Here is a 57,671-nt window from a genome sequence, read left to right as displayed (position 1 = left end):
GGGATTCAGGATTTTGAAGATTAGCTAATGGCTAGTAGCTAAGAGCTAGAGGCTTATTATGGCATTGACCAAAGCAAAGAAGGCGGAGAAGGTTTCCCAGCTGGCAAGCGAGCTTGAAGGCTCGACCAGCGCCATTATCGGCACCTTCGCCAAGCTGACCGTGGCGCAGGATTTTGAGCTGCGCAAGACCGTTCGCGAGGCAGGCGGCCGTTACCGCGTGCTTAAGAACAAACTGGCCGCGCGCGCCTCGAAAGGCTCGCAGATAGAAGCGGCACTGCAGGGACTGAAGGGTGTTTCGTCCGTTGCCTACACCAGCGGCGACCCGGTCGCGCTGGCCAAGGCGCTCTCGACGTGGGTAGGCGACAACGCCGAATTCACATTCAAGCTTGGCATCGTCGACGGCAAAGTCATCTCCGTCGAAGAGATCAAGCAGCTGGCAACCATGCCGGGCAAGGAAGAGATCTTCTCGAAGCTGCTCTTCCTTATCAATGCTCCGGCGCAGCGTCTGGCTACCGTCATCAACGCGACGGGCCGCGACCTGGCTGTGGTCGTCAACCAGGCAGTCGAGCAGAAGAAGTTTGCAGAAGCAGCTGGTTAGTTGCAAGTACAAGTTGTTAGTCCTTAGTTGTAGGCAAAAAAACTAACAGCTAACTACTGAAAACTAGCAACTCAAAAAACATTCGCCGCAAGGCAGACATGAAGGGTGCTGGGTCTGGGCACATCGGAAACTTCAGGTCGGGCGGGCGGCAACCGGAGCGGCAGCGCTTCCGGAGCAATAAACAAATTTAGTATTACGTGGAGAACAACATGGCGGATTTGCAGCAGTTGGAAGATCAGATCGTTGGGCTTAGCCTGCTCGATGCGGCGGCCCTGGTAAAGAAACTCGAAGAGCGCCTCGGCGTCTCGGCGGCAGCGGCGGCTCCGGTCGTCGTGGCCGGCGCTGCCGGCGCAGGCGCAGCAGCCCCGGCGGCAGCTGAGCAGACTGAGTTCACCGTTATCCTCAAGGATACCGGCGCGAACAAGATCAACACCATCAAGGCCGTGCGCGAAGTCACTTCGCTCGGCCTGAAGGAAGCCAAGGACCTGGTTGATGGCGCTCCGAAGACTCTCAAGGAGAACATCAGCAAGGAAGATGCCGAGGCCATCAAGAAGAAGTTTGAAGGCGTCGCGACTATCGAAGTCAAGTAAGACCAGCCTGCTGTCAGGGCTTGAAAGGCGCGGCCTTTAAAGTTCATAGAAAATAGGGCTTTAGGTGCTGGCGGAAACTTTTCTAGCCTTGATGCATCTCCTGAATGTAGGACGATTGCAGGCAACTTGCATGCCAAAGCGGAATGCGCTATGATTAAAAGTGCGCGTTCCGCTTGGTTTTCTTCTGTTTTATAGGAACGCTGAATTGAATTTTACTGGTATCGTTCCGGCGGTAAGTCATAGCGCAGCAGTCGATTGCGCAGTTTGCCGCGAAAACGGAAAAGTAGTTCAAAAGCTTCTCCGGCACAGCGGTTGCCGGCGTATCTGTGAGAGATAGCGGCGGGCTCACCGATGCGAGATTTGGATCAGCTGTAGGGCGGCATTCACACGGTTTCAAAGCGGCGGGAAACGAACATTCTGTATTTTAAAAGTGCACAATCCGGTTGTGGCGCTCGTAGGACGTCTTGTCTTCACGGGCTTTTCGCGTTTGTGTGCTCATTTCCTGCTCTGCCCACCGTACTGTGCCCTGCCTAGACCCTGCCTGCAGTTTCAAAGCTTCGGCTCTTCGCTCTGACGTTTGTTTTGTACCGCGAGGTTGGCTGAAGTTGCAAGCCCGGAGATGTGGAAAGTCCGGGAAAGTTTTCACCTTGCGTTCCATTCTGGTTTTGGGCGCGGGGAATTGGGGAAAATTCAATGCCGCATCGAGCGAGGACGGGGCGGCAGGAATCGTTATCAAGGCATGCTGCGCGGCCCGGACAGCATGCCAATGTCCTCGAGCTAACGGGCCCCAGGAGTGAAGCATGCCGAACGAGAACCGCGCCATTCGCAGCCGTCTCGATTTTTCAAAAATTCCGACATCGATCAAAATCCCTAACCTGATTGAAGTACAGCGGCGTTCCTACGAGCGCTTCCTGCAAATGGACAAGCTGCCGTCCGAGCGCGAGGACAACGGGCTTCAGTCCGTCTTCACCTCGGTCTTTCCCATCTCCGACTTCCGCAACATCTCGCAGCTTGATTTCGTCGACTACTCGATCGGCAACTGGGAGTGCAAGTGCGGACACCTGAAGGGTCTCCATCACCTGCGCACCGCCTGCGTCAATTGCGGAAACATGGTCATCACCGACCCGTTCCACCCCGGCGATGTGCTTTGCAGCAAGTGCGGCACCTACAACAAGAACACGCCTGACTTCTGCAACAAGTGCGGCGACCCTGTGGGCCTGCAGCTCAAGTACGACCAGGCCGAGTGCGAAGAGCGCGGCATGACCTATTCCGCTCCGCTCAAGGTGACGGTGCGCCTCACCATCTATGACAAGGACGCCGAGACCGGCGCCAAGACCATCCGCGACATCAAGGAGCAGGAAGTCTTCTTCGGCGACATTCCGCTGATGACGCAGAACGGCACCTTCATCGTCAACGGCACTGAGCGCGTCATCGTTTCGCAGCTTCACCGCTCGCCCGGCGTCTTCTTTGAGACGGCGAACAATCGCACCTACTTCCTCGGCAAAATCATTCCTTACCGCGGCTCGTGGGTCGAGTTCGAATACGACCAGAAGAACACTCTCTACGTCCGCATCGACCGCAAGCGCAAGTTCCTGGGCACCATCTTCCTGCGCGCGCTCGGTCTCAAGTCTGACGAAGAGATTCTCAAGACCTTCTACACCGTCGACAAGATCGCCGTCCGCGACAACAAGCTCTTCTGGGGTGTCGAAGAAAACGCGGAGAAGGGAACGCACCTGCTCGGCGCGAAGCCCGCGCATGCCATCGTCGTCAAGGGCGAGGAGATTGCGCACTCTGGCCGCAAGATTACGCCTTCAATTCTGAAGGGGCTGCGCACGCATAAGATTTCTGAAGTCGAAATCGAGACCGCTGAGCTCGATGGAGCCGTGACCGCCGCCGACGTCATCGACACGACCACCGGCGAAGTCTTCCTCGAAGCCAACCAGGAGCTCACTGCCGACAAGCTGCACAAGATCATGCAGAGCGGCGTCTCGACCATCGAAGTCTTCTTCCCTGAGCGCGACGACGTAGGCAACATCATCACCAACACGCTGCGCCGCGATTCGGTCCGCAAGCCGGAAGAGGCCCTGATCGAGATCTACCGCAAGCTGCGTCCGGGCGACCCGCCGACGCTCGACACCGCCACCGCGCTTTTCGAAGGCATGTTCTTCGATCCGCGCAAGTACGATTTCTCGCGCGTGGGCCGTCTGAAGTTCAACATCAAGCTCTACGAGAGCCAGGATGCGACACAGCTCGACCGCCGCACGCTCACTCCTGAGGACTTCTACGGCACCATCCGCTACCTGCTGAAGCTGCGCAAGAACATCGGCGTCGTTGACGACATCGACCACCTCGGCAACCGCCGCGTGCGCGCCGTCGGTGAACTGATGGAGAACCAGTTCCGCATCGGCCTCGTGCGCATGGAGCGCGCCATCAAGGAAAAGATGAGCGTTTACCAGGAGATGTCGACGGCCATGCCGCACGACCTCATCAACGCGAAGCCAGTCATGGCGGCCATCCGCGAGTTCTTCGGCTCCTCGCAGCTCTCGCAGTTCATGGACCAGACCAACCCGCTCTCGGAGATCACGCACAAGCGCCGTCTCTCCGCGCTCGGGCCGGGCGGTCTCTCCCGTGAGCGCGCCGGATTCGAAGTCCGCGACGTGCACCCGACACACTATGGCCGTATCTGCCCGATTGAGACGCCGGAAGGTCCGAACATCGGCCTCATCAGCTCGCTCTCGTGCTTTGCCCGCATCAACGAGTACGGCTTCATCGAGTCGCCCTACCGCCGCGTGAAAGATCACCGTGTCCTTGACTATGTTCAGGTCACGAACGCCGGTGAGAGCGGCATGCGCGTCGGCGATCACCTCGAAAAGTCCGAAGCGTTGAAGCTGAACAACCAGCTCAAGAAGGACAAGAAGCGCGCCATCGACTTCGAGCCCTTCTCGTTCTATCTCTCCGCGTGGGAAGAGGACCGTCACACCATCGCGCAGGCGAACATCGACCTCGACGAGAATGGCAACATCACCGAAGAGCTCGTGAACGCCCGCCGTCAGGGTAACTTCGTCCTCGTCGATCGCAGCGAAGTCGACTACGTTGACGTCAGCCCGAAGCAGCTCGTTTCAGTTGCCGCATCGCTCGTGCCCTTCCTCGAGCACGACGACGCGAACCGCGCGCTCATGGGCGCGAACATGCAGCGCCAGTCGGTGCCTCTGCTCGTCTCTGAGGCTCCGCTGGTCGGAACCGGCATGGAAGGCGTCACCGCCCGCGATTCCGGCGCCGTCGTTCTCGCGCGCCGCAACGGCATCGTCGATTCGGTCGACTCCGAGCGCATCATCGTGCGCGTCGAAGGCGAGCATCATCCGACGCAGCTCTCGCGTGAAGTTGGTTCGGACATCTACCAGCTCATCAAGTTCAAGCGCTCGAACCAGAACACCTGCATCAACCAGAAGCCGATTGTCCGTCAGGGCGACCGCGTCCTCAAGGGGCAGGTGATCGCTGACGGGCCTTGCACCGAGCAGGGCGAGCTTGGCCTGGGCCGCAACGTCCTCGTCGCCTTCATGCCGTGGCGCGGATACAACTTCGAAGACGCGATCCTGATCTCCGAAAAGCTCGTTCGTGAGGACTACTACACCTCAGTCCACATCGAAGAGTTCGAGATCGAAGCGCGCGACACCAAGCTGGGGCCGGAAGAAATCACCCGCGACATCCCCAACGTCAGCGAGCATGCGCTGCGCGACCTCGACGAGAGCGGCGTCATCCGCATCGGTGCGAAGGTCAAGCACAACGACATCCTCGTCGGTAAGGTCACTCCGAAGGGCGAGACACAACTCACTCCGGAAGAGAAGCTGCTCCGCGCCATCTTCGGCGAAAAGGCCGGTGACGTGCGCGACGCCTCGCTCACCTGCCCTCCGGGCATTGAGGGAACCGTCGTCGACGTCCGCATCTTCTCCCGCAAGGGTCAGGAGAAGGACGAGCGCGCCAAGCTGATCGAAGCCGAACAGGTCGCCAAGCTTGAAAAGAACCTCGCCGATGAGATTCGAATCCTCACCGACGAGCGCCTGAAGCGCCTCGAAGCTATTCTCGGCGGCAAGGAAGTTCTCGCCGACCTGCACGATGAGCGCACCAACAAGCGCCTCCTCGTAAAGGGCGCACTCCTCGATCGCGACACCATCGAGCTCATCTCGACCCGCAACCTCAAGCGCATCCGTTACAACGACAAGGATCCGCGCGTGAATGAGCAGATCGACGAGATCGAAGAGATGACCTCGCGTCAGATCGACGTTCTGCGCAAGATCACCAACGAGAAGATCGGCAAGCTGCAGAAGGGCGATGAGCTCTCTCCGGGCGTCATCAAGCTGGTCAAGGTCTACATCGCCATGAAGCGCAAGCTCTCCGTTGGCGACAAGATGGCCGGACGCCACGGCAACAAGGGCGTCATCTCGCGCATCCTGCCCGAGGAAGACATGCCGCATCTGCCTGACGGTACTCCCATGGAGATTGTTCTCAATCCCCTCGGCGTGCCTTCGCGTATGAACGTCGGTCAGATTCTCGAAACGCACCTCGGCTGGGCCGCTCACAACCTGGGCGTGCAGGTTGCCGAGATCGTGAAGAAGCACCAGGACGCCAATGCCATCCGCGAAGTCTTCAAGGAGCGCTTCGCTGGAACGGCTGCTCTGCGCCAGCTGCTTGAGCTCGACGACGAGCAGGTTCTGCGCGTCGGCAAGGGCATGGGCAAGGGCATCTGGTTCGGCACTGCGGTCTTCGACGGCGCCAAGGAAACGGAGATCAAGGCTCTGCTCACAGCCGCCGGACTTCCGACTTCGGGCAAGATTCACCTGCTCGACGGCATGACCGGCGAACAGTTCGAACAGCCGGCGACCGTGGGCTACATCTACATGCTCAAGCTCTCGCACCTGGTCGACGACAAAATCCACGCGCGCTCCATCGGGCCGTACTCGCTCATCACCCAGCAGCCGCTGGGCGGCAAGGCGCAGTTCGGCGGACAGCGCTTCGGAGAAATGGAAGTCTGGGCCCTCGAAGCTTACGGCGCAGCCTACATTCTCCAGGAACTGCTCACCGCGAAGTCCGACGATGTCTTTGGCCGCACCAAGATTTACGAGGCCATCGTCAAGGGCGAAGCGGCGATCGAGCCGGGCGTTCCGGAATCGTTCAACGTTCTCGTGCGAGAACTGCAGGCGCTCTGCCTCGACGTGGAGCTCATCAAGCAGGTCGGCGACGACGCCAAGAAACAGCCGCTGCCGACATTTGCAGCCGCTGACTAAGCACTACGGGCTGCGCGGGGAGTTGATCCCCGCGCAGCCGAAAGATTTGCAAGAGGTAGGCGAGGGTTCTTACCCGAGCAATACCGCAAGGAATTGAAAGGTAGGCAGGGCTTCAGCCCTCGCTTGCTGGAAAGATTTTAGGGGCTTCAGCCCCTGAGGTTAAGAAGGGTAGAAGCACCGGACTTCAGTCCGGTGAATACCCGAAGCGAAAATAACGGGGCTTCAGCCCCGGGATTTTCAAAGGATCATGGGACCTGTCCCGCCGGGAGCGACAGGCCACCCCAAACAGAAGTACCCGGGAACTCAAGGAGGGTCACCTTGTACCGTTCCAGCCCATTTGAATTAACCGGTCCGATTACGGATTTCGACGCGATCCGCATCTCGCTCGCTTCGCCCGAGAAGATTCGCAGCTGGTCTCATGGCGAAGTCACCAAGCCGGAAACCATCAACTACCGCACCTTCAAGCCGGAGCGCGACGGGCTCTTCTGCGCCCGCATCTTCGGCCCGGTCACTGACTGGGAGTGCCTCTGCGGCAAGTACAAGCGCATGAAGCACCGCGGCGTCATCTGCGACAAGTGCGGCGTCGAAGTCACTCTCTCGAAAGTCCGCCGCGAGCGTCTCGGACACATCGAGCTCGCCAGCCCCTGCTCGCACGTCTGGTTCTTCAAGGGCCTGCCGTCGCGCATCGGCCACCTGCTCGACATCTCTCTGCGCGACCTCGAAAGCGTGCTCTACTTCGAGAGCTACGTCGTTGTCGATCCCGGCGACTCGCCCACCCGCGAGCGCGAGATCATCAAGGACGAGAACCGCTTCCGCGAGCTCGACCAGCAGTACCGCCCCACCGGCTTCAAGGCCATGATGGGCGCCGAAGCCATCAAGGAGCTCCTCAAGCGCGTCGTTGTCGACGAGCTGGCCATCGAGCTGCGCGAGCGCATGAAGGCCGAGACCTCGCTCCAGAAGCGCCTCAAGTACTCCAAGCGCCTCAAGGTTGTCGAGGCCTTCCGCAAGTCCGGCAACAAGCCGCAGTGGATGATCCTCGACGTGATCCCGGTCATTCCGCCGGAGCTCCGCCCCCTCGTGCCTCTCGACGGCGGCCGCTTCGCCACGTCTGACCTGAACGATCTCTATCGTCGCGTCATCAACCGCAACAACCGCCTCAAGAAGCTCATGGACCTCCATGCGCCTGAGGTCATTGTGCGCAACGAAAAGCGCATGCTGCAGGAAGCCGTCGATGCTCTGTTCGACAACGGCCGCCGCGGCCGCGTCCTGCGCGGTGCCAACAACCGTCCGCTCAAGTCGCTCTCTGACACCCTCAAGGGCAAGCAGGGACGCTTCCGCCAGAACCTGCTCGGCAAGCGCGTCGACTACTCCGGCCGTTCGGTCATCGTCGTCGGTCCTGAATTAAAACTGCATCAGTGCGGTCTGCCCAAGAAGATGGCGCTTGAGCTCTTCAAGCCCTTCATCTATCACCGCCTCGAGCAGACCGGCCACTGCACCACCATCAAGCAGGCCAAGGAAATGGTGGAGCTCCAGGATCCCATCGTGTGGGACATCCTTGAGGAAGTCATCAAGGACCACCCGGTGCTCCTGAACCGCGCTCCAACCCTGCACCGCCTCGGCATCCAGGCTTTTGAGCCTGTGCTCGTCGAAGGCAAGGCCATTAAGATTCACCCGCTCGTCTGCACCGCCTTTAACGCGGACTTCGACGGTGACCAGATGGCCGTGCACATTCCGCTGTCGCCGGAAGCGCAGGTCGAAGCCAGCGTGCTCATGCTCGCTTCGCACAACATCCTCTCGCCCGCGTCGGGCCAGCCCATCACCGTCCCCACGCAGGACATGGTACTTGGTCTCTATTACCTGACCAAGTCCAAGAAGGGTGCCAAGGGTGAAGGCCGCGTCTTCGCCAACACCGACGAGGTGCTGATGGCGCTCAACGCGAAGGAAATCGAAACGCTCACGCCGATTCGTCTCCGCTATACCGGTCCTGTCCTCGACATGACCACCGCGTATGACGATCAGGATCTGACGCATACCGAGCCGGTCGAGTACGACAAGCAGTACATCTCGACCACCGTCGGCCGCGCTCTCCTGAACGACGCTCTGCCCGAGGGCATGCCTTACGTCAACGGCCTGCTCAAGAAGAAGGGCATCGGCCAGCTCGTCAACTACTGCTACCTGAACCTCGGCCTTGAAACCACGGTCCGCATGCTCGACCGCATCAAGGAGCTGGGCTTCCAGTTCGCCACCCGTTCGGGTCTCTCCGTCGGCCTCGATGACATGGTCATCCCGGACACGAAGTACACCCTCGTGCGCGACGCGGAAAAGCAGCGCTTCGCCGTGCAGCAGCAGTACCTTGACGGTGCCATCACCAATGGCGAGCGCAACAACAAGGTCATTCAGCTCTGGTCGTCGATCACCGAAAAGGTCGCGGACGAGATGTTCGACAACATGAAGAACGCCGACAAGGAAGGAGCCATGAACCCGATCTACATCATGGCCGATTCCGGCGCCCGCGGATCGAAGCAGCAGATTCGCCAGCTCTCCGGCATGCGCGGCCTCATGGCCAAGCCGTCCGGTGAAATCATCGAGACGCCCATCACGGCCAACTTCCGTGAAGGCCTCACCGTGCTCGAATACTTCATCTCGACGCACGGCGCCCGCAAGGGTCTGGCCGATACCGCTCTCAAGACCGCTGACTCCGGCTACCTGACCCGCCGCCTCGTCGACGTGGCCCAGGACGTCATCGTCAGCGAGCGCGATTGCGGAACCGTCGAAGGTATTTACGTGATGCCCATCGTCGAGTCCGGCGAGATCATCGAGCCGCTGCGCGACCGCATCATCGGCCGCGTCTCTCTCGAGAAGATCAAGGACTACGAGGGCAACGTCATCGTCGACATCAACCAGGAGATTACCGAGGATCTCGCCTCGCAGATTCAGGCAGCCGGCATCGAGCGCGTCAAGATCCGCTCCGTGCTCACCTGCGAATCGAAGCGCGGCGTCTGCATCCTCTGCTATGGCCGCAACCTCGGTTCAGGCCGTCTCGTGGAGCTCGGCGAAGCTGTCGGCGTCATCGCTGCGCAGTCCATCGGCGAGCCGGGAACGCAGCTCACCATGCGTACCTTCCACATCGGTGGAACCGCGTCGCGTGTCTCTGAGCAGTCGAAGCTCGACGCCAAGAACAACGGCACTGTGCGCTTCATCAACGTGGTCAGCGTCCGCTCCAAACAGGGCGACCTGGTCTCCATGAACCGGTCGGGTTCTATTGCTGTGATCGACGACCGTGGCCGCGAGAAAGAGCGTTATCAGATCGTCTACGGCGCCAAGCTCAAGGTGGAAGATGGTGCAAAGGTCCAGCTGGGCCAGGCATTGGCCGAGTGGGATCCGTACACCTTCGGCATCCTCACCGAAATCGGCGGCACCGTCCAGTTCAAGGACCTGCAGGAAGGCATCACGCTGCACGAGGAAGTCGACGAAGTCACCGGACTCTCGCGTCTGGTGGTCGGCGACTCGCCTGACGAAAAGCGCCAGCCTGCGATCATTATCAAGGGAGCCAAGGGCAACAAGCGTTACCTCATGCCTTCACGCGCTCACCTCATGATCCAGGACGGAGACGAGGTCTTCCCTGGCGATGTTCTTGCCAAGATTCCGCGCGAAACCACGCGCACCAAGGACATCACCGGCGGTCTGCCCCGCGTCGTCGAGCTCTTCGAAGCCCGCAAGCCGCGCGAAACCGCCATCATCAGCGAGATCGATGGTGTGGTGAAGTTCGGCGAAGTTTCGAAGGGTCAGCGTAAGCTCTACGTCACCGCAGACAACGGCGAGGAGAAGGAATACTCGGTGCCCCGCGGCGTCCACGTCAACGTGCAGGAAGGCGAACGCCTGCGCGCCGGCGAGCCGCTCATGGATGGTCCGCTCAACCCGCACGACATTCTTGCCGTGCTCGGCGAGAAGGAGCTGCAGGCTTACCTGGTCAACGAAATCCAGGAAGTCTACCGTCTCCAGGGCGTGGCCATCTCCGACAAGCACATCGAGACCATCGTCCGTCAGATGCTGCGCTGGGTGAAGATCGAGGAAGTCGGCGACACCAACTTCCTGCTCGAACAGCAGGTCGATAAGTTCCGCTTCCGCAACGAGAACGAGCGCGCCGTGATGAACGGCGGACGTCCGGCCACTGGCCGTCCGTTGCTGCTCGGCATCACCAAGGCGTCGCTGTCGACCGAAAGCTTCATCTCGGCCGCCAGCTTCCAGGAGACCACGCGCGTTCTCACCGAGGCGTCCATCAACGGCGCCGTCGACAACCTGCGCGGCCTCAAGGAAAACGTCATCGTCGGACGTCTGATCCCGGCTGGCACCGGCATGGAATACTACCGCAACATCGCGCTCTCACCCGAGCTCGAAGAAGCGGCAGCCAAGGTCCAGCAGGAAGTGCAGACCGCCTATGAAGAAGCCGAGCGTGAGCTCGAAATGATGCGCCAGGAAGGCGAAGCCGAAGAAATGGCCGCCGAGTGAGCGTTAACAACAACGCCTCCGGCGGGCCTTGCGCAGGCAGCGGTCCTCGCCGGACGGGCAAACGAAAAAGCCCCAGCACAAATGCTGGGGCTTTTTCATTTTCTGCCACCCACTAGTGTCATCCTGAGCGAAGCGTAGCGGAGTCGAAGGACCCGCACCGCAGGTGCGAAGCCTTGCAAAGCAAGGCCCGCTTTTCGAATGCCATCCCCCAAAAATAGGCGCCCAAAAGGGCTTTTCAAATCTGGGCTGTTATATAACCATTTCAGTTATCATTGGTGGCCGTCATCGCCGTGCTCTTCTGCTAGCTCCGAAAACTTAACCCAACCTAGCTTATAGCCATATTGTTTATTCTTGGGTACCCAGACTAATGAACCATTGCTAATTCGGAGAGATCCGAACGCCTTGCCATCACGTTTGATAGCAAATTCGGCATCTGCTTTTCCAAGTTCGCGTTCAGGCAGATTGAAAGTAACAGTGTGTTTAGCCATAACTTACCTCTTATCAATAATGTGTCCATAAGCATATGGCAGGACTCAAGTTCCTTACCAGAAGATTCTTCTCTGTTTGGCGCAATCTGAGCAAAGCATCGTGTCTGCGAAAAGCAAGGCCCGGTGAAACAAAGCACAGCCAGGGGGCCTTTAGGCCCGAGTGAGCTTCTGGAGATCGGCTACGGGAATAAACACTCATTGGCATTGTTCTTTAACTAGCAGGAGAAGTTAATTTGAACGAGCTATCCGGAACCATACTCTCAAGTCCAGTTTCCTATGGTAGTCCAGAAGACGTCGACGCACAGCCGGCAAGCAGGTCCGGAGAGCCGTGTGAGGAAGAAGCCGCGATCGCAGAGGAGTCCGGCAACCCGGCTGCACAGAAATTGTCTGACCTCGCCGACAGCTTCAACTCTATCCCGCATTTGAACTCCGGCACAGAGGCCGCGCACGAGACAGCTGCAACAGGAGAAGCCAGTGAGATCTCGCACAATCCTCCGCAGGCCAATGCAGCCGGCACGCTGGAAAAACATCCTCTCAAGATCGGCGCATTTAGCGGCAATTGGGTGGCCGGGAAGGATTCGACAGGGAAGGAGCAGAACTCAGTGGATCTGCACGTCCAGGGCGAACTTGGCAAAAGCATGGACAAGCAGGATCTCCTTGCCTATCTGAAGTCAGCGAATGCTTTCATGCAAAGTCATCATGAAAATACTGGTACGCCGGGAGAACTGGAGTGGCATCCCACTGGTGCAGTGGTGACGAAAGGAGCTGTTCAGCTCTTGTCCGAAACGCTCGGCGGGCAAACGTTCAGCGGCTCTCTGAATAAGACTACAGCTCGCTTCAATACCTTCTGGCGCAAAAACATATCGTCGTCGGGACAGCAGTCGAGAAACAAAATGGCTGATCGCATAGACAAGGACATTCAGCCCGAATACTTCTCTTATTTGAATGCGCTCAAAGGAGTCAAGGGAGTGTCGATAACGCCGATCACCATGAACCGGGAGAAAGTGGCAGGGTTCGAACAACTCTCCGGGGAAGACCAGGTGAAGGCGTTCGATCAGAATATGCTGGAGAATTCGGATTGGGGGAAACAGCGATTCAAGCAATACGTGGACGAGTACAACGCCGATCCGGATTTCGTCCCCAGCCTGAAGATTAAGATCGATCAGCAACACCTGCCCGCTTTGATCTCGACGCTGGAAAAGCAGGGCAAATAGCCAAGGAGTTCTTGACCTGCCCCGTTGCAAACAACGAACTGCAGAAATTGCTCACTTCTTTCAGCGGGGAAACGTACGCCACTCGAGTACAGTTCCATCCATCGCGTCAACCTCAACGACAGGAGAGGGGCGGAAGGTACCAATTCTCATGCTGTAGATGGGCCGTCTGGCTGCCGGATTTTTTTTGCCGCTGGCGGCCTTCCTGTACTGCAGCCTGATATCTATTGGCCTCTCAAAGCGCCATCCTCTGGCTTCCGCATACTCCCGCACGCGAGCAATAGCCTCCTCTTCGCTGATCACCTGGACATATTAAGCCATATGCCGGGTGCCCCAGGTTCGCGAATCGAGGCCCCAGCACGCGCGGTTTTCGTGTGCTGGGGTGAGAAGCTAACCTGGGGTCGTTCGCTGGTTCAACTAAAAAGACAGAGGGACAGGCACAGCTCAGCTCCAGAAAAAAGGCGCAGCAGGCGCGATTGCCTGGACAGCCTGCCCTGAGCGAAGCCGAAGGGGCCAGTCCTCCACAGATTCCACATGTTTCAACAGCCATTGCACCACTTCTGCGCCTTGTCCGGACCAGCACCCGGGCGTAGCCTCAACCAGTGGGCACTTTTACATAACCTTCATAATCAAGCCCCATGCGCCTTTCCGGGATTCTCCACAGCTAAATTCCCGAAACAGCACACAATAGGTACCTATTTGCATCTAAAATACTAGATGTTGTGGTTCCTGCTTGACACATACTATTAACAGAGCTACTTTCACATCTGCGACATTAAAATTCCATCCCAGGGGTCCGGGCATGAAGCCGGGAATCAACAGACCGAAAAAGCGATGTTCCCCCGGCCGCCGGCGACCCCTGACCTAGTTCTTTTCCAGCACAGCTCTTTGCATATTTTCTGGCGCAGATTGCGTCGCGGTTTCGGGATTTTCTTAGACGCCCGAGCCAAGGCAGGACCACCCCCTGAAACGGGGCATCAAAACATATTCCAGGAAGGAGTCATCATGGCCGAGGCAACTAAAAAGTTCTCGAGCTCCACAGCCGCCCCCGCGCCGAGCACTGCTCAGCGGCCCGCAGCCGGCCAGTCCGCATCCGCACTCAAATTCGAGCGCTTCTTTTCGAAAGCGGGCGTTTCGCCCTACGACGAAGTCCAGTGGGAGCGTCGTACCGCCGCCATTACCGACGCCGGCGGCAAAACCATCTTCGAGCAGAAGGACGTCGAAATCCCTATCGACTGGTCGATGACCGCGACCAACATCGTCGCCAGCAAATACCTGCACGGCCAGCTCGGTACACCCGCCCGCGAAACCGGTGTCCGCCAGCTCATCAGCCGCGTGGCTGAGACCATCCGCGACTGGGGTCTCGCCGGAGGCTACTTCTCCACGCCCGAAGACGCCGCCGTCTTCCACGATGAGCTCGCGCACCTGCTCGTAACGCAGAAGGCCGCATTCAATTCGCCTGTCTGGTTCAACGTGGGCTGTGACCGCCTCGAGCCCGATTCCGACGCCCAGAACTGGCATTGGAACTCGCACACCTGCGCCATCGAGTTCTCCGTCACCGGATACCGCAAGCCGCAGTGCTCCGCCTGCTTCATCAACGCCGTTGACGACTCCCTCGACTCCATCCTGAACCTCGCCAAGACCGAAGGCATGCTCTTCAAATGGGGATCGGGCACCGGCACCAACCTCTCCACACTGCGTGGTTCGATGGAACAGCTCTCCGGCGGCGGCACTGCTTCCGGTCCCTTGAGCTTCATGCGCGGATTCGACGCCTTCGCCGGCGTCATCAAGTCCGGCGGCAAGACGCGCCGCGCCGCCAAGATGGTCATCCTCAACGTCGACCACCCCGACATCAACGACTTCATCGACTGCAAGATGAAGGAAGAAGCCAAGGCCTGGGCGCTGATGCGCGAAGGCTACGACGGCTCCTCCGGCCCCGACAGCGAGGCCTACAGCTCCATCTTCTTCCAGAACGCGAACAACTCCGTCCGCGTCACCGACGAGTTCATGCGCGCCGTCGAGAAGGACTCTGACTTCTCGACCTACACCATCAAGGACCACAAGCCGGTCAAGACCTACAAGGCACGCGACATCATGCACAAGATCGCCGAAGCCACCTGGCAGTGCGGCGACCCGGGCATGCAGTACGACACCACCATCAACAAGTGGCACACTTCGAAGAACACCGACCGCATCAACGCGTCGAACCCCTGCTCCGAGTACATGTTCCTCGACAACTCGGCCTGCAACCTCGCCAGCTTCAACCTGCTCAAATTCGTAACTCCGGCAGGTACATTTGACATCGCCGCCTATCGTCACGCCATCGACGTCGTCATCACCGCCATGGAGATCCTCGTCGACAACTCCGGCTATCCCACCGAATCCATCGGACGCAATTCGCACGACTACCGCCCGCTCGGCATGGGATACGCCAACCTCGGTGCCTTGCTGATGGCTTTTGGCCTGCCCTACGACTCCGATGCTGGCCGCGATTTTGCCGCCACCCTCACCGCCATCATGTGCGGCGAGGCGTATCTGCAGTCCTCGCGCATCGCCGAGAAGTGCCCCGCGCTCGCCTCCGCCACGCCGCTCACCGCAACCGCAGAGCACGAAGGCGGGGCCTGCCCCGGCTTCTACATCAACCGTGAGCCTTTCCTCGACGTCATCCGCATGCACCGCGCCGAAGTCAACAAGATCGGCAAGTCGAAGAACAGCAGCGAACCTTTTGTCGTTCCGGAATTAGACAACCTCATCGCCGCCAGCAAAGACTGCTGGGACAAGGCGCTCACCCACGGCGAAAAGCACGGCTACCGCAATTCGCAAGTCACCGTGCTCGCGCCCACCGGCACCATCGGCTTCATGATGGATTGCGACACGACCGGCATCGAGCCTGACTTGGCTCTGGTGAAGTACAAGAAGCTCGTCGGCGGCGGCATGATCAAGATCGTCAACAACACCGTGCCTGCTGCGCTCTTCAAGCTCGGCTACAACAACACGCAGGTCGACGCCATCGTCAGCTACATCGACGCTACCGGAACCATTGAAGGCGCGCCCGGCATCAAGCCCGAGCACCTGGCAGTGTTTGACTGCTCCTTCAAGCCGGCCAAGGGCACGCGCTCCATTCACTACATGGGCCACATCAAAATGATGGCCGCCACGCAGCCCTTCCTCTCCGGAGCCATCTCGAAGACCGTCAACCTGCCGCACGACTGCACCGTTGACGACATCGCCGAGGCCTACCTCGAGAGCTGGCGTCAGGGCCTCAAGGCCGTCGCCATCTATCGTGATGGATCGAAGGGCGCGCAGCCGCTCAACGTCTCCGACGGCAACAAGGCCAAGGAGATCAGGCACGAGGCCTCAGCCGCCGATCACGCTGCCGAGCGCATCCTCGCCGCAGTCGCCAGCGGCAAGCCCGCGCCTGAAGCCGACCTCAAGACTCTCGAGTCGAAAGTCTCAGAGAAGATCGAGGTCACAGCGAAGCAGGTGCTCGACGCCACCGCTGCATTCACCGCAGCTCTTAACAAAATTGTCATCCCGACCGGAGCGTTAGCGGAGCGGAGGGACCTGCAGTTAATTTCGCAGGACCAGGACCTGACCGCACCACCACGAGCAGTGCGTCACCGCCTGCCCGAGGAGCGCGCCTCGCTGACCCACAAATTCTCCATCGCCGGACACGAAGGCTACATCACCGTCGGCCTCTATCCCAACGGACAGCCCGGTGAAATCTTCATCCGCATGGCGAAGGAAGGCTCGACCGTCTCGGGCCTGATGGACAGCTTCGCCACAGCAACTTCATTGGCCCTCCAGCATGGAGTGCCGCTCAAAGTGCTGTGCGAAAAATTCGCGCACTCGCGCTTCGAGCCTTCCGGATGGACCGGCAACGAGCACATCGGCTACGCCAAGTCCATCATGGATTACATCTTCCGCTGGCTCCAGCTGCGCTTCCTCTCCGGCCACCAGCTCTCGCTCTTCGCCGGACTGGCCGCGCCTTCTGGAAACGAACCTGCTCCTTCTCAAGGCGTTACCGCGAGTTCCTCCTCAGGTGTCATCCTGAGCGGAGCGAAGGATCCATACGAAGCGTCGAGCGCCACAACCCTCGGCAGCTTTCCGCCACAACAGCCAAAGGGCATGGGCTACACCAGCGCCCCGCAGGGAGGAATCCTCTCCGACGTCACCGCGAACGCTCAGGAATCAGAGAATCTCCAACTGACCGACCGCGGCATCTATCACGCCGCCGACGCCATGAAGGACCTCTACGACATGGGCGACGCCCCCAGCTGCCACACCTGCGGAGCCATCATGGTCCGCAACGGAAGCTGCTACCGCTGCATGAGCTGCGGCTCCACCAGCGGCTGCTCGTAAAAGCACGCCTGCGCAGCGGGTGGGACTCGCCGTCCAGGCCCAAAAATGAAAAAGCCCCAGCAAAAACTGGGGCTTTTTCATTTCCTTATCCCACATATCATCGTGACCCGCAGAAGATCGTTCCTCCAAAAATTCGTCATCCTGAGCGAAGTCGAAGGACCCCCACGAACAAAGTTCGTGGGAGGCCTTGCGAAAGCAAGGCGGGATGCAATTCAGCCACGGAACACAGGGCACCAGCGGAGCTAAATGCCGCTCCTCGTCTTAACTCAAGACCGTGATCTTCCCATCCGGAGTTTTTGCAAAGGCATGAAGCACGCGGCCGCTGCTGTCCATGTGGCGCAGAGCAATCTTTTCTTTAGTTACAGAGAGGCGGCTGAATCCGTAAATCTTCTGGCCATAAGGGCCGCGCTGCGCTGGATCGACCTTGAAATCGTAAAGGTCAGCGCCGCCTCCGCCAGAGAGAAAGAAGCTGGTCGGATGATTCTCGAACTCAAGGTGCTGCAGGTCGTGATCGTGGCCTGCGAGATATAAGTCAACTTTGTGTTTGCGGAACAGCGGGTCCCAGTCGCGTATCAGAACCTTGTGATCTCCATGCGGGCCGTTTGAGTAAACGGGATGATGAGCAATCACCACCAGAAATGGAGTGGTGCGAGGACGCTTGAGTTCCGTCTCCAGCCACGCAAGCTGCTCCGCCTGCTCCTGCGGAGTCAGTGTAAAGTCGCGTCCGCGGCTTGAAGTCCCGTCCGCAAAGGGCATATTGCTGTCGAGGGCGATGAAAGTGATCAGCGGCTTCTTCGTCGGGAACTCAAATCGATACCAGCGCGCCGGCATAGTCCAGCGCGTCTTGCCGGAGCGGGCGTATTCAAGCTCTGCATCCACTTTGCTGTCTGGCCAGCGTTGATAGTCGTGGTTTCCGAGAACAGCATAGGCAGGGCAGTTGAAGACATCGGCTGGATACGTCTGTTCAAACTGCGTCTGCCAGCGCGGAGACTGCGCGCCTCCGGCGAGTTCGCCATACCAGTTATCTCCCAGCATGAGCAGCGCCTGGGTGCGAAGATGATTCTCCTGCGCATAGCGGCGCATGGCGGCGCCCACTTCACTTTGCGCGGAATGGTTATCACGGTCCCATCCCCAGTCGCCCGCCATCAGCAGTTCCACTGCATCGGGATCGGAGGGCGCGAAAGCGGCTGCAGCGGGCAGCGAGCCAAGCGCAGCCAGTGCGCTGAATGCGAAGCTCTGCCGCAGAAAGCGGCGGCGGCTCGAAAGAGCCTCATCCTCATGGTTCTTCATTCCTGCTCCTTTAATTCTGTTTTGCTGATAGTAAGGATAAAGGCTCAAGATTGCTGTTCTATAAAGCTATCGGACAATTTCAGACAGCCGTCGCTGGTTCCAGAGCACAGCAGCGGCAATCACACTCGAAAGAGCAGCGACCAGGGCCAGCAGCAGAAAGAACGCTTTCCATCCGCGAGTGACCGCGATATACGCCATGCCGTTTCCTGACAAAGCGCCCGCGAGATAGCCTGCGCCATCGATGATTCCCGATGCTGTGGCCCCTGCGTCCTTGCCGCCGAAGTCGAGTGACATGGCGCCGGCAAGGTAGGAATATGGGCCGATCAACAGGAATGCGACCAATGCAACCAGAGCCAACGGAAGAATGCGCGGAGCATGCAGCGGCGTGAAGGCCAGAGCGATGAGAGCGCCAACAGACAATCCGAGTCCGGCAAATAAAATGCGGCTGCGTCCTGCAGCGCCGAGGTGGTCGCTTAAAAATCCAGCCAGGATCACGGACAGCCCGCCGAAAAGCGGAAAGATGGCGCTTCCGCTCGCGGCCTGGGCTCCGGTCATGCCGGAGAATTGCGTGAAGTAGGTCGGCGTCCACAGGTTGAAAGTTTCGCGCAGCAGTGTGGTTCCCAGCGAAAGAAAACAGACGAGCCAGAAAGCATAGGAAGTAAACAGGCCGCGGAAGATGGCAGCGGTGCCGGGCTGCTGGTGTTCCGGTTCGTCAGGATGGGCGAAGAGGCTCAGCGGATTTTCTTCCGCCGGAGCAAGGCCATAATCGGTGGGTGATTCGCGCAGCAGGAGAAGATTCAGAAGCAGAAGAAAGCCAAGCAGCGCAGCGCCGGTAGCGAAGAGGCCGCGCCATCCCATGCCGTGGTCAAGCAGAAGCGACATAGCTTCGCGCGAAATGGCATCTCCAAAAAGATAGCTCAGGCTCAGGATTGCCATCACGCTGCCATAGGTGGAGTAGGAGAACCAGCGCGAGGCGATCTTTACCAGTCCTGCCCATCCCATCGACTGCACAAAGCGATTGCCGATCCACGCCAGCGTGAAGATGGGGAAGCCGCCTCCAGCCATGAAGAGAAGCGTGAAGAGAATGGAGCCGGCCATGCCTCCAAGAAAATTTCCACGTCCTCCGAAGCGATCGGCAATAGCGCCCGCAGGCAATTTGCCCAGGGCATAAGCAAGCACGCCAAGAGACGCGATGGAACCGAGTCTCACTTCGGCAATGTGCGCATCAGCGCCGTGCTTCACCTGTTCAGCAAGAATAAGCGGCAGGGCAACAGAGTAATCCGAACGGCAGAAGTAGTAGGCCGAATACCCTGCAGCCAGCAGTGCGATGGTTGCTACATGCCAGGCAGTGATGCGCTTCTCTGATTTTTCTTTTTGCGTCAGCTCATTGGTCAACAAGGACGCGCTCCTTGATTCAGCTGCTGCGCTATCTCATCGAGGACCGGAAGCAGTTCGGCCACAGTCTCAACCACATAGTGGACGCGGTTCTGCCGCATCACGGCTTCCGCTTGCCTGAGCTGTTCGCGTTTTTCCTGCTCCGGAAGCTGTGCCCACGCCTGCTCGGAAAGGCCGATCATGTTGCCGGAACGCAGAACTCCGACTGTCCACATGCCCGCGTTGAGACCTTCTTCGATATCGCTGATGGTGTCGCCGACTTTGACGCAGGCGGATAACGGAGCAGCGTGAAGCTCGGCGGCAAGCCGGTAGCACATGAAGGGATGCGGCCGTCCTGCGCCTACATCGTCTGGACAGAGCGAGCGGTCGGTTTTGTATCCCTGCGCGCCAGCCGCCTCTTCAAGCTTCTCCAGCATCGCGCGTGTGTATCCGGTAGTCCCGCCAATGCGGACGCCATGCGACCGCAGCACATCGACAACAGGAACGATCCCGTCGATCACTTTCGCATAATCGAGCAGGCAGGATATCTGCAGCGGAATGAAGTCCTGGTAAAGGGCATCGACGTCGGATTCAGTTGCGGCCTGGCCATATCGAGACTGCCATGCCTCCGCCACCTCGGCTTCTGCAAGCAGACGGCGAATGTGATCGCGTTTCGCCAAACCCATGTCGCGGCGGACAACGGCATCGGGAATGGATATCTCACGATTCGCAAAGACCTGCTGCAGAGTCCGCACCGGAGCAAGGCTTCCATGGTCCACGGTGGTTCCGGCCCAGTCAAAGATGACGGCGGCGATGGGGCTAGACATGGGTAGCCTTTCCGGAAAGAAGTCCAATTTCGATCAGAGACTGCTCAGCTACGGCGAAAGACAACGTCATTCCGGAGCCGCCGGGCGAAGTGACGATGCGCACCGATGGCTGCGGCTGCATGACGAGATAAGGCTTGTCAGGATGCTTGGCGTAAACACCGAACCAGCGCTGGGCGATCGAGAGATCAGGAGCGCGCAGGAACCCGGCTGTGTATTTCAGAATGAGCTGGTCGACTTCTTCCTTGTTGAAGATGTCGATCGCCAGTCCATACTCATGGGAATCGCCAAGCGTGAGCGCTCCGTCGGCGGTTTGCGAGACGAGCGCGTGAATCGCCCATCGATCGTACTCGGGCATTTCCTCGGCGATGCGTTTGCGCAGTGCATCGAGCGAATCGCAGACACTGAACGAAGGGTAGAAGCGCAGAGTAAGCCCGGCTGCCAGCGAAGGGCCGAGTTCCCATCCCGGGGGCTGAGGAGCGGTGCGCAGCATCTGCAGCTTGCAGCGGGTAATGCCGCTGGCCGCATACTCATCGGGAAAGAGTGTTTCGAAATCTTCTCCGCTGCAGACGATGGTGTTTTCGGCCCGGAAGCTGCCATTCGCAGTTTCCAGAATCTGCGAGTCAACCGAGAGCACCGGGGTGCTGAAGTAAAAGCGGACGCCATAGCGTTCCTCGAGAAAAGCCGGAAGGGAAGCGATGGTGAGCCGGGGGTCGACCGTGAGCTCGGTGCCGCTCCAGAGCGAGCCGAGCAGTCCATCGGGCACGAGCGCCTGGCTGCGCTCAAGCGTCGCTTCGCGGTCGAGCCATGCGCACTCATAGCCGAGCTCCGGAGCGCGCTCTACAAATTCCTGGATCACCGCAGCTTCATCAGGATGGTATGCCACGTGCAATGAGCCGTCGGGGCGGTAGGGGATTCTGGCTTCCTTCAGGACTTCGAGCCAGAGTGTCCGGCTGCGGAGGGACATCTGATGCATCACGCCATGCGGCTGGCCGATCGGCCAGATCATGCCGAAGTTGCGGACGGATGCTCCCATGGCGCGAGGGTTACGTTCAAAGACGGCAACCGATTTGCCACTGGAGGCTGCGAGATAAGCATGAGCGAGGCCGAGAATTCCCGCGCCTGCGATCGCAACGTCGATGGCTTTCTCCGGCATGATGAGCATCTACCTTTCTTGTTGATCAAAATTCAAGATTAGGCCGCTGCCTGTGAACAGGAACACGTTCTGAACGGTTCAATCGTCGTACCCGGCATTGCAAACAAAGAATTTAGCGAAAGGGCGAGAAAACGTTTTAAGAAACTGCAACATTCTTCGCTTAGGATTTTGTTCATTCAACCATCGACTTTTACGTCAATGCTGAACTACCTGGAGGCAGAGATGGCATCGAGCGCCTCGTTGCAAAGCACATCAAAACCAGCAGACGCAACCATAACGCCGGAGATGCGGCGCGCCATTGAACTGGAGCTTGACGCAATCTGCAGCGATGTACAGTTTCGCGCGAGCCAGCGAAATTGTGCCTTCCTTCGTTACGTAATTACGGAGACGCTCGCGGGCCGGGCAGACGAGATCAAGGAACGGACGCTCGGCAAGGAACTCTTTGGCCGACCTATATCCTATGACACGGGCTCGGATGCCGTCGTCCGCGTGCGCGCTAACGAAGTACGCAAGCGGCTGATCTGCTATTACGAGGGTAATGAAAGCCAGGCAGGCTGGCGCGTGCATCTACCCGTGCGCACCTACGTCCCGGTCTTTGTGCAGGAAGAAATCCATAAGCTGCCGGAGCCGGAAGACGTTGTCGCTCTGGATGACTTGGAGACTTTGCAGGAGATACCAGTACCCGAAGTCCTGATTCCACCAGAAGCAGTCGAGACCAACCTGCCGCTCCTGCGCATGATGATTCCTACATTCGTGGCGCTCTTTCTCTGCGCAGCCACTTTCCGCTGGCAGGTTTTTTCCGGAACGCCATACCTGGATTTCTGGGAGACGCTTCTCTCCGGCCATGCCGGCATTGCCCTTGTTCTGGATGCCGACCCTGCGGACGCCCGCGCTGTAACAACAAATGATTTGCAGATCATCAAGCCCTTGCTGCAAACGGCGGCCACATTCCATTCCGCTGCTGAAATAGGAAGCTCGGCAGCCGGGAAGGAAGGCCAGAATGATCTGCTCGCCGTCCACATTACGCACCGCTCTCCGTCAAATGCAAATGACGAAGCAGCCTATGTCACCGTCGTTCCCGGGCCGGAAGCGCAGTTGTGGGTAGGCAGCCGGAACGGGCAGGCGCTTGATCTCGCCATCAATTCTCTTTCCAACAGCGACATCTTTCCCACGGCTCTCGAAACCGCCATACGCAGGAAGACGCCAACGCTTCTCCGTTTTGCCGACAGGGAGCAGGTGACCACGCAGACATTGGCTTCCGGAGGCAATCTGTGGAGGTAGCAGCGAACACTTCCGAGCGGCGCGCTTACTGGGCAGGGCGCATATTTACCGCTACATGGATTGCCTATGCCGGCTTCTACTTCTGCCGCCGCAATATTTCCTGGACGCCCCTGCCTGCTACAAGCCATCAGGGCCAGCAAGGCCACCAGGTATGGATGAGCGGACTCGCCGATCTGCTCCTGGTCTTCAGCGCCGGCTACATGATCGGCCAGATCGCAGGCGGATGGGCCGCCGACAGATTCGGCGCCCGGCGCTCGCTTCTCTTTGGCGGCCTCTTATCTTTAATTTCGACCGCCCTCCTGATTATCCCTGCTCCCGTTGCCGTTCTCATGCTTCTCCAGATGCTCAATGGTTTCGGGCAGGGATTCGGCTGGCCGTCGGTCATGAAGCTGTTCAGCATCTGGCTTCCGCGCGCGCAATTTGCCATCGCGATCGCCTGGTGGAGCACCTCCTATGCGCTCGGCAGCTTCCTCGCGAATGCTCTGGCTACCGGTCTCTCAACTGTCGACGCATTTTCCATCTCGACCGGCTCGCGCCTCGCCATCGTTGCTCCATGCGGCGTGCTGCTGCTGACCACGCTCTTCTTTTACTGGCGCGCGCGCGATCTCCCATCCGATGTCGGGCTGAAGCCGATCAACCCGGAGCTCCCTCCCGCTTCTTCAGAAGAAGGATGGAAGCCCATCCTGCGCAATCATGAAATCCAGATGCTCGCGGCCATCTACTTCTTCCTCAAGCTGACGCGCTATGCGCTTCTCTTCTGGCTGCCGCTCTACCTTATTGAGACGCAGCACTCGCGCAGCGGCTCGGCCATGACCTTGTCCTCGCTGTTTGAGCTGACGGGTTTCCTCGGAGCGATTTTTGCCAGCTATGCATCCGAGCGGTGGTTCAGCGCGCGCCGCTATCCGGTAGGAGCAGTGATGCTGTTCACCGCTGCATTTGTCTTTCTTCTGCATCCGGTGGTCAGCGCATGGGGAACAGTACCGACCGGCATCAGCATTGCTCTCATCGGAATTCTGATCTTCGGCCCCGATGTGCTGATCTCTTCGATTGCGGTGGTGGAAGCAGTGCCTCAGGAGCAGGTCGGGCGCGCATCGGGATATGTCAACGCCATCGGCTCATTAGGCCAGATGGTCTCGCCGGTGCTGGTAGCCTTCTTCTCCCACATGTTCGGCTGGAACAGCATCTTCACCTTATTTGTTGCCTGTTCGCTGATCTCTGCCGCACTGCTGACAATGCGCTGGAACGCCCCGCCATTGAACAAGCTGAAACTGAAAATCGCATAATCCAAGGCATTCAATGCGCCTTCGCGGGGGTGGCCCATTCAAGCCCGGTTTTGGCTTGAGTGGGATGAAGAGGCCGAATGCGCCTCCAGGGGTAGAAGCACCGGCCTTCAGGCCGGTGAAAGAAGATCGAAAAACATAGGGGCTTCAGCCCCGGTCACCATGTGAATCAACGCACCTTCGTAAAGGCCTCATCAACAGGTCTGCCGCGCCAGCAGGGCGAAGGCTTCACATGCAGGATGCGGGCCATCGTCGCCGCAGTGTCATAAGTCATGAGCGCAGGGTCCTTGATCTCATGATTGACGCGGATTCCAGGCCCGCTGATGATCCAGGGAATTTCAATCTGTTCCGTCATGTCGCCGCCATGATGCATGCCCTTGCCGCCATGATCGGAGACAAGAATGACCGTAGTCGATTTGCGCAGGTTCATACGGTCGAGCGTATCAAGAAGCCTGCCGAGTCTCGAATCCACATTAGCCACCGCAGCAAGATACTCCGGGCTACCCCAGCCCTTGGCATGGCCTGCGTCATCGACTTCGTCCATATGAATAACGAGCACTTCAGGCTTGTCGCTTTCGAGATAAGCGAGCGCTTCATTGAAGACTTCGTCGTGTGAGCCCTCTTTGACTACTTTGGTGGCCGCGCCGGGCTCGAAGAAGTTTGCATAGGGTGCCCAATCCGTGAAAAAACCGATCTTCGCATTCGAGTGCTGCTCACGTTCAAGGCTCAGGAGGCTGGGAAAATATCCCGGGACGATCTGACAGGCAGGCGGATAGTGGTTCTTCTCGGATTGCGGGTTATCCGTCGTTACTCCGTTCAGTTCGGGAGGCGCCCCCATCATCATCGCAGCCCAATTCGGCGCGCTGCTGGTTTCGCGCACCGCGCGCATGTGCATAGTCCATGCTCCTGACTGCATCAACGCATGTATATTAGGAGTCTTTCCGTCGGCAACGCCTTCTGTCGAAAGCCCATCGACGCCGAAAAGAATGACCCGCCCCTGTGCCCGGAGTGGCAAGGGAATAACAGCCGCAGCCAATGCCGCCAGGGCAAATCCAAGTTGGAAGAAATGACGGACCGACCGTGCCGCAAGAGTGGAATGCAATGGAATGCTCCTGAATTTTTCTGTTGGCAGAGCGAAATCAATCGTTTCACTCACCGCTTTTTCACTGTCTCATTGGCAGAGAAAACCCGGAACGTTCGGAGAGGTTAAAGCCAGGTTCAGTTCACAGCATTTTCACTCATCCCGGTAATCAGGCCCGGCAAGGTAGCAAGGTGGCAGGACGGGGTGGCCCATTCAAGCCCGGTTTCGGCTTGAGTGGGGGCAGTGAAAAAAAATAACGCCGTCCTTTAGAAGATCCTGAAAAATAATTCTGAGGGCAGACGATAGGTGGGATAAAGAGGCCGAATGCGCCTCCAGGGTAGAAGCACCGGCCTTCAGGCCGGTGAAAGAAGATCGAAAAACATAGGGGCTTCAGCCCCGGTCACCATGCCGGGTGCCCCAGAGCCTGCTCTGAGCGGAGTCGAAGGGTTCGCGCAGCTAACCTGGGGTTGTTCACCCCGATTGCCGCTACAAAGAGTGCCTCATCAATGCGCCTTCGTGAAAGCCTCATCAACAAGCCTGTCGCGCCAGCGGGGCGGGGGTGGCCCATTCAAGCCCGGTTTTGGCTTGAGTGGGGCAGTGAAAAAGAAGATGCTGAAAAGTAATTCTGGATAGGCGAGCGCAATGGACTGAGGCATCCCACGATTCGCCCCATCAATCATGAAATTCCGGAATAGCAGCTCTTCGCGAAGCAGGCTCGATGAATATCCAGTGAACGATCTGCCTTAAATCATTGATTCATCAACAATCGGCGCAAGCGCTGAACCGTTAAGAACGTGTTTTTCTTCCTTTTCTCCCGGACACAATGGCTCCATCGCTCTTAGAGGCCAGTTGTTAGATCACCCAGTAGCACATAAGCCAAGGAGTCCAAGGAGTTTAGCCATGCCTGGTCGTGTTCCCCTGCTGAAGTACGGACAATTACCGGCGGTTGTTGCCTGGCTGCTGATGTTTTTTGCAATTCACCCCCATGGAGCAGCGCAGACGGTCCAGGGATCGATCCTCGGCTCTGTAAGAGATTCCAGGGGAGCAGTGGTCGCAGGCGCGACCGTCACCCTCACCAACACAGATGAAGGCGCGGTGAGAACCGCCGCCACGAGTGACAACGGAGATTACCAGTTTCTCGATGTGAAGGCCGCGCACTACACCCTCACGGTAACTGCCTCAGGCTTTGATAAGTGGACCACGACGGGCGTGGAATTTGCCGCCCGCCAGCAGTTGCGTATCGACGCGACGCTTGCCGTCGGTGGCGTGCAGCAATCGGTCCAGGTCTCCGGAGAAAACGCCAGCGCCATTGAAACCGAAAGCCCGCAGATCAGCGTAAAGTTCGGTAGTGACCAGGTCATTGCTCTGCCAATGAATTTCCGCGCCAGCTCCGGCGGCACCTCGGCCCTTGCTCTGGTTGCGGCGCTTCCCAACGTCGATTACCAGCTGCCCTACAGCACCTGGAAGAGCATTACCGTCGCCGGCTCCCTGACGTTTCAGACTCAGGTCGATGCGGACGGCGTCACGATCGGGGCTGTTACCGGTAACCATCCCCTCGGCGACCTGCTTCCCGTCGCTGACGCCATTGCGGAAATTCATTCCGACGGCGTTCTGAATACTGCCGAGCAGCCCGCTCCCGGTGAAATCACATTCACCACCAAGAGCGGAACCAACCAGCTCCATGGCGGGGCATGGTGGTATCACCAGGATTCGGCCCTCAATGCCACACCTTATGGAGCCACCACCAAGCCGCATCTGGTCGGCAACACGTTCGGTGCGATGCTTTCCGGCCCGGTAGTCATTCCGCACCTCTACAACGGCCACGACAGAAGCTTCTTCTGGTTCGACTACGAAGGGTTCCGCTTCCCGCGCACCTCACCGGAGCAGTACACCGTGCCGACCCAGGCCATGATGCAGGGCGATTTCACCAACTACATCATTCCCGATCAGAACGGAAACAACACCTTCCAGGGTTTGGTGAATCCTGCAACTGGTCAGGTCTGCGGCTACACCTTTGCTGCCTGCGGCTTCTCCATCAACTCTGCGGCCCAGGCCCTCGCGAAGTTCTACCCCACTCCAAACCACTCAGCCACCGCAAATCTGGCGAATGGCTCAACCATGGGCGTAGGCACCAATCAGTTCGTATCCGGTCAGACTCCCAATTACTGGCTCAACTATGACACCAGCCTGAATTCGAATCAGTTCGATGTGCGCGGCGATCAGTACTTGGGCTCCAACCAGAAGCTCCTGGTCTGGGGACGCCTGGTCTGGAAGAACTTCCCCTCCAGCTCTCCGCAGGGGCTCGATATTCCCAACTCCACCAACCTCACCTACAACCGCAATGTGATCCTCAGCGCGAACTACACGGTCAATTCTCATATGATCGACGAGTTCCGCTTCGGCTACGCGCGGTACCTCTATGGATTTGTGAACCCCCTGAACGGCACGGAAATCACGAATGGTCTCGGCCTGCAGGGCCTTCAGAACCTCTGGCAGAATAATCTGCCATATATCTCACCCGGGTCCGGCATCACCGACCTCAATACCTCCCGCCTGGACAAGAGCAACGACAACAAGTCATGGATCTTCACCGACAGCCTTAGCTGGGTAAAAGACAAGCACAGCCTGAAGTTTGGCGGTGGATTCGTGGCCCAGAAAGGGATCGAGCCGACCCAGGTCACCAGCGCCGATCAGTACGGCAACTTTTACTTCGGCGGAACTCCCCAGTTCACTGGCGTGGGGTGGGCCGATTTTCTGCTCGGCATCCCCTATCAGACGAAATATGACAATGTCACTGCCGATGAGATATTCCTCACCAAAACGTGGAACCTGTTTGCCCAGGACCAGTGGAATATCACTCCCAGGCTGACTCTGACCTATGGCCTGCGCTATGAGTACAACCCGGGCATGTATGACAGGAATGGGCTCTTTGCCAACTTCGACGCCACCGTGGCCAAAAGCGGACGCTTCATCTATCCGGACGGCACAGCGAAAAATCTCAACCAGGCGTGGCTCCAGGGTGTCAACGCATGCGATCCTGACGGCATAAACTACACCAATAGCGCAGTCCTCAACGGAGCTCCTTGCACACCGGTCATCACCGCCTCCCAGGCTGGCCTGCCCAAAGGACTCCGTCCCACCACCAAAGATCGCCTCATGCCGCGCTTCGGCTTCGCCTATCGTCTTACCAATGACAACAAGTGGGTCGTCCGCGGTGGCTTCGGCATGTATACCCAGTACGTCAGCGGTGATCCCGTAGACGACGGCATGGGCCTTCTGCTGCAGGCTGGTTACAACACCTACACCAACGGCTACCAGGGCGGAGGCACGTTCGGCACTCCAAACTTCCAGTGGCCCCAGATCTATGCCGGTTCCGGTACGGCAGGAAATACCGCCAGCCCCGGCGGCGCGGACATCAATGCCGTAGCGTCCACTAAATGGGTCGATCCCTACACCGAGCAGTGGACCCTCAGCGTCGACCACGACTTCGGCGCGGGATATGGCGCACGCCTCTCTTACATTGGATCAGCCTCGCGCCATCTTCAGTGGACTCCAGATGAGAACACCCTCCCTTACTCAAACACAACCCCGGCCTATAACCAGCCGCTCAGCGCCCGCGCCTTCCCCAACCTCGGTCACGTAGAAGTCTTCGAGACCGGTGCCAATGCTTACTACAACGGGCTCCAGCTGGATGTTTCCCGCCGCTATCAAAGCGGGTTCGGGTTTGACTCAACCTTTACATGGCAAAAGATGCTGACCGATCAGGCGGGCGCGGATGGTCACATCCCTGAAGATTACGGCGATCAGGCCACCTACTATCTCAATCGCAGCCTCGACTACGGCAACCTCCTAGGTCCAAAACGCCTTACATGGAAAACCTCCGCGCTGTACGATCTGCCCGTAGGCCGCGGCAAAATGTTCGGTGGCAGTATGCCTCGCCTGCTCGACACTCTTGTTGGCGGATGGACCCTCGCCAACATCTTCGAATGGGATTCGGGCTATTTCCTGACCATCTCTGACGGCACGGGAAATGATCCTTCAGGCACCGGCTCCGGCATCTGCTCAAGCGCGGCCGGATGGAATGGAAACTGCGTTGCCCAGCGTCCCGACAGGGTCGCCAGCCAGAGCGTGAAAGCGTCGCATCCCACGCCGGCGCAGTGGCTCAACCCCGCAGCCTATGCCTGCCCCGGCGATCCCAACTGGCAGCCCGGCTACGGCTGCTATACCGGAAATGCGCCCGGTACCACCACGACATTCAACGGCACCACCTACACAGGCATGGAACTGGTCAACGGCAACCTCTATCCCATTCCCGGACCTCTCGCCCGCTTTGGCAACGTGAAGCCCGGCACTGTCATGGGTCCCGGCTACGTCAATCTGAATTCGGGACTATCGAAGACCTTCTCTCTCGGCGAACGCTTCAGGCTGCGTGCAGAGGGCACCTTCACCAATATCCTCAACCACACTCAGTACGACGGAACTTCGATGACCACCAGCGTCACCAGCAGAAGCTACGGCTACATCAAGAGTGCGATTGCACCGCGTGGTGGACAGGTATCCATGAGGCTTACTTTCTAAAACCTCTCCTATGAATGGCGAGTGGAATCCGGACTTCACTCGCCATCTTTTTTCGGAGTGCTCCAACATATGAAACGCCGCTCTTTCCTTGCCACTATTCCGCTGGCTGCCGCTGCTGTTCTTGCCGAGAGAAACACCCTCACAAGCGCCGCAATTCCTGATACGAAGACGCTGAAGTTCCACTCCGACGGAACCTTCAAAATACTGGTGATCAGCGATACCCACTACTATCCCCGCCCGGACAAGTACGGCATCGCTCTGACCGAATTCCTCATCACGACCGAAAAGCCCGACATCGTGATCATCACCGGCGACGTCATCACCGGCAATGCCAGCAACACTCGCTCTCCCCACAAAGTCACAGAAGATCGCTCCCCCACAAAAGCGTCATCCTGAGCGAAGCGTAGCGAAGTCGAAGGACCCCCACGAACAAAGTTCGTGGGAGGCCTTGCGAAAGCAAGGCGGGATGTATCCCAGCCAATAAAGCGAGGCGGAAGCACTAAAGCATCTCAGGTACGTCATCCTGAGCGAAAAGCGAAGGATCCATACAATGCATCAATCGCCACAACACCAGGCAGCTTTCAGCCACAAAACCAGTAAATAACTTAAGCTCTGCCAGCGCTCATAGTTTCGGAAGAGCAGGCATCAAAGCCGCAACCCCGGTGACCTACGAATCCTCTCCCGGATGCAGCAACCGCTCGGCAATTTCGACAGCGCGTTCCAGCGTAATTCCCGTTCTCTGCTCGATAGCCAGCGGATGCTCCTGATCGACGACAGTAAAGTGAGGCCGCCATCCGACAGGCTGCGTCTGGATGTTGAGTTCGAGGTTATAGGTATTGCCGAAGAGGGGCAGTTCGGTGTTCATCCAGCCGGGAAACGCAGTCTCGCGCTCGCGCCCCTGCACGTTCCAGAGCTCGTTAGCGCGGAGAAACGTTTTTGGACTGACCTCGGCCCACACGCCCCATACAAACGGCTCGCCTATCTCTGCGATAGGCACAAGAATTCGTCCGCGAAGGTAAAAATCGCGGCCGTCGATAACGCACTGGTCGCGGGTAATGACAACACGCCGTTCCCATTTCTCTTTAGGTACAGCAGCAAGAGCCATGGGAGCCTTGGTGCTGTAGCTCAGCGGAAGAACATCGTGATGTCGTCCGCAGACTCTGCAATCAAATCCGGTTGTCAGCTCGGTTCCCAATGATGTTCTCTTACCGGTGCGGCGGCCGGACGCTGTGAAGCGTGCAACCGCCGCCTGTTTGCCTAGAAGCGGAATTTTAATCCGAAGAGTCCGCTCGCGCCTGCGCCGGGAATAACGTGCCCCGGATGCAGACCATCCAGATAGAAGCGATTGAGAAGATTATTCCCGTTCGCCTGGAAGGTGATGCGCTCTGTGATGTTGTATTTGACCATGGCGTTGAAGATCCAGTAGCCGGGCGCGCTTTCCACCACCGTCGTCGGCGTCGCCGTTGCAGTGTTGGCTGTGCGGCTGTCGACAAAGTTCCCGCCCAGGCCCACTTCAAACCCGCGCGGCAGCCGGTATTCCGTCCACAGGTTAAAAAGATTGGAAGGAACATTATTCAGCGGGCGTCCTACAGCCGCCGGATAAAAGCCGGAGCTGACCACCTCCGAGTGCAGGTAAGTGTAGCTTGAAAGCAGTTCCCAGCGGCTGGTGAGGTGGCCTTGCACAACCATCTCTCCGCCATCGACGCGCTGGTTTCCCGCAAGCACATCGACCGAGGAATCATTCGGATCAGGCTCGAGAACATTCAGGCGGTTCGTGCGGAAGATCGCGCTGCGCAGCGTCAGCCTGCCGCCGTTCACATCCCACTTCGTGCCGAGTTCGTAAGTCTCATTCTGCTCAGGCGGAGTTTTGAAGTTCGCCGCAGAGAGCGACAATCCGGCTGCCGAAGGATCGAACGACGTGCCGTAGTCGAAGTAGACGCTGCCGTTCGGAACCGGCTTGTAAACCAATGCGGCGCGCCATGTCCCCTTGTTGATGGTCTGCTCATAAGCAGCCAGAGAAGGAGTGTCCACTCCGGTCGTCGCATTGTAGTTGTGCGTAAGCGAGTGGTAATTCGCGTCGAAGTGATCGATGCGGATACCCCCGCTTAACTGCCACTTGCGGTCAAGCTGGAAGGTATCCATCAGCCACGCAGCGGCAGTAAAGGCCGTGGTGTGCACGTTGGTATTCGGATAAAACGTGCCCGAGAACGGTTGACCCGGATCGGGATCAAGCAGACTGGTTGTCGGAACCGTATTGATGCCCTGCGGATTGGTGAAGCGCCCGCGGGTTGGGTTTGAGCTTTCCCGTCCGCCTTCAGCACCCAGCACTGCCGTCTGGCGGATGCCGAGAATTTTGCCCGTGTAGGTAGCAGTGGCCTGGTCCCAGAGCTGTGCTTCAACGCTGATGCCCTGAAGCTGGTTGCGGTTCACTCTCACCTGATCGAGAGGCGTCTGCGGCGTAATGGTTCCGGCGCTGGCGTTGTTCAACTGCGGCTCGGTGATCTGCCACTTGCGCTCGAAGTTGCCAAAGCGCAGAGTATTGCGCAGCAGAGCGCGGTCGGCGATATCGTGCTCAGCCTTGAGCGTGACCACGTCGACATTGGTGCGCAGAAAATTGTTGTGCGCAAAACCGTAGTAGTTGTGTCGCGGCACTGGTGCGGGGCTGCCAAAGTACCACGGCAGACCGTAGTCAGGAATATCGTCTTCGCCAAAGTGCAGGTAGCTGAGCGTTGCCTGCGTAGGAGTATTCAGGCCCACGGCTAAGGATGGCGCAACGCCGAAGCGGCGGCCTTCGACCACGTCGCGCTCGGCGATATTTGCCTCATGCCCCATCGCGTTCAGGCGGAAGGCTGCGCCGTTCGCCAGCCCCGGCAGAGGCTGGTCGTAGTCAAAAGCAAGCCGTCGCGTCGCGTCGGTTCCACCCTGGGTATCGATATTGAAGAACTGGTGAAGCTGCGGAGTCTTGCTCTCCTGGTTGACCACGCCGCCGGTCGAGCCCCGTCCAAATTCCACGCCCGCGGGGCCTTCAAGCACATCCACCTGCTCGTAGTTGAAGGCGTCGCGATAATAGTTGCCGATGTCGCGCAGGCCGTCGAGGAAGATGTCGTTCTGCGCCGAGAAGCCGCGAATGGTAAGGTTGTCGCCCTGCGTCGCTCCTTCACCGGCCACGAGGCTGATTCCGGGCGCGTTGCGCAGCGTATCGCGAAGAGTGCTGACGCCCTGTTCGGCGATCAGGCTTTTGGGAATAGCATTGATGGCCTGCGGGGCGTCGAGCAGTGCGACCGGAATATTGGAGAGAGAAACGTTGTCGCTGATCTGCCCGGTAACGCTGACCGATTCGGCATGGTTGACGCCGACAGAGATGCGCGTGTCGCTGCGCAGCGTGTAGGTAAGGCCCGTGTCCTTCAAAAGCTGCTGCAGTGCCTGCTGCGAGGTGGCTGTTCCGGTATATCCCGGACAATGAAAGCCGGGAATCGTATCGCCCGGAATGGTGTAGTCAACAGCGATGCCGGTAACTTTGCTGAACTGGGCGAGCGTTGCATCCAGCGGCCCCGCAGGAATGTCGAAGTTGAAGAGTGGCTGAGAGGACTGGGCTTCAGGAGTATTTTGCTGTCTGGATTTGGCGAATGCTGCAGTGGATTTTCCGCTGGTGCCTACGGCAGCATACGCTGCCATGGTTCCAACGGCCAGCCAGGCGCGTCGCCGGCCGAGGTTCCGCTTCTTCTTGCTCATTTCCGGTCTCCACAGAGAAGGCAGGGCAGTGCCCTGCGTAAATAACATGTGTGTTGTAAGCAGGAGACAGCAGACCGTACCATGAGTTCAGTCCGCAGTCATCGGCTGTGGTCTTCATCTTGTCCTCGTGGCCCTCTGCCAGGAGTCTCCGCGGGGACAAGGTGTTTTTAGGGGCCTTTTCCGAATAACCAACTGTTTTCAGCTATCCCGGCTAATATACGACAAGTTCAGTCCTTATTCAATGAAATAATAGGACTGTTTTAGTCTCACTTCAAATTTGCTGATAGAGATGAGCCAATCCTGAGGGAAACGAAGAAGAAGAGGAAGAAGAGAAAGAATCAGTGTCATCGTAGGGTCACAGAAATCGCTCTCCCACAAAGTCGCAGAGCATCGCTTTCCCGCAAAAGTCGCAAAGGGATCTCTCCCCACAAAGTCACAGAAGATCGCTCTCCCACAAAAGCGTCATCCTGAGCGAAGCGTAGCGAAGTCGAAGGACCCCCACGAACAAAGTTCGTGGGAGGCCTTGCGAAAGCAAGGCGGGATGCCAGTCAACCGATAAAGCAAAACAGAAGCCCACCCAAGAACCAAAGCAAGAAAATCACCCTGCAAAGAAGCCACTGAAGTGTCTCTCCCCCCAAAAGCGTCATCCTGAGCGAAGCCGAAGGACCTCCACGAACAAAGTTCGTGGGAGGCCTTGCGAAAGCAAGGCGGGATGCAAACCAGCCGCCGAACCTTCCAGGCGATCAAACCTGTCAAGAGGTAACAAAAGTAATTTTCATGGTCAAATAATAGAAAATAAATGCCTTAGATGAAGAAAATAGTTGGCATATTCCCCTATCCCAACCTGCTATCCTAAAAATAGGGAGAGAAATATCCCCAAAGGAACGCCTGCTTTTAGCGGGCGTTCCTTTTTCCGGGGCGGAGGAAAACCCAGACCCCCCGCTAAATATTTGAAAACACTGGAGTAGTGCACAAGCAATAGAAGAATCAACAAGATAGCGGGGGATGACCCTCCCGTAAATCATTGAAAACAAACAAAACTAACATCTACATAGGGGGAGGGGGGTACCCAATGTCAACCCAGCAACCATATGCCTACACCGAATGCCAGCACATCCGCACCAGCGGAGCCAAATGCCGCGCCGCTGCCGTCCGCGGACAGAGCTTCTGCTATTTCCACCGCCAGATACGCCGCCGGTACGCCATCACCCCAACCGTCGCCAACGGGGAGACAGCCCCTTCCCCTGAAGCCGCAAACATCGCCCTGCCCATGCTCGAAGACCGCAGCTCCATCCAGGTCGCCCTCAACGAAGTTCTCCGCGCCCTGGCTGCCGGCCAGCTCGACCGGAAGCGCGCGTGGCTCCTTCTCTACGGCCTGCAGATGGCCACCCAGAATTGCCTCAAGCCCGACGAGATCACCGATCCCTGGTCCGTCCGCGACCTCGAGCTCACCCCGGAAGGAGAGGAAGTAGGCCCGCTCCTCGAAATGTAATTCAGAGCATTTTCAGTGGGAATGTAGTCAGAACATTTTTCAGTGTTCGTGTAGTCGGCAAACTTCATAAGCAGGGTAGAAGCACCGGCCTTTAGGCCGGTGAATAAGCCGCAACTCGGAAAGGGCCTTTAGGCCCGGCTCACGGTAGCAGCAAAAATGCTCCTCGAAATGTAATCAGAAGAACGTCTCAACCAAATCCGTCACCTGGTAGCGCGCATCCAGCACCGGAAGCGCGCGCCACTTATCGAATGTCAGGCACGGGTGAGACACGTCGAAGCCGATCATGTCGCCGACGCGCAGGTCATCGCCGGCGGCAATCTCAAGGTACGCATGCTGGTCCATCATCTTGGTGAGCTTCCAGTGTGCTGCCGCAGCCTTCGGCTCTGACTCACCCGGCCTGAAGTGCAGCGCCGGAGCCGGAAGACCGGAATCAAAGGCTGCATCGCGCTTGCCCATGCCGACAATCGCCCTCTGCGCCTCCGGAACCGACTGCACATAAGCCCACACCTGCAGTGCAGGAATCAGCCCCGACTGCATCTCCCGCGCCACCGGGTTGCGCTCGAGGATCTTCGCCTGTGCCTCGCGGTACGCGCCCACATCATGCGTCAGATAACAGCCCGGCCGCAGAACCATCTCGACCGAGTTCCCAAATCCAGCCGCAGAAAAGACCTCAGCCACCACGTCGTACCACGCCGAGCCGGCGCCCGACAGCAGTGCCGGCGAGCGCTGGAATCGCTCCTCTCGAAGCAGCCTGCGAGTCGCCTCAACTGCCCGCCCAAGGAAGGAGCGAATCGCTGCCTCATCATCGAGCACGCCTTCATACATCTCCACGCCGCACAGCAGGAGGGAGCCCCGCCACCGGGACAGCGCAGCCAGCACCGACTCAAGTTGCTCCTCATCCCGAATGCCCGTCCGGCCGCCCCCGACGCCAAGCTCTAGCAGCACCTGCAGCCGCTGTCCGCGCTCGGAGAAGAACGCTCCCAGCTGCTCCACCAGCGCCGCCGAATCCACCAGGCAGTAGTAGTCAAACGCCCGGTCTTGCAGCAGACGGGAAATGATCGCCATGTTCTCCCTGCCGACAAGTTGGTTGGCCATCAGCACCCGGCGAACGCCGTGCTCGTGCGCCACCAGCGTCTGGTGCGCCGTCGCCAGAGTGATGCCCCACGCTCCCTTCTCGATCTGCATGGCAAACAGCTTCGGAGTCATCGTGGTCTTGCCGTGCGGAGCCAGCTTGAGGCCGTATGCAGCGATGAACCGCTGCATCCAATCGAGATTGTGCCGCAGCCTGTCCTCATACAGCACCGCCGACGGCAGACTGAGGTCCTCGCGCAGCAGGTTCCAGTCGAGCGATGCAGGTTCGCCATCAGTACAGCCAAGGCCCTTGTTCCACTGCGGGATGTCGAGAACGGAGTTCGTCTTCATGCAGATATATTCTAAGAGAGCCTGCCCATGTTGAGCTGCGATTGCCTCATTCGAAACGCCCGCGTCCTCGACGGCAGCGGCGCCGAGCCTCAGGTTCTGGACGTAGCGCTTCGCGGCGACCGGATCATCGCCATCGGCCCGTCGCTTGAGTGCAGCGCAGTCATATCCATGGATGCCGCAGGCCTCGCGCTCGCTCCCGGCTTCATCGATGTCCACACCCACGACGACACCGTTGTAATCGACGCTCCGGCCATGCTGCCCAAGCTCTCGCAGGGAGTCACCACCGTCATCGTCGGCAACTGTGGCATCAGCGCCTCACCGGTCCAGTTATCTGGAGCTCCGCCCGATCCGATGAACCTGCTCGGCGACGCCGACGTCTTCCGCTATCCCACCTTCGCCGCCTATGTCGCCGCCATCCACCGCTCGCGCCCGGCAGCCAACGTAGGCGCGCTGATCGGCCACACATCTCTGCGGAACAACCACATGGACCGCCTCGACCGCTCCGCCACAGACTCCGAAATCGAGGCCATGCGCGCACAGTTGAAGGAAGCGCTCGACAGCGGAGCGCTGGGCCTGAGCTCCGGTCTCGCCTATCTCTCAGCCAACGCCGCCACCACAGAAGAAGTCCTGGCTCTGGCCGAGCCGCTCGCCGCCGCAGGCGCCATCTACACCACGCACATGCGCAGCGAGACAGAAGCCATCCTCGACGCCATGAACGAGGCCTTTGAAATCGGGCGCTTGAGTCGCGTGCCCGTCATCATCTCTCACCTCAAGTGCGCCGGTATCGACAACTGGGGACGAAGCAGCGAAGTCCTCAAAGCCCTGGAAGCGGCCCAGACAGTACAGCCCGCAGGCTGCGACTGCTACCCTTATGCCGCCGGCTCCAGCACACTCGACCTGCGTCAGATAGACGAGCGGGTAAAGATCACCATCACCTGGAGCACGCCGCATCCGGAAGTCGCCGGCCAGACGCTCGAACAGATCGCTGCAGCATGGAACAAGACACAGCTTGAAGCAGCCCGGCAGCTGCAGCCCGCAGGAGCGATCTACCACAGCATCTCCGAAGAGGACATGCGCCGCATCCTGCAGCACCCGGCAACCATGATCGGCTCCGACGGATTGCCTCGCGACCCGCGCCCGCATCCCCGCTTATGGGGAACCTTCCCACGCGTCCTTGGCCGTTATAGCCGGGAAGAAAAGCTGTTCTCTCTGCCTGCAGCTGTCCACAAGATGACCGGAATGCCCGCGCAGCGCTTCGGACTCGCAGAACGTGGATTGATTCGAGAGGGCTACTATGCCGACCTGGTCCTCTTCCATCCGGAGAAGATCATCGACACAGCCACCTTCTCCGACCCAGTCTGCCCGGCCAAAGGAATCGCCGGCGTCTGGGTAAACGGCATCCTTTCCTACACAACTCAAGGGGCAACACAAGAGCGCAGCGGACGCTTTCTGCCTCGCGGCAAGACAGCCTGGATTCAATAACCCAACAAAGGAGAGCAGGAAATGAGCATCAAGCGGTATGGTGTGGAAGGCGGCAAGGGCACAGGCGGTCAGCATCTTCCCTTTGCCCGCGCCGTCGAGGCCGACGGCTGGCTCTACATCTCAGGGCAGGTCCCAATGGTCAAGGGTGAGCTGGTCACTGGCAATATCGTTGTCCAGTCTGAGCAGGCGATTCGCAATCTGCTCGACATCCTCAAGGAAGCAGGCTACGGCCCGGAACACGTAGTCCGCTGTGGAGTGTGGCTAGAAGACCCTCGTGACTTCTCCTCATTCAACGCAGTCTTCAAAAAGCACTTCGGCGAGCACCCGCCGGCGCGCGCCTGCGTCGTATCCAGCATGGTTGTCGACTGCAAAGTAGAAATCGACTGCGTAGCCTACAAGGCGCCTGATGCATGATCGACCACCACAGCCTTTTCCTGCTGATCGCAGCGCTTGTTTCCGTCGTCGGCCTGATTCTGCTGGTCGCAGTCTTCAAGCTCAACCCCTTCATCACCCTGTTTCTGGCCTCGCTCTTCCTGGCCGTAGTTTCAGGGATGCCTCTCCACGCCATTGTCCACTCCTTTGAAGTTGGAGTAGGCGGAACGCTGGGCCACATCGTCATCGTGGTGGCGCTGGGAACGATGCTCGGCAAAATGATGGCGGAATCTGGCGGCGCCGAGCAGATTGCCTATACCTTGATCCGCTTCTTCGGCGAGAAGAATGTTCACTGGGCCATGGTGGTCATCGGGCTCATCATCGGCCTGCCCGCATTTTTTGAAGTGGGCTTTGTGCTTCTGATTCCCATTGCCTTTACCGTAGCGCGGCGGACCAAAACATCGCTCGTATTAGTGGGACTGCCCATGGTTGCAGGACTCTCTGTGACTCACGGATTAGTTCCGCCACATCCTGCTGCTCTGCTCGCAGTTACAACTTACAAGGCAGATGTAGGACGCACGATTTTTTATGCACTGCTGATCGGTATTCCCACCGCCATCGTTGCCGGGCCCCTGTATGCAAAGTTCATCGCACCACATGTGGAGCTTCCGGCAGAAAATCCAATGGCCGCGGAGTTCGTCGATCGCGGCGCCGAGCAAAGCCTGCCCGGCTTCGGCCTGACCCTCATCACCATCCTGTTGCCCGTGCTTCTGATGCTGATTGGCAGCTGGGCTGACGCCTTCTCCGCATCCGGCAGCGCCCTGAATGAAGGATTGCATCTCGTCGGCAATGACAGTATCGCCCTGCTCATCGGCGCGCTTTTCAGCTTTTACACACTGGGCCGGCTGCGAGGATTCTCACGGGACACCATCCTGCGCTTCACCAATGAATGCCTCGCTCCCACGGCGACCATCACGCTTCTGGTAGGCGCAGGTGGAGGTTTTGGTCGAATCCTTCAGGACAGCGGTGTCGCTCAGGCCATCATCGAAGTCGCCATGCGCAGCCACATCCACCTGTTGCTGCTGGCGTGGCTTCTGGCGGCGTTGATGCGCCTCGCTACAGGTTCAGCGACCGTGGCCATGACGACTGCCGCGAATATCGTAGCGCCGATCGCTCTGCAGAGCCCGGGAGTCCACCCGGAGCTGCTGGCCATTGCCACAGGCGCCGGCTCCCTCATCTTTTCCCACGTCAACGACGGTGGCTTCTGGCTGGTGAAAGAGTACTTCAACATGAGCGTTGTGCAGACCATCAAGACCTGGTCGGTTTGTGAAACCATCATCTCGGTCATGGCACTGGTTCTCGCCGTCGCCTTTTCTTTTGCTGTCAGATAGGCCCGGCGTCAGATAATGTTGCTGATCGACAACAAACTGCAAAAGATGTTGACGGGGAAAGCTTAATTCATAGAGGATTCTTACTTAGTTATGGTCATGGTTGAGCCGATTAAGTACAGGTTCACCACTATCCCCCTAGCCATCCTCCTTCTGCTCTCCATGGCATTGTTTACCGGATGTGGTGTCGAACATTCTGCAGCTACAGCGTCTTCTACAAACCCAATTTCGGGTCCAACACCCACTCCGCCTCCAACTCCTACCCCGCCGCCAACGCCTACTCCAACGCCGACAAATCATTCTGTCGATCTGTCGTGGATAGCCAGCACTTCTACCGATGTTGCCGGATACAACATATACCGCGGCACTGCGTCTGACGGCCCTTTCACGAAAATCACCACATCGCTGTTGGGCGGGACAACGTATACCGACACATCCGTCGCGGCCAGCACAACCTATTACTATGCAGCTACAGCTGTCGATTCAAACGGAACGGAGAGTGGCTTCTCCAACATCGCCGAAGCAGATGTACCCTGAACGTGCCCGGCGTGCGCAGTGACTACTGTTTGGCATCCAGCCAGTCGACGGAATGCTTTTCAATAGCAATGCGCACCAGCTGGCTTCGTGTCCTCACCCCGGCCTTATGAAAGAGCTCTTGGATTACGGCCTTGATCGCGCTTTCTGACGCCTGCATCTTCCACGCAATCTCCTTGTTTGTAAGGCCGTCGAGAATCCCGCGAAGGACTGTGCGCTGCCGGTCTGTAAGTGGTCGCAGATTTTGTTGCTGCAGGTTTGGTTTTTCAGCAGTGCTGCCTGCAACCAGCGAACGCACCACTTCACTGTCGAGCCACATCTCGCCTCTGGCCACTCTGTGGATGGCGTCGATCAATTGACCGGGACCGCTGTGTTTGAAGATGACTCCGGCAATGCCTGCATGAAGCGCCTGGCGCGTCACACTGTCTCTCATTCCGGCAGTCAGCATGAGGACTTTCGCTGCATCGCCACGTCCTCGAAGTTCCTGAAGCAGGTCCGTGCCGGCTTCTTCTCCAAGATCGTAATCCAGCAGAATGACATCCACCGAAGCGTGGCCAAGCATCTGGCGCGCCTCAGCGAGGGTCGAACAATGTCCCGCAACCTGGAAACCAGGTTCCGCTTCAAGCAGCCGCGCCAGGCTCTCGCGGAAAAGCGCGTGGTCGTCGAGCAGCAGGATACGTACTGGACCGTTCATGACACCCTCTCAAAATAGTCGACCGGCGTCAATTCGACAATGAAGCATGCGCCGTTCGAAAGCGGCTTGTAACGGAGTTCTCCTCCAAAGGAGCGAACAAAAGCGCGCGATACATAGAGACCGAGTCCCGTGACGCGAGCACCCGGTTGAAATGGTCGAAACAACTGCTCGGGATGTTCGACGCCACCGCCGTTGTCGCTGATTTCAACCAGCACGCGATGGTCTTCCATTCGAACACTGATGGAAAGCGCAGGGGTGATTTTCTGCGACAGTGCACGAATGCTGTTTGTCGTCAGATTGAGAAACACCTGCATCAGATTGGATCGATCCGCCCAGACAGCAGGCAGGTCCTGCGGCAGAGTCCATGCATCTCCTATGCCTTCTTCGCGCAACCAGGGTGCAATCACAATGCGCAAATCATCGAGTACGGAAAGCAGGTCGACCTCGGCAGGCTGATCCGCAGACTGTCGCAGCTCTACGTCGGAGATCCGCTCCAAAGCAAGAACAAGGTTTCCCAGAGCTTCAAAATCCTTGTTCTGCGCAAGCAGTCCGCTGCGCGAAAGGTTCTCGTGTACCACGGCAATCGCTCCGCAGACATTGCGGATCTCATGCGATACAGCGGCTGCAACAATTCGCGACCCGGCAAGCATCTGATGCAGGTTTGATTCTTCGCGCGTGCGTAACTCTTCCGATGCGTCGAGAATCATCGCAGCAAGACGCGGCCCAGCGTCTGTAAGGTAGGTCGAAAAGCAGATATCGGCAAGGAAGACTTCGCTGTCTTCCCGCTGCCCACGCGACTGCATCACTGCGCGTAATGTTGGCTGGTTAGTATCGCGCCGTAGCACATTTGCTAGAGAGGAGAAGTAACGGTGAATGGAGCGCCCTGGAAGCGCTCCAGCCTCGACAGCCAGCATGCGATGGGCCGCCTCATTTGCCATCAACACGCGCCCCTCGGCATCTGTTGTGACAATGGCCGCAGGACTGCTTTCAATCAGGATCTTCAGCTGCTCTTCGGCGTCTCGACGCGCATCCCGCTGTCGCTCGATCTCATGCAGATGTTCTGTTACGATCTGTCGATTTCGGTTGACTTCAAAAACGAACAGCCCAATGCAGAAAAATGCTGCAAAGTAGAGAACGTCGCGCGGCATCCCTGTCCTGGAGTTCCAGACAAACTCATCGAATATTTCCGTCAGGAAAGTGCAAAGAATTGCTACGCCGGCAATTTGCCATGGCCTCAGAACCCTGCCCACCATCAGCATGGGCAATAAGTAAAGAAATCCAAGCGGTAACTCGTTAATGGAGCGCCAGTCAATGAATACGATGACAGCGATCAGAAGGCCTGTTTGGAGTAAGACAGCTTTTCTGCTGTTCTGGAATAGCAATGAAAGCATCGTGATCCTGCTTTGATACTTTGTAGACACATAGGGGCTTGAAAGCAGCCGTTCTGTCTAGTTACTTCCTCATTTCAGCATGTTCTTGTAATTTGCGAAAAATTGAGAAAAGTAAATAGCCAAAAGATAGCCGTCCATCGTCCAAGTGATGGGCTGCTTCTTATACCCAGAGGTCATAACCTGTATTAAAGAGGAGTATTCCATCTTCTTTCAAGAAATGCGGTGCTGGGATAGCCTCACCCCTCCAAACTCAACAAGATTCTGATTGCATGAGCATCACAAAGTCATTGCCTCTTTTAGTCTTGGCCTGTACTGCGGCGCTTCTTGGACTGATGCTTCAAAGTCAGGTCGGATACGCGCAAACAAGCTATACCTGGGACCAGGTGAAGGGCAAATTCGAAGCTGCCAACCCTACATTGAAAGCAGACGCGCTCAATGTGCAGGAGATGAAGGCCGAAGAAATCACAGCCTATCTGCGCCCCAACCCTCAATTCACGCTATCCGCTGATGGAACGCAAATCGCTCCTCACAAAGGTGTATGGGCACCGCTCAGCGGCACGGATGTAGTTCCCGCTCTCACCTACCTGCATGAACGCGATCACAAGCGGGAGTTGCGCCTGCAAAGCGCGCAGGAAGGCACGCAGATTGCCGGATCGCAGCACGAGGACCTCGAGCGCAGTCTTCTCTTCGACCTTCGCGTAGCATTTGTCCAGACGCTCCAGGCAAAAGCGATTGTTGATCTTTCGCACCAGGAGCTCGATTACTACGACAAGATCATCGACATCAGTCGCGCGCGCTTTAAGAGCGGTGACCTCTCACAGATTGACCTCGACAGAATCGAACTGCAGCGCGTGCAGTATGAGTCGGACCTCCAAACCGCCGAAGTCAACCTCCGCACAGCAAAGATCCAGCTTCTGCAATTGCTGAATGACAGAACACCGGTTGACCAGCTCGACATCCAGGGGACGTTTGCATTTTCTGATCAGCTGCAGACGCTCGATGCCTTTCATCAGATTGCTCTCGACAGCCGGCCTGACTTGAGAGCAGCGGTGCAATCCATTCAGCAGGCAGAAACCAATCACAAGCTTGCCATCGCCAACGGCTCAACCGATCCGACATTCGGCGCCTGGTACACATGGAACGCGTCGAACAATAACCCGAATGCCATCCAGACCATTGGAGCCAGCGTCAACATCCCGCTGCGCATCTTTGATCGCAATCAGGGCGAGAAGCAGCGCACGCAGCTGGACATCGGCCGCAACCAGCAGCTCGCGGAGGCAACGCGCGCGCAGGTATTCGGTGACGTCGATTCAGCCTACGCCCAGGTCGACAGCAATCTGGTCCTGTTGCGTCCCTATAAGGACAAATACTTAACGCAGGCAACACGCGTGCGGGAAACAGTCACATACGCATGGCAGCACGGCGGAGCATCTCTGATGGATTTCCTGAACGCGCAGAGCGATTACCGCGGGGTGCAGCTGGCATACATACAACTGATTGGTTCCTACCTGACAGCAGCAGGCCAATTGAATCTTGCCGTGGGGCGCGAGGTAATCCAGTGATGAGTCAGAAAGTTTTGAAATTCGGTTGCCTTGCCGTGTGCCTTTCACTCGCGGCCTGCGGAAAGAAGTTCAATCCGGCAGATGGAGCTCCGCCGTCAACGCAGGTCATTGAGAGCGGCAACAACAATGTCGTCAGCGTTGAAAAGCCTGAGCAGTTTCCTCTGATCGCGACCGAACGCGTGGAAGCGCCAACTTCATTGAACGTAACCGGATCGGTCAATCCCGATATAGCCCGCGAAGTGCCGGTGATCTCGCTTGCCAGTGGCCGCGTCGTCGACATCAAGGCAAGACTCGACGACAACGTGAAGAAGGGCGATCTTCTTTTGCGAGTACAAAGCCCGGACATCACCAATGCCTACGATACATATCTGAAGGCGGTGAACGATGAGCAGCTGGCAAACAAGGCCTATATCCGTGCAAAGGATCTCTACGACCATGGCGCCATTGCGCAGGGAATGCTCGAGCAGGCGGAAGATACGGAAAAGGACGCCAGGGCCGATCTCAATGCTGCCGAAGAGCAACTGAACACGCTCGGCGTGAAGAAAGATCATCCGTCGAGCATCGTCAATGTATATGCTCCTATCTCCGGAGTTATTGTCGCTCAGAATGTCACCAATGCTGCGGCCGCGGGCGTAACCTACACCGGCTCTTCCAACGCATTTACCATCGCCGATCTGTCCGTGGTCTGGATCATCTGCGACGTCTATGAGAATGACCTGCCTAAGATCAAGCTTGGGCAGACGGCACAGATCAAGATCAATGCGTATCCCGACAGAGTACTCACTGGTCGCATCAGCGACATTGGCCCCGTGCTTGACCCGAGCATCCGCACAGCCAAAGTCCGCATTGAGGTCCCTAATCCCGGCATTCTCCGGCTGGGTATGTTTGTGACGGCGACACTCGAGAGCAGGACGAAGGAAGTGCATGCTGTCGTGCCCGCCAATGCCATCCTTCACCTGCACGACCACGACTGGGTATTCATTCCTGCGGGCGACAAGCAGTTCAAACGTGTCGAGGTGAGTTCCGGCAGTACTCTGTCCGGGAACAGGCAGGAAATTCTCTCGGGGGTTGAACCGGGCCAGCAGGTCGTAGCAAGCGCCTTACAGTTAGAAGCCACGGTGGAGGCGCAATGATCCGCAAGCTCGTCGATTTTGCGCTCCAGAACCGTTTTCTTGTGCTGGCTGGCGCAATTCTTCTGTTTGTGTGGGGTGCAATTTCCTTTCACCGGCTTCCGGTGGAAGCATATCCGGACGTTGCCAATAACTATGTCAACATCATCGCGCAGTGGCCCGGCATTTCCGCTGAACAGATAGAGCAGCAGGTCACCGTTCCCATTGAAGTTGCAGTGAATGGCATTCCGGGAGTCGCGCATGTCCGCTCATGGTCGCTGTTCGGCCTCTCAACCGTGGAATTGGTTTTTGGAGAGGATACAACCAACTTCGAGAACCGCGAGCGTGTACTGGAGCGTCTCGCTCAGGTTACTCTGCCGGCGGGCGTTATCCCGCAGATGGGCACAGACTGGAGCCCGGTCGGCCAAGTCTATTTTTATACTCTCGAGAGCTCCAATCCACAGTACGACGTGATGGAGTTGAAGTCGCTCGAAGACTGGGTAATCGAAAAAAATCTGAAGACAGTTCCAGGCGTCGTGGACATCAACTCATTCGGTGGCCCCACGCGCGAATATCAGGTACGCATTGATCCGGACAAGCTCGTCTCCTATGGCCTCAGCATTGCCCAGGTCGAGCAGCAGCTCACGAACAGCAACGCTAACGCCGGTGGAAGTTTCATTGAAGCTGGCCTGCAGCAGATCAACGTTCGTGAGGTCGGCCTTGTACGCAATGTGCAGGATATTGAGAACACAGTTGTCGCAACCAGAAATGGCACAGCTCTTCGTGTTAAGGACATTGCCGTCGTTTCGCAAGGCCCAAAGATTCGTCTAGGGCAGTTTGGCCGCGCTCTCCACCGTCAGGATGGAAAAATAATTGACAACGATGACGTGGTTTCAGGAATTGCTTTGCTGCAAAAGGGTGCGGACGCGGAGCCGGTCCTCGAAGGCATCCACAATAAAGTGGAAGAGCTGAACGATCACATCCTGCCGCAGGGTGTGAAGCTGGTTCCATTCATGGACCGCAGCAACCTGATGCACTTCACGACGCACACTGTCCTGCACAATCTGACCGAAGGCATCGTCCTCGTCGTCATCATTCTTTTTCTATTCTTAGGCAATGTGCGCGGCGCGATTATTGTCGCCATCACAATTCCTTTCTCACTGCTGTTTGCTTCCATCTGCCTGGACCTGAGGCATGTCCCCGCCAACCTGCTCTCGCTCGGCGCACTGGACTTCGGCATGGTAGTCGACGGCGCGGTAGTGATGGTCGAAAACATCGTCCGCCATCTTGGCCGCAAGGACGACACCGGAAGAACTCCGATCGAGCGCATTGGAGAAGCCGCCCATGAAGTGCAGCGTCCCGTCTTTTATGCCATCGGCATCATCATTACGGCCTATTTGCCGATCTTCACGCTGCAAGCCGTGGAAGGTCGCCTATTCAAGCCCATGGCGTGGACGGTAGCTTTTGCGCTGGCAGGCGCTCTGCTCTTCTCCATGATCATTGCGCCTGTCCTTGCGAGCTTTTTATTTCGCAAGCAGGTAAAAGAATGGCATAACCCGGTCATGACGTTTCTGACTGAGCGCTATCGTAAGAGCGTCACGTGGGCCATTCATCATCGATGGGTCACCGTCAGCGGCGCTTCGCTCGCCTTGTTCATTGCTGTTGCGCTCGCCGCCAGCGGCATTATTGGTTCTGAGTTTCTGCCTCACCTCGACGAGGGCGCATTGTGGGTGCGCGGCATTCTTCCGCAAAGCGCAGGACCAGGCGAAGGCATCCGTGTCTCGAATGAAGCGCGCGTCCTGCTTTGCTCATTCCCTGAAGTCACCCAATGCACCAGCCAGACTGGCAGGCCGGACGACGGGACAGACCACACAAGTTTTTTCGACACGGAATTTTTTGTCGACCTGAAGCCAAAGGAAGAATGGCGTCCCATATTTCAAGAGCGCAAAGAGAATCTCATCGCTGCCATGAACGACGAACTCGATAAGAAAATTCCCGGCGTGATCTGGGGCTTTTCCCAGCCGATCGAAGACAACATGGAAGAAGCAGTCAGCGGCGTAAAAGGCCAGCTCGCTACCAAAATTTATGGCGATGATTTGCACACGCTCGAAGGCCTGGCCGAACAGGTCTCCACTATTTTAGGTCACGTCAAGGGCATTACCGACCTCGGCCTTCTTCAGGTCACAGGCCAGCCTGACCTGAATTTCACTGTCGATCGCAAAGCGGCGGCGCGATGGGGAATCAATGTCTCTGATGTGCAGGACGCCATCCAGACGGCAGTAGGCGGCAATGCTCTCACTCAGGTGCTGAAGGGCGAAGCGCGCTACGACCTTGTGATGCGCTATCTGCCTCAATATCGAGATACCCGCGACGCAATCAAAAATATCCGCCTGCTTTCGCCATCAGGCGAGCGCGTTTCGCTCGACCAGCTCTGCACCGTGAACGTGGCTGACGAAGGCTCGGAGATCTACCGCGAAAATAATGAGCGCTACGTCGCGATTAAATACAGCGTCCGCGGACGCGACCTTGGTGGCGCGGTGGAAGAAGCCATCGACAAGGTCAACAAACAGCTCCAGCTCCCGCGCGGCTATCACGTTGCCTGGGAAGGCGAATACCAGAGCGAGAAGCGTGCGGAGGCGCGGATGGCCATCATTGTGCCTCTGACCATTCTGCTGATCTTCATCATCCTCTACTCGATGTATAAGTCTCTGAAATGGGCGATGCTGATTCTCGTCAGCGTTGCCATGGCGCCTTTCGGAGGGCTGCTCGCGCTCCTGGCCACGCATACCCACTTCAGTGTTTCCTCCGGCGTAGGCTTTCTCGCCCTCTTTGGCGTTTGCGTGCAGACCGGCGTCATCATGCTCGAGTACATCAACCAGCTGCGGGCCCGTGGCAACACGATTGAAGACTCAGCCATCGAAGGCGCTGTCCTCCGCTTGCGGCCCATCATGATGACCATGCTCGTCGCTACATTTGGATTGCTGCCGGCAGCCATGTCGCACGGCATCGGATCAGACTCGCAGCGGCCTTTCGCCATCGTGATCGTTGGCGGCCTGATTGCCGCTCTTGTAATCAGCATCTTCCTTTTGCCCACGCTTTATGTATGGATTGCCCGCGACACGGACGTGCTGCCTGTTCCCGAAGTCGAGTTTGAAAACTAAAGCTGCATGAAGACACTGGCATAATCAAGATATGCCCCTTCTTTGGAAACCGGAAAGCTGGTCGCAGCGGCTGGCAGAACTCGAAGCACGTAAAGGCGATCTGAAAGAAGCTCCGCTGCGGCGCGATGTCCGCTCGCTTGGAATGCTTCTCGGAGAAGTGCTGCACGAGCAGGCTGGCGACGAGCTCTTTGAGAAGGTCGAAGAACTGCGTACTTCCGCAATCCGCCGCCGTGAAGCTCAGGAGGAAGCCGAAGACCTGATGCAGCGCGCCGTGCAGGGTATCGCCGGGCTCTCCGTCAATTTAGCGTACCAGCTCAGCCGTGCCTTTGCGTTCTATTTCGAGCTGATCAATCTTGCCGAGACCAATCATCGCAAGCGCCGCCGCCTCTCGCTCCAGTTGAGCGGAGACAGCGCCGCCCAGCGCGGCTCTCTGCGCGGAACGCTGCGCGAGATGAAGCGGGTCGGCATCTCTGCCGATGAAGCTCTGAATTTTCTACGCCGCGTCTTCATCGTGCCCGTCTTTACGGCACACCCAACAGAAGTCGCGCGGCGCTCGGTGCTCTTCAAGCGCCGCCGCATCGGTGAATTTCTTGAGCAGCTCGATCGCATCCCCGTCCCTGACGAAGAGATCGCGCGCCTTGAAGAAGAGCTGCTGGCCGAGATCACCGCGTTATGGCAGACCGACGAAGTCCGCAGCCGCAGGCCGACGGTCAACGACGAAATCAAGATGGGGCTCGATTACTATGACGTCTCCATCTTCGCCACGCTGCCGAAGCTCTATGAAGAAGTATCGGCTGCGCTCGCAAGCGAGTATGGCATCGAAATCGATATCTCCGAGTTGCCTCTGCTGCTGGGCTTCGGTTCGTGGATCGGAGGCGACCGCGACGGCAATCCTTTCGTCACGCCGGAAGTAACGCGCGAGTCGATCCGCGCTGCCCGCGCGCGCCTGCTCGACCACTACGAGCAGCAGGTACAGCTCATCATTGATCTGCTGACTACGTCCGCGCAGCAACTGCCTGTCAGCAAAGAACTGAGCCATCGGCTGCATGGATACTTCGCCGAGCTGCACGCAGGAACGCAGCAGGTTTTCGGAGCGCGTTTCGAGTTCGAGCTGTACCGCCGCTTTCTCGTCTGCGTGCATGCGCGGCTGCTGCGCACCGCGGACCGGCATGCTTCGGATGCCGATAGTCTTGAAGTTGCGCTTGCCGCATTGCCTGCATATTGCAATGCGCAGGAGTTCCTCGATGACTTGAACATCCTGCGCCGCAGCCTGGCGGAAAACCAGGGCCTGCGTCTGGCGCAAATGCTGGTCGATCCGCTCATCCTTCTCGTGCGTACCTTCGGCCTGCATCTGCACACCCTCGACATTCGCCAGCACGCGCGCATTCACCAGAAGACATTGAAAGAAGCATCTGCATGGTGTGCGGGCGATGCTGGCTCGGTTCCGCAGGGGCTGAGCCGCGAAAGCGCCGACGTGATCGAAACCCTGCGCACGGTCGCTGAAATAAAGACCGGGTGCAGCCCCGAAGCAATTCGTCAGTACGTCATCAGCGGAGCCAGCAGTGTCGAAGACGTGCTCGGCGTTCTGTGGCTGGCGCGCCTCGGCGGCGTAGAGCCGGAGGCCAAAGGCAGCGATCCGGGACTGATGCCGGTTCCGCTCTTTGAGTCAATTGATGACCTGCGCAACGCGCCCGAAGTCTGCCGCAAGCTCTGGAGCCTGCCTGAATACCGCACGCTGCTCGCATCGTGGAACAACACGCAGGAGATCATGCTCGGCTACTCCGATTCGAACAAGGACGGTGGCATGCTCACCAGCACTTGGGAAATCTTCCGCGCACACCGCGCCCTGCATGAAGTAGCGCGCGAATGCGGCGTGAAGCTTCGCCTCTTTCACGGGCGTGGCGGAACCGTAGGTCGTGGCGGCGGCCCGACACATCGTTCTATCTACGCCCAGCCTGTAGGCGCATTCGAAGGACAGATTCGCATCACCGAACAGGGTGAAGTCCTCAACTGGAAATATTCCGACGTAGTGCTTGCCGAGCGCAATCTGGAGCTGATGATTGCCGCCTCGCTCGATGCTTTGGCGCGCCCCAACGCGCTCGATCCCAAGGGCCACCAGTCCGGCGTTCTTCTGCCGGAGTGGGAGAAGGCCTTCGACGAGCTATCCGATGCGGCATTCCATTTTTATCGCGAGCAGATCATCGATGACGCTGAAGTGCTGCGCTATTTCGAAACGGCCACGCCTGTCGGGGAACTCGAGCACGCCAAGATCGGCTCGCGTCCAGCGCGTCGCGGAGGCCGCCGCAGTTTTGCCGATCTGCGCGCAATTCCCTGGGTCTTCGGATGGACGCAGAGCCGCCAGCTCGTTCCCGGATGGTTCGGCGTCGGCCACGCCATCGAGCAGTATCGAAAGAAGCCCGGCGGTGAGAAGCTGCTGCGCGCCATGATGGCGGAGTTCCCGCTCTTCATCGATCTCATCCGCAACGTGGAGATGGCGATGGCAAAGGCCGACCTCGGCATCGCATCGCTTTACGCTTCGCTCGTGCCCGAGCCGGAAACGCGGCGACGCGTCTTCTCAAAAATCGAAGCCGAGTTCGCACGCACGCATGACGCGGTGCTTGCCGTTACAGGGCAGAAAGAGCTGCTTGAAAACAACCAGGTGCTCGCGCGCTCCATCCGCCTGCGCAACCCCTACGTGGACCCGATGAGTCTGATCCAGGTAGACCTGCTGCGCCGCAAGCGCGGGGGTGAGGATACTGACGAGATCAATCGTGCCATTGCCGCAACGATCAACGGCATTTCTGCGGGCCTGCGGAACACAGGCTGATTTCTGTGGCGGAAGTTACTCGGCCCCTATTGAAATGCCTCTGTGCTTATCCTGACGTCTTCGAAGTCTGAAGCTTCACCATTGAGCCCTCTGAAATTTGTAGGAGCGTGGCCATATTTCTTTTTGAAATCGCGGCTGAAGTGGCTCCTGTCTCCAACACCCAGGCTGGCGGCGATCTCCTTAACACTAAGGAACGATCCTTTGAGTAGGGTTTCAGCCTGTCTCATTCTGATGTCGCGTACAAACTGCTTTGGCGAGAGCGAAGTCTCGGCTTTGAAAAGGCGGATAAAGTGGCCGGTGGAAAGACGGACTTGCTGCGCTAATTCATTCACCGGAACATTGCGGTGAATCTCTCTGTGTATCGTCTCGATTGCGGCTTCGATTCGCTGGTCCATAAGATGCTCCATCGCGGTGAACAAAGTTTGAGAACGGAGACCACAGCAGGGCATCTAAGTTTGTCCGGCTCCTGTTTGCATCGCATGGCAAATCAAGGAGTGGAGCAAAGCGTGTCGCAATCCTTTTAGCTGCTGGGGCACAGAGCGGATCGAGATCTCTTAGAAAACCTCGGATTCCGGTCAGCCTTCTTTGTGGCAGATGAACCGCGCAAAGACTTGCACAAACTCTAGCGCGCGAAGTCGGTAGGACAATACAGGGTTTTTCTTAATTCTGGAAAAATTTTATCGCACACCGAAATGATTGCAAGAGCAGAAGCCATTATTCGCTTTTTCCTGCCCAAATTTTTATGAATAGTGGCGGAAGTTGATTCCAGCTCACTGTGTCAGCCATTGCGAAAACTATCTTAAATAAAATTCCAGGATTTTTTTGATGTACTTCACGAGTCTGCTAATGAAAAGCCGCATGTGTTCCTATCGGAAAATGAACCACACAATCACTTCGTCATGTTGTGTATCACGACCCTGATTCCGGAAATGGGCCATCGTCCCATTCCTGATTTGAGCGATCAATTATTCGTTATCAGACGCTGCTGTCAGTCTGTTGCCGGCATACACTCGGCCTATGAGTACGCAGCCAACGGTTGAAGACATCAGCGCCATCGTAAACCGTTTTCAGACATGGGCGGGGACGCAGACGGCACAAGCTCCAGCGAAGCCTGCAGTGCGTGAAGTCTCCTATGAGGATGCACTGCGTGCGAGCGGCCGTCCGATGCGCACGGAGGTTTCTCAAGAGGCAGCTGCTCAAAATACTCCCAAAGATCGCGAAGCTGAGAAACCCGAAAAGTCAGCATTTCTTCAGGTGCTGAAAGAACAGGCGGCGATCCTGCCTGCTCTCGCGCGGCGTTCCACAACATTGTCCGTTCGGTTGACACCGGAAGAGCAGGCATTGCTCAGAGCACGCGCAGCAGAAGCAAGTCTCTCTGTCTCCGCCTATGCGCGTCAGTGCGTTCTTGAAGTAGAGGAGCTTCGTGAGCAGGTGACTCGTTTGCTTGCCCGCGAGCAAAAACCGGACCACGAGAGAACGCTTGCTTCAATCGGCCAGTTCATGCGGCGGCTGTTTCGCGGAAGCTCGTTGTCAGTCAGCGCCTGACGGAAGCACCCAACGAATCCCTGCAACGGGTTTCACTTTGAAGGCAACGTTTCAAACAAAACAGGTATGGGTGCACCTTGGCTGAGGCCGCAGCAGGCGCGGCGAAGCCGCGCCAGGTCTGCCTGGAATAACCTGTTGTCTTCTTTAAAAGAGGAGAGCACCGCATCCAGGACCGACGCAGCCTGTAGATTTATCGGCCGCCGGATGCTGTAGTGCATCCACTTGCCTTCGCGACGCGCAGTCACGATGTCTGCTTTCCGCAAATAAGCCAGATGCCGCGAGATCTTGGGCTGGCTTTGCTTCAGAATCTCTACAAAATAGCAGACACATACCTCGCGGCCATTCATCAGGTTAAGAAGACGAAGCCGCGTGGGGTCAGCGAGGGCCGCGAAGAGTCGCACCAGATGAAATGCTGTCGAAGACTGAGCCATACCCTCATTATATACGCATTGACAGATATGTATTGAGATAATATATTCGCCTTAGCGTATGTATTAGGAGGTTTTGACATGAACCCTCAGTCGGCAATTCGCGAGAAGTACGGCTCCATTGCCCGCAGCGTTACTGAAACCGGCAACACGGCATGCTGCGATCCGGGGCTGCGCTGCTGCGACCCCATCACCAGGGATTTGTATGGAACACATGAAAAGGGAGAGCTCCCGGAGAAGGCTATTCTCGCTTCGCTTGGCTGCGGCAATCCAACAGCTCTCATCGAGCTGAAACAGGGCGAAGCAGTCCTCGACCTCGGTTCGGGCGGCGGGATCGATGTGCTGCTGTCGGCAAAGCGTGTGGGCCCAGCAGGCAAGGCTTATGGCCTCGACATGACCGATGAGATGCTCGCCCTGGCGCGCGAGAACCAGCGGCAGGCAGACATAGAAAATGTCGAGTTCCTGAAAGGCGAAATCGAAAACATCCCGCTGCCGGATGCATCGGTCGACGTGGTGATCTCAAATTGCGTCATCAACCTTTCAGCCGACAAAGACCGTGTTCTGCGCGAGGCTTTCCGCGTGCTTCGGCCCGGAGGCCGCTTTGCCGTTTCCGATGTAGTGGTCCGTGGCCAGGTGCCGGCAGCCGTTCGCCAGAGCATGCTGCTCTGGGTGGGTTGCATTGCAGGAGCGCTTGAGGAGTCCGACTACCGGGCCAGACTGGTATCCGCCGGCTTCACAGATGTCGATCTTGAGCCGACGCGCGTTTACGACATCGAAGACGCAAGGCAGTTTCTTACGGAAGCCGGTGTTGCCGTAGATGAGATTGCGCCACAGGTAGAAGGGAAATTTGTGAGCTCGTTCATTCGCGCGACGAAACCAGCCAATTGCTGCGCGCCCGGCTGCTGCGAGCAGAAAGGATAATCATCATGCAGCCGCATTACAACGTCTTGTTCCTATGCACGGGAAACTCTGCGCGTTCCATCATGGCGGAGGCCATCCTGAATCACAAAGCGAAAGGCAACTTTACGGCTTACAGTGCGGGCAGCCATCCCTCGGGAGCTGTCCGTCCGGAAGCACTGAAGCAAATCGAGCTCGCCGGAATTTCGACCGCTGGCCTGCATAGCAAATCGTGGGACGAATTCGCCACGCCCGGCGCCCCACAAATGAATTTTGTATTCACGGTCTGCGACAACGCAGCCGCCGAAGTGTGCCCGATCTGGCCCGGGCAACCAATGACTGCTCATTGGGGAGTGGCTGACCCTGCATCCGTAAAAGGCACGCCTGAAGAGATCGACCGCGCCTTTCACGATGCCTTTTCCATTCTCGATCGCCGCATCGCTCTCTTTCTTTCCCTTCCGCTTTCGACACTGGAGCAGATGGCGCTCAAGCGGGAACTCGACAGCATCGGCAGACAATGAAATGAAGCATTCTTTGTTTGAGCGCATAGCTGCCGAGTTTGGCGGCTCGCTATTCCTTCTCGTCGCAGTAGTCGGGTCAGGGATTATGGGAGAGCGGCTGGCGGCGGGCAATGTTGCCGTTGCGCTGCTGGCCAACAGCATTGCAACTGGCGCGGCACTGATTGCGATCATCCTTGCTATTGGCCCGATCTCCGGAGCACATCTGAATCCGGTGGTGACTCTGGCTGATGCGTGGATGGGAGGAATCACTTTGGGTGAGGTCCCTGGTTACATCGCAGCTCAGCTGGCAGGAGCGTTTGCAGGAGTGGCTGCCGCACATCTGATGTTCGGCCTGCCGCTATTCGCGCCTTCAATGCATGCTCGCAGCGGTTATGCTCTGGCTTTCAGCGAGTTCGTCGCTACCTTTGGTTTGCTGGCCGTGATCTGGGGATGCTCCCGCCGGCGGCCTTCTGCTGTTCCATTTGCTGTAGGAGCGTACATCAGCGGAGCCTATTGGTTTACCTCGTCAACATCCTTTGCCAATCCTGCGGTGACATTGGCGCGGTCGGTTACCAATACATTCTCCGGAATCCGGCCATGGGACACATGGCTTTTCATCGTTGCCCAGCTGGTGGGAGCATTTTTTGCTACTGCTCTCTTTCGCCGCATCGCGCGGGATACTCAAGGCTAACGTTGGCTGGCTTGGCCCGTGAGCACTTTCTGGTTGTATTCAGCCGATCCCCGGCGCGGCACGCTCAGCGATTTCCAATCGGCTGATTTAAGGTGCTTGGCTAGAAAGACAATCTGCCCGCAATGGTAGCTGTAGTGTGCAACCTGGCGATTGATAGCCTGCATTACTGAATGGCGCTCGCCGCGGATAGTAATGGTGCGCGTAAGGTCGGCGTCGGTCAGTTCGGCAAGTGAGTTCAAGAGGCAGTTCCAGCCTCCTTCCCACAGCTCCATCAGTTCGGAGCGTGTGGCCGGAGGCTGCTCGAATTCCGTGTCGCGGTTGCGCGTCGGCTTTTCGCCGTCGGTAGTGAGGAAGTCGGTCCAGCGCGAGCGCATGTTGCCGGCCATGTGCTTCACAATGACGGCGACAGAATTGCTCTCCGGATCGATGGCAGTCTGCAATTGCTCATCGGTGAGCTGGGACATGGCAGCTTCGGCGAGCCTCTTGTACTGGCGGAAGATAGCTGCCGAGTCGGTCACATAGGAGGTCGTGAATTCCAGGGCCATAATGAAAATCTACCGCCAGGACGCTACGACCGCCAAGAGACGCGAAAAAAAATCTTTTCAAGAGTGTACAGAGGCTGATTCATGCCTACAGCTGGCGAACTTCCTGCGTGGACTGCTCCTTGCCAACCTGCAACAGCGCTTCTGGGGTGAGCTGATCGGCGCGGCGCAGGCTGGGAAAGAAGATACTCCACAAGCCGGTGATGGTCAGTGAGCCGACGCCGCCGATAACCACAGCGCGCACCGCTCCCCACCAGGAAGCGGTGAGGCCGCTCTCAAATTCGCCCAGTTCGTTCGACGCTCCGATGAAGAGGGAATTGACTGCGCTCACGCGGCCGCGCATTTCAGGCGGCGTCGCAAGCTGCAGGACCGACGAGCGGATGACCACGCTCACCATATCCGACGCGCCCACAAAAAACAGCGCGATAAGCGAAACTGTCAGGCTCTTCGAGAGCCCGAAGAGCACAGTGGCCGCGCCGAAAATGCCGACGCAGACAAACATCTTCGCACCGGCGCGGCGTTCAATCGGTTTCCACGTAAGCCACATGGAGACCACGAGCGCCCCGATCGCAGGCGCAGCCCGCAGAACGCCCAGCCCGCGCGGACCAGCATGCAGAATTTCCTTGGCGAAGATGGGCATCAGCGCGACAGCGCCACCCAGCAGAACAGCAAACAGGTCAAGCGAAATGGAACCAAGCAGGATCTGCGTCTTTAAGACGTAATGGATGCCGGCAAGAATAACTTCCGTGGAAATAGCGCGATGCTCCATGCGCCCCGGGCGTACATGGAGCGACAGCATCAGCGCAACGAAGGCAAAAAGCGTCGCCAGCGTAAAGAGAAAGACGACGGCAGCTCCGGCAATACGACCGTGTAGAGGCAGTGTGTAGAGTATTCCACCAAGCGAGGGGCCGGCGACATTAGCGATCTGGAAGGCGGTAGCTCCCCAGGTGACGGCGTTGACGAAATGCTCCTTGGGAACAAGATGCGGAATCAAAGCCGAGCTGGCCGGGCCGCTGAAGGCGCGTCCGGTGCCGATCAGAAAGAGCACGGCGTAAATGGGCCAGACGGCGCGCAACCCGTGCCAGGCGAAGAGAAAGAGCGCGAGCGTACAGAAGATCTGCAGGGTGTAGCAGACGATGATGACCTGGCGGCGGTCAAAGCGATCGGCGACGTGGCCCGCAGGGAGAAGAAAGAAAAGTCCCGGCAGGAAGAGCACGAGCCCGGTGTATCCAAGATAAAGAGCACTGTGCGTGATCTGGTAGACAAGCCAGGCAATCGCCAGTGTCTGCGCCTCGGCGCCAACAATGACGAGCACGCGCGCTAGCTGGTAGCGGCGGAAGTCGCGAGACAGGAATGCTGCTGCTCCTGAGCCCGATAGCAAGGTACTTGGGGGCTGGTCGGCCATGCAGGGTTATGTCTCTATGATATCCGGCGTTCTCTCTTTCCAGCTTTCAGGCTGTGATGTTTTCAGGAAGTTTTTCCGGATTTGCAATCGCAAAGATGTTCGTGACCCGGTCCGATTCGTCGAACTCGAGGGTCAGAACATGGGTAAGCTCCCCGTTGGTGTAAACAAGCGCGCCCGGCTCTCCATTGACCTCCGCCAGCTTCGCCGAGTAGGCGTAGCCGGCATTCTTCTGCATAACGCCTGCAAAGAAACGTATGACTTTGTCCGCGCCGAAAATGGGGTTCAGTGCGGCTCGTACCTTTCCGCCTCCATCGGAGTAGAGCACAACATCCTGATGCAGCAGATTGGTTAATTGTGCTGGATCGCCGGAGGCGCAGGCATGGATAAATTTTTCCAGCACGCTGCGATGGTGTTCCTTGTCCACAGAAAAGCGCCGCTTTTTCTCCTGGATATGTTTTCTGGCGCGAGTCACCAGTTGGCGGCAATTGGCTTCCGTAGTCTCAAGCAAAGAGGCAAGCTCGAAATACGGCATTTCGAAAATCTCATAGAGCAGAAATGCAACCCGCTCCGAAGGCGAAAGCGATTCAAGCAGG

At 57.9% G+C, this 57,671-nt stretch carries 39 protein-coding genes; 23 read left to right on the top strand and 16 right to left on the bottom strand.

The features are described 5' to 3' along the window. Window positions 1-58 precede the first annotated feature (58 nt). The 4 genes from rplJ (at window position 59) to rpoC (ending at window position 10,979) form a co-directional block, all read left to right on the top strand. On the top strand, window positions 59-598 hold the full coding sequence (rplJ, locus tag AC5S16_RS22580) for a 50S ribosomal protein L10 (RefSeq protein WP_493932386.1): 540 nt from the start codon (window positions 59-61) through the stop codon (window positions 596-598). Window positions 599-807: 209 nt separating this feature from the next. Beyond that, a complete protein-coding gene (gene rplL, locus AC5S16_RS22575; RefSeq protein ID WP_493932385.1) occupies window positions 808-1,188 on the top strand; it encodes a 50S ribosomal protein L7/L12 in 381 nt (126 codons plus the stop codon). An 800-nt stretch (window positions 1,189-1,988) separates the two neighbouring features. Beyond that, window positions 1,989-6,470 (top strand): DNA-directed RNA polymerase subunit beta, encoded by a 4,482-nt coding sequence (gene rpoB, locus AC5S16_RS22570; RefSeq protein ID WP_493932384.1) that lies wholly within the window; start codon window positions 1,989-1,991, stop codon window positions 6,468-6,470. Window positions 6,471-6,788: 318 nt separating this feature from the next. Next, window positions 6,789-10,979, top strand: a complete 4,191-nt coding sequence (gene rpoC, locus AC5S16_RS22565) for a DNA-directed RNA polymerase subunit beta' (protein ID WP_493932383.1) — start codon at window positions 6,789-6,791, stop codon at window positions 10,977-10,979. A 269-nt stretch (window positions 10,980-11,248) separates the two neighbouring features. Here rpoC and AC5S16_RS22560 read toward each other — a convergent pair whose 3' ends face one another. Then, the gene (locus tag AC5S16_RS22560) at window positions 11,249-11,467 is read right to left on the bottom strand and encodes a hypothetical protein (RefSeq protein WP_493932382.1); all 219 of its coding nucleotides are present in this window, start codon (window positions 11,465-11,467) and stop codon (window positions 11,249-11,251) included. A 233-nt stretch (window positions 11,468-11,700) separates the two neighbouring features. On the opposite strand from AC5S16_RS22560, the gene AC5S16_RS22555 reads away from it, so the two are divergent. Both AC5S16_RS22555 and AC5S16_RS22550 read left to right on the top strand, forming a co-directional pair. Next, window positions 11,701-12,681 carry a hypothetical protein gene (locus AC5S16_RS22555; RefSeq protein ID WP_493932381.1) on the top strand — a complete coding sequence of 327 codons (981 nt, stop codon included), beginning with the start codon at window positions 11,701-11,703 and terminating at the stop codon, window positions 12,679-12,681. Window positions 12,682-13,683: 1,002 nt separating this feature from the next. Next, window positions 13,684-17,040, top strand: a complete 3,357-nt coding sequence (locus tag AC5S16_RS22550; RefSeq protein ID WP_493932380.1) for a vitamin B12-dependent ribonucleotide reductase — start codon at window positions 13,684-13,686, stop codon at window positions 17,038-17,040. Window positions 17,041-17,301: 261 nt separating this feature from the next. Here the strand turns inward: AC5S16_RS22550 and AC5S16_RS22545 are convergent, their stop codons facing one another. The 4 genes from AC5S16_RS22545 to AC5S16_RS22530 all read right to left on the bottom strand — a co-directional run bounded on the left by AC5S16_RS22545 (window position 17,302) and on the right by AC5S16_RS22530 (window position 21,693). After that, window positions 17,302-18,330, bottom strand: a complete 1,029-nt coding sequence (locus tag AC5S16_RS22545; RefSeq protein WP_493932379.1) for a metallophosphoesterase — start codon at window positions 18,328-18,330, stop codon at window positions 17,302-17,304. Window positions 18,331-18,396: 66 nt separating this feature from the next. Next, entirely contained in the window at window positions 18,397-19,728 is a 1,332-nt protein-coding gene (locus tag AC5S16_RS22540; RefSeq protein WP_493932378.1) for an MFS transporter, read from the bottom strand. After that, window positions 19,722-20,531 carry a phosphonoacetaldehyde hydrolase gene (phnX, locus tag AC5S16_RS22535; RefSeq protein WP_493932377.1) on the bottom strand — a complete coding sequence of 270 codons (810 nt, stop codon included), beginning with the start codon at window positions 20,529-20,531 and terminating at the stop codon, window positions 19,722-19,724. Before phnX ends, AC5S16_RS22540 begins: the two co-directional genes overlap by 7 nt. Continuing rightward, window positions 20,524-21,693 (bottom strand): TIGR03364 family FAD-dependent oxidoreductase, encoded by a 1,170-nt coding sequence (locus AC5S16_RS22530; RefSeq protein ID WP_493932376.1) that lies wholly within the window; start codon window positions 21,691-21,693, stop codon window positions 20,524-20,526. The genes phnX and AC5S16_RS22530 overlap by 8 nt, the downstream gene beginning before the upstream one ends. A gap of 213 nt (window positions 21,694-21,906) precedes the next feature. Here AC5S16_RS22530 and AC5S16_RS22525 point away from each other — a divergent pair, with 213 nt between their 5' ends. Together AC5S16_RS22525 and AC5S16_RS22520 are read left to right on the top strand one after the other, a co-directional pair. Further along, entirely contained in the window at window positions 21,907-22,965 is a 1,059-nt protein-coding gene (locus tag AC5S16_RS22525) for a hypothetical protein (RefSeq protein ID WP_493932375.1), read from the top strand. Next, window positions 22,956-24,248: an MFS transporter gene (locus AC5S16_RS22520; protein WP_493932374.1), complete on the top strand. Its 1,293-nt coding sequence runs from the start codon at window positions 22,956-22,958 to the stop codon at window positions 24,246-24,248. The genes AC5S16_RS22525 and AC5S16_RS22520 overlap by 10 nt, the downstream gene beginning before the upstream one ends. A 166-nt stretch (window positions 24,249-24,414) precedes the next feature. Here AC5S16_RS22520 and AC5S16_RS22515 read toward each other — a convergent pair whose 3' ends face one another. After that, on the bottom strand, window positions 24,415-25,347 hold the full coding sequence (locus tag AC5S16_RS22515) for an alkaline phosphatase family protein (protein WP_493932373.1): 933 nt from the start codon (window positions 25,345-25,347) through the stop codon (window positions 24,415-24,417). An 879-nt stretch (window positions 25,348-26,226) separates the two neighbouring features. Here AC5S16_RS22515 and AC5S16_RS22510 point away from each other — a divergent pair. Then, window positions 26,227-29,904, top strand: a complete 3,678-nt coding sequence (locus AC5S16_RS22510; RefSeq protein WP_493932372.1) for a TonB-dependent receptor — start codon at window positions 26,227-26,229, stop codon at window positions 29,902-29,904. Window positions 29,905-29,973: 69 nt separating this feature from the next. After that, on the top strand, window positions 29,974-30,300 hold the full coding sequence (locus AC5S16_RS22505) for a metallophosphoesterase (protein WP_493932371.1): 327 nt from the start codon (window positions 29,974-29,976) through the stop codon (window positions 30,298-30,300). A gap of 271 nt (window positions 30,301-30,571) precedes the next feature. Here the strand turns inward: AC5S16_RS22505 and AC5S16_RS22500 are convergent, their stop codons facing one another. Together AC5S16_RS22500 and AC5S16_RS22495 are read right to left on the bottom strand one after the other, a co-directional pair. Beyond that, on the bottom strand, window positions 30,572-31,099 hold the full coding sequence (locus AC5S16_RS22500) for a DUF2199 domain-containing protein (protein ID WP_493932370.1): 528 nt from the start codon (window positions 31,097-31,099) through the stop codon (window positions 30,572-30,574). 62 nt (window positions 31,100-31,161) lie between these two features. After that, the gene (locus AC5S16_RS22495; RefSeq protein WP_493932369.1) at window positions 31,162-33,636 is read right to left on the bottom strand and encodes a TonB-dependent receptor; all 2,475 of its coding nucleotides are present in this window, start codon (window positions 33,634-33,636) and stop codon (window positions 31,162-31,164) included. A 1,072-nt stretch (window positions 33,637-34,708) separates the two neighbouring features. Between AC5S16_RS22495 and AC5S16_RS22490 the strand changes: the two genes are divergently transcribed. Beyond that, window positions 34,709-35,128 (top strand): hypothetical protein, encoded by a 420-nt coding sequence (locus AC5S16_RS22490; RefSeq protein ID WP_493932368.1) that lies wholly within the window; start codon window positions 34,709-34,711, stop codon window positions 35,126-35,128. Window positions 35,129-35,302: 174 nt separating this feature from the next. On the opposite strand, the gene AC5S16_RS22485 is transcribed toward AC5S16_RS22490, so the two are convergent. Beyond that, window positions 35,303-36,550 (bottom strand): amino acid deaminase, encoded by a 1,248-nt coding sequence (locus AC5S16_RS22485; RefSeq protein ID WP_493932367.1) that lies wholly within the window; start codon window positions 36,548-36,550, stop codon window positions 35,303-35,305. 27 nt (window positions 36,551-36,577) lie between these two features. Here AC5S16_RS22485 and AC5S16_RS22480 point away from each other — a divergent pair, with 27 nt between their 5' ends. The 4 genes from AC5S16_RS22480 to AC5S16_RS22465 all read left to right on the top strand — a co-directional run bounded on the left by AC5S16_RS22480 (window position 36,578) and on the right by AC5S16_RS22465 (window position 40,329). Further along, window positions 36,578-38,032 (top strand): N-acyl-D-amino-acid deacylase family protein, encoded by a 1,455-nt coding sequence (locus tag AC5S16_RS22480; RefSeq protein WP_493932366.1) that lies wholly within the window; start codon window positions 36,578-36,580, stop codon window positions 38,030-38,032. Between the two features lie 21 nt (window positions 38,033-38,053). After that, the gene (locus AC5S16_RS22475; RefSeq protein ID WP_493932365.1) at window positions 38,054-38,446 is read left to right on the top strand and encodes a RidA family protein; all 393 of its coding nucleotides are present in this window, start codon (window positions 38,054-38,056) and stop codon (window positions 38,444-38,446) included. Beyond that, a complete protein-coding gene (locus tag AC5S16_RS22470; protein WP_493932364.1) occupies window positions 38,443-39,795 on the top strand; it encodes a GntT/GntP/DsdX family permease in 1,353 nt (450 codons plus the stop codon). Before AC5S16_RS22475 ends, AC5S16_RS22470 begins: the two co-directional genes overlap by 4 nt. A gap of 90 nt (window positions 39,796-39,885) precedes the next feature. Continuing rightward, on the top strand, window positions 39,886-40,329 hold the full coding sequence (locus AC5S16_RS22465; RefSeq protein WP_493932363.1) for a hypothetical protein: 444 nt from the start codon (window positions 39,886-39,888) through the stop codon (window positions 40,327-40,329). A gap of 22 nt (window positions 40,330-40,351) precedes the next feature. Here the strand turns inward: AC5S16_RS22465 and AC5S16_RS22460 are convergent, their stop codons facing one another. After that, window positions 40,352-41,020 carry a response regulator gene (locus AC5S16_RS22460; RefSeq protein WP_493932362.1) on the bottom strand — a complete coding sequence of 223 codons (669 nt, stop codon included), beginning with the start codon at window positions 41,018-41,020 and terminating at the stop codon, window positions 40,352-40,354. Further along, window positions 41,017-42,411 (bottom strand): ATP-binding protein, encoded by a 1,395-nt coding sequence (locus tag AC5S16_RS22455; RefSeq protein ID WP_493932361.1) that lies wholly within the window; start codon window positions 42,409-42,411, stop codon window positions 41,017-41,019. Before AC5S16_RS22455 ends, AC5S16_RS22460 begins: the two co-directional genes overlap by 4 nt. 269 nt (window positions 42,412-42,680) lie before the next feature. On the opposite strand from AC5S16_RS22455, the gene AC5S16_RS22450 reads away from it, so the two are divergent. The 4 genes from AC5S16_RS22450 to AC5S16_RS22435 are packed head-to-tail and all read left to right on the top strand — an operon-like array spanning window position 42,681 to window position 51,070. Further along, a complete protein-coding gene (locus tag AC5S16_RS22450; RefSeq protein ID WP_493932360.1) occupies window positions 42,681-43,973 on the top strand; it encodes a TolC family protein in 1,293 nt (430 codons plus the stop codon). Continuing rightward, the gene (locus AC5S16_RS22445) at window positions 43,973-45,106 is read left to right on the top strand and encodes an efflux RND transporter periplasmic adaptor subunit (protein WP_493932359.1); all 1,134 of its coding nucleotides are present in this window, start codon (window positions 43,973-43,975) and stop codon (window positions 45,104-45,106) included. Before AC5S16_RS22450 ends, AC5S16_RS22445 begins: the two co-directional genes overlap by 1 nt. Beyond that, window positions 45,103-48,243: an efflux RND transporter permease subunit gene (locus AC5S16_RS22440; protein ID WP_493932358.1), complete on the top strand. Its 3,141-nt coding sequence runs from the start codon at window positions 45,103-45,105 to the stop codon at window positions 48,241-48,243. The genes AC5S16_RS22445 and AC5S16_RS22440 overlap by 4 nt, the downstream gene beginning before the upstream one ends. Window positions 48,244-48,274: 31 nt before the next feature. Further along, window positions 48,275-51,070, top strand: a complete 2,796-nt coding sequence (locus AC5S16_RS22435) for a phosphoenolpyruvate carboxylase (RefSeq protein WP_493932357.1) — start codon at window positions 48,275-48,277, stop codon at window positions 51,068-51,070. 26 nt (window positions 51,071-51,096) lie between these two features. Here the strand turns inward: AC5S16_RS22435 and AC5S16_RS22430 are convergent, their stop codons facing one another. Beyond that, window positions 51,097-51,465, bottom strand: coding sequence for a helix-turn-helix domain-containing protein (locus tag AC5S16_RS22430; RefSeq protein ID WP_493932356.1), 369 nt, complete (start codon window positions 51,463-51,465; stop codon window positions 51,097-51,099). 622 nt (window positions 51,466-52,087) lie between these two features. On the opposite strand from AC5S16_RS22430, the gene AC5S16_RS22425 reads away from it, so the two are divergent. Beyond that, a complete protein-coding gene (locus tag AC5S16_RS22425; protein WP_493932355.1) occupies window positions 52,088-52,615 on the top strand; it encodes a plasmid mobilization protein in 528 nt (175 codons plus the stop codon). A gap of 32 nt (window positions 52,616-52,647) precedes the next feature. On the opposite strand, the gene AC5S16_RS22420 is transcribed toward AC5S16_RS22425, so the two are convergent. Further along, window positions 52,648-53,046, bottom strand: coding sequence for an ArsR/SmtB family transcription factor (locus tag AC5S16_RS22420; protein ID WP_493932354.1), 399 nt, complete (start codon window positions 53,044-53,046; stop codon window positions 52,648-52,650). A gap of 78 nt (window positions 53,047-53,124) precedes the next feature. Between AC5S16_RS22420 and AC5S16_RS22415 the strand changes: the two genes are divergently transcribed. Genes AC5S16_RS22415 through AC5S16_RS22405 form a run of 3 tightly spaced genes read left to right on the top strand, consistent with a single transcriptional unit; the run spans window position 53,125 to window position 55,131 of the window. Further along, window positions 53,125-53,964, top strand: a complete 840-nt coding sequence (locus AC5S16_RS22415) for an arsenite methyltransferase (protein ID WP_493932353.1) — start codon at window positions 53,125-53,127, stop codon at window positions 53,962-53,964. Between the two features lie 5 nt (window positions 53,965-53,969). Continuing rightward, the gene (locus AC5S16_RS22410) at window positions 53,970-54,461 is read left to right on the top strand and encodes an arsenate reductase ArsC (RefSeq protein WP_493932352.1); all 492 of its coding nucleotides are present in this window, start codon (window positions 53,970-53,972) and stop codon (window positions 54,459-54,461) included. A gap of 1 nt (window position 54,462) precedes the next feature. Continuing rightward, a complete protein-coding gene (locus tag AC5S16_RS22405; protein WP_493932351.1) occupies window positions 54,463-55,131 on the top strand; it encodes an aquaporin in 669 nt (222 codons plus the stop codon). Here the strand turns inward: AC5S16_RS22405 and AC5S16_RS22400 are convergent. The 3 genes from AC5S16_RS22400 to AC5S16_RS22390 all read right to left on the bottom strand — a co-directional run. Then, window positions 55,128-55,676 (bottom strand): DUF1572 domain-containing protein, encoded by a 549-nt coding sequence (locus tag AC5S16_RS22400; RefSeq protein WP_493932350.1) that lies wholly within the window; start codon window positions 55,674-55,676, stop codon window positions 55,128-55,130. The two genes, AC5S16_RS22405 and AC5S16_RS22400, sit on opposite strands and share 4 nt — an antisense overlap. A gap of 85 nt (window positions 55,677-55,761) precedes the next feature. Beyond that, the gene (locus tag AC5S16_RS22395) at window positions 55,762-57,078 is read right to left on the bottom strand and encodes an MFS transporter (RefSeq protein ID WP_493932349.1); all 1,317 of its coding nucleotides are present in this window, start codon (window positions 57,076-57,078) and stop codon (window positions 55,762-55,764) included. A 46-nt stretch (window positions 57,079-57,124) separates the two neighbouring features. Continuing rightward, window positions 57,125-57,671: sigma factor-like helix-turn-helix DNA-binding protein (locus AC5S16_RS22390; RefSeq protein ID WP_493932348.1), on the bottom strand; the 547-nt coding region annotated here is incomplete at its 5' end.

The sequence above is a fragment of the Acidobacterium sp. FHG110202_01 genome (assembly GCF_059115305.1).
Note: the sequence above shows the minus strand (reverse complement) of the source record. Positions and strands in the feature narration are given on the sequence as shown.

Coding starts and splice junctions, on each gene's coding strand:
- rplJ (WP_493932386.1), top strand. CDS start 59: ATGGCATTGACCAAAGCAAAGAAGGCGGAGAAGGTTTCCCAGCTGGCA.
- rplL (WP_493932385.1), top strand. CDS start 808: ATGGCGGATTTGCAGCAGTTGGAAGATCAGATCGTTGGGCTTAGCCTG.
- rpoB (WP_493932384.1), top strand. CDS start 1,989: ATGCCGAACGAGAACCGCGCCATTCGCAGCCGTCTCGATTTTTCAAAA.
- AC5S16_RS22560 (WP_493932382.1), bottom strand. CDS start 11,467: ATGGCTAAACACACTGTTACTTTCAATCTGCCTGAACGCGAACTTGGA.
- AC5S16_RS22550 (WP_493932380.1), top strand. CDS start 13,684: ATGGCCGAGGCAACTAAAAAGTTCTCGAGCTCCACAGCCGCCCCCGCG.
- AC5S16_RS22545 (WP_493932379.1), bottom strand. CDS start 18,330: ATGAAGAACCATGAGGATGAGGCTCTTTCGAGCCGCCGCCGCTTTCTG.
- phnX (WP_493932377.1), bottom strand. CDS start 20,531: ATGTCTAGCCCCATCGCCGCCGTCATCTTTGACTGGGCCGGAACCACC.
- AC5S16_RS22530 (WP_493932376.1), bottom strand. CDS start 21,693: ATGCTCATCATGCCGGAGAAAGCCATCGACGTTGCGATCGCAGGCGCG.
- AC5S16_RS22525 (WP_493932375.1), top strand. CDS start 21,907: ATGGCATCGAGCGCCTCGTTGCAAAGCACATCAAAACCAGCAGACGCA.
- AC5S16_RS22510 (WP_493932372.1), top strand. CDS start 26,227: ATGCCTGGTCGTGTTCCCCTGCTGAAGTACGGACAATTACCGGCGGTT.
- AC5S16_RS22505 (WP_493932371.1), top strand. CDS start 29,974: ATGAAACGCCGCTCTTTCCTTGCCACTATTCCGCTGGCTGCCGCTGCT.
- AC5S16_RS22495 (WP_493932369.1), bottom strand. CDS start 33,636: ATGAGCAAGAAGAAGCGGAACCTCGGCCGGCGACGCGCCTGGCTGGCC.
- AC5S16_RS22490 (WP_493932368.1), top strand. CDS start 34,709: ATGTCAACCCAGCAACCATATGCCTACACCGAATGCCAGCACATCCGC.
- AC5S16_RS22485 (WP_493932367.1), bottom strand. CDS start 36,550: ATGAAGACGAACTCCGTTCTCGACATCCCGCAGTGGAACAAGGGCCTT.
- AC5S16_RS22480 (WP_493932366.1), top strand. CDS start 36,578: ATGTTGAGCTGCGATTGCCTCATTCGAAACGCCCGCGTCCTCGACGGC.
- AC5S16_RS22475 (WP_493932365.1), top strand. CDS start 38,054: ATGAGCATCAAGCGGTATGGTGTGGAAGGCGGCAAGGGCACAGGCGGT.
- AC5S16_RS22470 (WP_493932364.1), top strand. CDS start 38,443: ATGATCGACCACCACAGCCTTTTCCTGCTGATCGCAGCGCTTGTTTCC.
- AC5S16_RS22465 (WP_493932363.1), top strand. CDS start 39,886: ATGGTCATGGTTGAGCCGATTAAGTACAGGTTCACCACTATCCCCCTA.
- AC5S16_RS22460 (WP_493932362.1), bottom strand. CDS start 41,020: ATGAACGGTCCAGTACGTATCCTGCTGCTCGACGACCACGCGCTTTTC.
- AC5S16_RS22455 (WP_493932361.1), bottom strand. CDS start 42,411: ATGCTTTCATTGCTATTCCAGAACAGCAGAAAAGCTGTCTTACTCCAA.
- AC5S16_RS22450 (WP_493932360.1), top strand. CDS start 42,681: ATGAGCATCACAAAGTCATTGCCTCTTTTAGTCTTGGCCTGTACTGCG.
- AC5S16_RS22445 (WP_493932359.1), top strand. CDS start 43,973: ATGAGTCAGAAAGTTTTGAAATTCGGTTGCCTTGCCGTGTGCCTTTCA.
- AC5S16_RS22440 (WP_493932358.1), top strand. CDS start 45,103: ATGATCCGCAAGCTCGTCGATTTTGCGCTCCAGAACCGTTTTCTTGTG.
- AC5S16_RS22435 (WP_493932357.1), top strand. CDS start 48,275: ATGCCCCTTCTTTGGAAACCGGAAAGCTGGTCGCAGCGGCTGGCAGAA.
- AC5S16_RS22430 (WP_493932356.1), bottom strand. CDS start 51,465: ATGGACCAGCGAATCGAAGCCGCAATCGAGACGATACACAGAGAGATT.
- AC5S16_RS22425 (WP_493932355.1), top strand. CDS start 52,088: ATGAGTACGCAGCCAACGGTTGAAGACATCAGCGCCATCGTAAACCGT.
- AC5S16_RS22420 (WP_493932354.1), bottom strand. CDS start 53,046: ATGGCTCAGTCTTCGACAGCATTTCATCTGGTGCGACTCTTCGCGGCC.
- AC5S16_RS22415 (WP_493932353.1), top strand. CDS start 53,125: ATGAACCCTCAGTCGGCAATTCGCGAGAAGTACGGCTCCATTGCCCGC.
- AC5S16_RS22410 (WP_493932352.1), top strand. CDS start 53,970: ATGCAGCCGCATTACAACGTCTTGTTCCTATGCACGGGAAACTCTGCG.
- AC5S16_RS22405 (WP_493932351.1), top strand. CDS start 54,463: ATGAAGCATTCTTTGTTTGAGCGCATAGCTGCCGAGTTTGGCGGCTCG.
- AC5S16_RS22400 (WP_493932350.1), bottom strand. CDS start 55,676: ATGGCCCTGGAATTCACGACCTCCTATGTGACCGACTCGGCAGCTATC.
- AC5S16_RS22395 (WP_493932349.1), bottom strand. CDS start 57,078: ATGGCCGACCAGCCCCCAAGTACCTTGCTATCGGGCTCAGGAGCAGCA.